Genomic DNA, 54,469 nt, shown 5'->3' with positions numbered 1-54,469 from the left:
AGGCGACGTCGCCGGCATCCAGCGCGCGGGCGAGGTCGTCCGCGAAGGTCGCGAGGTCGATGCGCGGCGGGGTGATGAGGTAGAGTCGGCAATCGGTCATCGAGGGGAGGGGGTCCGGTGGGCTTCGGTGGGGTGATACCATGCCTTCGCTACCGCGACGTGGCGGGCGCGATGGCCTTCCTGCAGGACGCGTTCGGCCTCGCCGAGCACGCGGCCTATGCCGGCGAGGGCGGGTGGATCGAGCACGCGGAGAGGGTGTCCGGCACGGGCATGGCGATGCTCGGCTCCGTCAAGGAGGACGGGCAGGGTTGGCTCGGCGTGGCCGAGGTCGGCGGCTTCACGCAGACGATCCATGTCGTCAGGGACGATGTGGACGCGCATTGCAGGCGGGCGCGGCAGGCCTGGGCCGAGGTGGTGCGGGAGCCATTGGGCGAAGGCTATCGCGGACGCGGCTATGCGGCGCGCGATCCCAAAGGGCATGTCTGGTTCTTCGGCACCTAGCGGCCGTGAGGGGCGGCCCCGGAGGGGCGCCCGGCGTGCGGATCAGGCCTTGTAGACCTCGATGATGTCGGAGAGCAGCTTCAGCGCCTCCGCCTTCGGGCGCTGGAAGGTGTTGCGGCCGATAATGGAGCCGTTGCCGCCGCCGGCATGGATGCCGCGCGCCATCTCCACCATGGCTTCGCTCGTCCCGGACTCGCCGCCGGAGAAGACGACGAGGCGACGGCCGCCGAAGCAGGCCTGCACCACATGCGCGATGCGGCCAGAGAGGGTGCCGATGTCGGGCACGGGGCTCTTCTCGTAGGTCTTCTTCGCCGCATCGAGGAAGATCGCCTCGGCGGGCGGCTTCACCTTGATGATGTGGGCGCCGAGAAGGGCGGCCATGTGCGCGGCATAGGCGCAGATGTCGAGCGCGGTCTCCCCGACCTTGTCCAGCATCGGGCCGCGCGGGTAGCTCCAGACCACGACGGCGAGGCCGGAGGCCTTCGCCTCCTCGGCCAATTCGCGCAGCTCCTCCATCATCTCGAACTGGTACTCGCTGCCCGGGTAGATGGTGAAGCCGATGGCGGAGCAGCCCAGGCGCAGGGCGTCCGCAACCGTGCCCGTGACGGCCTGGTCCTTGGTGGTGGAGAGCGAGTTGCTGCTGTTCACCTTCAGGATGGTCGGGATGGCGCCGGCATAGGTGGCGGCGCCGGCCTCGATCATGCCGAGCGGGGCGGCATAGGCGTTCAGCCCGGCTTCGATCGCCAGCTCGAAGTGATAGCGGGGGTCGTAGGCCGCGGGGTTGGGGGCGAAGGAGCGGGCGGGGCCGTGCTCGAAGCCCTGGTCCACTGGCAGGATTACCATGCGGCCGGTGCCGCCGAGCCGGCCCTCCATCAGGATGCGGGCGAGGTTCGCCTTGGTGCCGGGATTGTCGCTCTCGTACCAGCCGAGGATCTCGCGGACCTTGGGGGTGAGCTGCATGGGGCGGGTTCCTCCTCTGCCGGGGCCTTGAGGGCGGGCGGGGGGAGTAAGCCGCAGGGCGGCAGGGTTGTCACGGGCCCCGGGGGAGAGGGCCCGTGACCGTCGCATCAGCCGTTGTTGCCGTTCCCGTTCGGCTGCTGCTGCTGTTGCTGCTCCCGGCGCTCGGCCGCGTGGCGGCGGTGGACGCCGACGGCACAGCCGACCGCGGCGCCGGCGACCGCGTGGCCGCTGCCAACGAAATGTCCGGCGACCGCGCCCGCCGCGCCGTCCTTGATGCAGCCGCCTTCCCGGGCCTGGGCGGGAAGAGCGGCCGCGAGCGTGGCGGCAAGGAGAGCGGCGGGAAGGAGAAGGCGCATGGCGGAGTTCCTCGGTGGGGATGGGCTTTCTCAACGCCATGGCAGGCCCGGCGCGGCGTGGAGACGGGGTTAAAGCTCCGTCACGGAGACCCCGAGATGGCGGGCGAGGATCGCCAGGCCGCCGGGCTTGCCGAGGTCCAGGCGCGAGAGGTCCAGCGCCTCCGGCGGCTCGGGTAGCAGGGCGGCGCCGACCTCCTCGGCCGCGGCCCGGACGGCGGGGAAGGCGGGGTGGGCAGGGTCCAGCACCAGCAGGCGCCAGCCCTGGCGCAGCGCGTCCAGGGCCAGGCCGGGGGCGCTGGCGCAGTCCAGCGCGGCGCGGTGGGGTGCGCCGGGATGGTGCGCCAGGGCGCGGGCGATCATAGCCGCCACGACAGCAGCCCCGGGCCATGCGGCGGCCCCGGGGGCGGAGAGGAGGAGCAGGCCTGAAGGTGGGGCAAGGGACAGGGCCGCAGCGGCTTCCCCGGCGGAATGGAAGCGGACGGCGGGCAGTGCCGCGGTTGACCCCCTTGCGGGGGGATGCGTAAAGCCATCACGCTCACGTGTCAGGACCGGTCGCAGGGATCCTGGCGGCTCGGTTGCTTCCGGCACGGAGCGCTCGGTGTTGACTGGCCCGTCGTCTGGCGCGGGCCCGGAGGTTGGGGGCGGCATGTCGGACAGCCTGGCAGAGGCGGCCGCGCGTTTGGAAGCGGCGGTGGAGCGGCTGGCGCGGGCTGCGGCCGCGATGCCGCGCGTGGAGCCCTCCCCGGTGGGCGTGCCGGTCGAGGAGGTGGCGGCGCTTTCGGCACGGCTGGAGGCGACCATTGCCCGGTTGCGCGCCGCCCTGCCGGAAGGATCGCCGATCCTTGCCGAGGAAGGGCTGGACGAGGACGCCGCCTTCGACGAGGCAGGGCTGCCGGAGGATGAAGGCGGCGCGAGCGGCCCCACCGGCCCGAACCTCGGATGATCGGCGAGGCTAGACGATTCTTGATGGCGTTGGAGGGCTAGGCTTTGGGACAGGTGACGGTTCGCGTCGGCGGCTACAGCCATCCCGTGTCCTGCGAGGACGGGCAGGAGGCGCATCTCGTCGCTCTGGCGGCGGAGGTGGACCGCCGCGTCTCCTCCGTGCGGACCATGGGCGGATCCTACGGCGAATCGCGGCTGCTGCTGCTCGCCTCCCTCCTGCTGGCCGACGAGGTGCACGACCTGAAGGTGGAGCTGGCCCAGGCGCGGGCGGGGATGCTGCCCCCGGCGGCGCCGACTGATCCGCGGCTGGCCGAGCGGCTGGCGCGGGTGGCGGAGCGGATCGAGGGGATCGCCACCGACCTCGGGAAGGGCTGAGCGGGAAATCCCCGGCGCGGTCTGGCGGAAGAGGGTGCGCGGCACTAGATAGGTCGGGCGGGGCTGCCTTTCGCGCCAGGCAAACGATCCCCTGGGCCAATAAGCACCCTCCGGGAGCTGGCTCTGTCCGGGCCCTGGTCCGGATATCTGGCGCCCACCTGCGTTAGCAGGCCTTGGAGGACGAATCGCCAGCGGTCATGGCGGCTCCGCACTTCTCCCCTACCGGTACCGGCGACGACGCCGCGCTGCGCGCGGCCAAGATCGTGGCGCGCGAGGAGGCCCAGGCCCGGCGCGCGCGCGCCGATGCGGCAGGCACCGGGCCGGCGCTGGCGGCGCATGTGCTGCGGTACGCGCCGCCGCCGGCGGGTGCCGTGGTGGCCGGGTTCTGGCCAATGGGACACGAGATCGACGTCCGGCCGCTGATGCGGGCGCTGGAGGGGCGGGGGCACCGGCTCTGCCTTCCCCGTACCCCGAAGCGCGGCCTGCCGCTGGATTTCCGGGCCTTCGCCTTCGGTGATCCGATGGCCAAGGGTCCCTTCGGGACGCTTCAGCCCGGCGAGGATGCGCCGGTCCTGGCGCCCGACTGGGTGATCGTGCCGCTTCTGGCCTTCGACCGTGCCGGGCAGCGGCTGGGCTATGGCGGCGGCTACTACGACCGGACCCTGGCGGCGCTGCCGGCGGTGGGGACCCTCGGCGTGGCCTTCGCCTGCCAGGAGATGGACAGCGTGCCCTGCGGGCCGCATGACGCCCCGCTGGACGCGGTGGCGACGGAGCTTGGCGTGATGCGGTTCGGAATTTTGCCGGGTGGGGGTTCGGCGGCTTGAGGATCCTGTTCCTGGGCGATGTGGTCGGGCGCGCTGGGCGTGATGCCGTGGTGTCCCGCCTGCCGGGGCTGCGGCGGGAGCTTTCCGCCGATCTCGTCGTGCTGAATGCGGAGAACGCCTCGCACGGCTTCGGGCTGGCGCCGGACATGGCGCGGGCCTTCCTGGAAGCGGGCGCGGATGTGCTGACGCTCGGCAATCACGCCTGGGACCGCAAGGAGATCGTTCCCTATATCGAGGGCGAGCCGCGGCTGATCCGCCCGATGAACTACCCGCCCGGCACGCCCGGCCGCGGGGCGACCGTGGTGGATGTGCCGGGCAAGGGGCGCGCCCTGGTGATGCAGGTGATGGGGCGGCTGTTCATGGAGCCGCTGGACGACCCCTTCCGCGCCGCCCAGGCGGAGCTGGCGCGGCACACGATGGGCGCGGGCGGGTCCGTGCAGGCCGTGGTGGTCGATATCCACGCTGAGGCGACGAGCGAGAAGCTCGGCTTCGGGCACTCCTTCGACGGGCGCGTCAGCCTCATCTGCGGCACGCACACCCATGTGCCGACCGCGGACCACCAGGTGCTGGAGGGTGGCACGGGCTATGTCAGCGATGCCGGCATGTGCGGCGACTACGACAGCGTGATCGGCATGGGGAAGGCCGGGGCCTCCATCCGCTTCTGGCGCAAGGTGCCGGCGGAGCGGCTGGCGCCCGCGGAGGGCGAGGCGACGCTCTGCGGCGTGCTGGCGGAGACCGACGACACGACGGGGCTGGCGATCCGGGTCGGGCCGGTGCGCCTGGGCGGGCGGCTTTCCCAGATCATGCCAGGGTTCTGAGGCCGGGGTGGGGCCGGGCGCCCCTTCCGCCTTCGCAACTGCAACCAAGCGACCCCTTTGCCCGCTTCTCCGGGGAGTGCGCTCCGCGGCCCGATCGGCTGGCGGGGGAATTCTGCCGTGCCCGGCCATGCGCGGCGCCCAGGGGGCGCGGCGGCCGGACGTGACGCCCCGGGGGCCAGGAGCCCTCGTCTGCCATCCAGTCCTGGCCCGACGCGGTCCAAACGGCCTCTGGAGTATCCCAAGGAATGCAGCAGCTTCTCCTTGCCCTGAACCCCTTTGCTGGGCTGGCCTCCCGTGGTGGCCGACCCGGTACATCTCTCCTAAGGAGGGTGGGCTGGGGGGCCGCTGCCCTGATCCTGGTGGCGGGTCTGGCGATTGGCGCCGGCCCTGCCCGGGCACAAACGGGCCTTGCGGCGGCTGCAGGGGCGGAAGCGCTGACGCCGGAGCAGGCGCGCAACGCGCTGAGCATCCTCGGGGACGATACCCGCCGGCAGCAGGTGCTGGACGCGCTTCGCGCCATCGCGGGCGTGGAACCGGGCCATGTGGCAGCGCCGGCCCCTGCGGTCGGGACGGCGGCGCAGGGCACCCCGGCCGCGACGGCGGCTGCCCCGGCGGCGCCTCCCTCAGACAAGGTTTCCCTGACCTCGGACAGTCTTCTGGCGGAGATCATCGCTGCCCTGTCCCACTGGCTCTCCGCCCTGTCGGGCCATCTGGCGGCTGTGGGGGCCACGGTCTCCAGTCTGCCACTGGCCTGGATGTGGCTGGTCCGGACCGCGACCAACCCCTTCGCTCAGTCCGCCCTCCTGGACGTCGCCTGGCGGCTGGCCGCTGTCGTCGCCCTGGCCTGGGGCGCGCGCTGGGTGCTGCGCCGCGCGCTGCGCCGGCCGCTGGCCGCACTTGAGCGGAGGGCGGTGGACAAGGCCGTGGCCCGGCGGACCGTCGCATCCACGAACGACGCCCCGCGGGTGGCGAGCCTGGCGGAGCTGCGGCTGATGCAGCGCCTGCCGCTCGCCCTGGTCCGGCTGGTGCTGGAGCTGATCCCGATCGGCGTCTTCGCGCTGGTCGGCAACCTGCTGCTGGCGACGCCCCTGGGCGATGGCGGGGTGACGGCGCTGATCATCATCGCGGCGGTGAACGCCTTCGTGATCCAGCACGTCATCATGGCGACGGGTTGCGCGGTGGTCTCGCCCCGATCGCGCTTCCTGCGGCTGTTCCGCATGTCCGACGAGACCGCGGCCTATGCGGAGGTGTGGCTGGGGCGGGTGACGGGGATCGCCATCTACGGCATGGCGGCGCTGGAGATCGCGCGCATCCTCGGCCTCTACCCGGCGGCCTATGATTCTGCCGCGAAGCTGGTGGTGCTGCTGAACCACGTGCTGCTGATCGTGGTGGTGCTGCAGTGCCGCCGCGGGGTCGCCGCGATGATCGACGCTCCGGCGGGGGCCACGGGCGGGCTGGCGCTGGCGCGGCGCTGGTTGGCGCGGGTTTGGCACATCGTGGCGGTGTTCCTGCTGCTCGCGCTCTGGTTCGTCTGGGCGCTGCGGATCGAGAACGGCTACGGGCTGCTGCTGCGCTATGTCGGCGCGACGGCCGCGGTGCTGGTGGTGGCGCGGCTGGTGGCGGTGACCGTGCTGGGCCTGATGGACCGCGCGTTCCGCATCAAGGCGGAGACGGCCCAGCGCCTGCCGCTGCTGGAGGGGCGCGCGAACCGCTACGTGCCGCTGCTCCGGCGCGGGATCTCCGTCGCGATCGGCGCCGTCACCGTGCTCGCCCTGCTGCAGGTCTGGGGGCTGGACGTGATGGAATCGTTCCGCGACGGCGGGCTGGGGCAGCGGGTTGTAACTTCCGCGCTCATCCTTCTTGTCGCGGGCGTGCTGGCGGTGATGATCTGGGAGGGTGTGAATGCCTGGATCGATCGCAACATCGCGGAGATGGCGCAGCGCGGGGACCGCGCGCGTTCGGCACGGCTGCGCACGCTGCTGCCGCTGCTGCACACCACGCTGCTGGTGCTGATCGTGGCGATCGTGGGCTTCACCGCGCTCTCGCAGCTCGGCGTGAACATCGCGCCGCTTCTGGCGGGCGCGGGAATCCTCGGCGTGGCCGTGGGCTTCGGGTCCCAGAAGCTGGTGCAGGACGTGATCACCGGGATCTTCCTGCTGCTGGAGAACACGATGCAGGTGGGGGACTGGGTGACCGTCTCCGGCCTCTCCGGCTCGGTCGAGAACCTGTCCATCCGCACCATCCGGCTGCGGGCGGGCGACGGGTCCGTGCACGTGATCCCGTTCAGCTCCGTGAGCACGGTGACGAACACCAACCGGGGCAAGGGCAATGCCGCCGTCTCCGTCACCGTTGCCTTCTCCGAGGATCCGGACCGCGTGGGGCGGGTGCTAAAGGAGATCGGGGCGGGGCTGCGCACCGATCCGGCCTTCAAGGACGGCATCCTCGACGATTTCGCCCTCTGGGGCGTGGACAAGGTGGATGGCGCCACCTTCACGGTCCTCGGGCAGATGGCCTGCACGGATACCGGCCGCTGGGGTGTGCAGCGGGAGTTCAACCGCCGCATCAAGCAGCGCTTCGAGGAGCTGGGCATCGCCATTGCCGTGCCGGCGCAGAGCGTCATCCTCTCCCGCTTCGCGCGGACGCCGGCCGAGGCGGAGGGCATCGGCGGACCGGAGAGGCGGCCTGAGCCGGTCGGGGCGGATGCCGGGGCGAAGACGCAATCGCCTCCGCCGACCGCCCTGGGGAATACGCAATAGGGCAGTTGCCGGGTTGGGTTCACGGCATCGGCCTTGACCGCAGGTGCCGTGGACTGTCGGCTGACGAAGATGAGGGCATCCGGGGCGACGCTGCCCGGCCGTGACCCTTATTCGTCCCGGATCCGGCCGCGGTTCCGCTTGATCCCGGACCGCACGCCCTTCTCGGCCAGGCGGCGTTCCTTGCTGCCCTTGGTCGGGCGGGTGGGGCGGCGAATGGGCGGGGGAGGGGCCGCGGCTTCCCGCACCAGGGCTTCGAGCCGGGCGCGGGCGGCCTCTCGGTTGCGGTCCTGCGTCCTGTGCTCCCGCGAGACGAGGAGGATGACACCTTCCTCGTTCATGCGGCGCCCGGCGAGGGTGCGGAGGTTGCCCAGGACGCGCTCGCTCAGCCCCGGCACGAGCGCGGTGTACAGGCGGAGCTGCACCGCAGTGGCGACCTTGTTCACGTTCTGCCCGCCGGGGCCGGAGGCGGCGATGAAGCTCTCCTCCAGCGCCGCCTCCGGGATCGTCAGGCTCCGGGAGATGCGCAGGTCGGGCACCGTATCAGGTCAGTAGAGGTTCTCGGCGCAGAAAGGGGCGGTCTCGTTGTCATAGACCTTCGCGTCGTAGGCGCCCTTGGTGTGCTCGGCGATCATCTCGCCGCCGGTGGGGGCGCCCGCCGCCTTTTCCCGGCCGGCCCAGAGCTCGGCCCGGAGCAGGGCGCGGGGGCACTGCATGAAGACCTCGGTGACGGAGACCACGAGGACCGTGGGGGGAACGGAGCGGCCCATGGCGAGGCGGCCGCGCAACTCCGGATCGGTGCTGATGCGGGCGGTACCGTGGACGCGGAGCGTCTCGCCCATGCCGGGCACGAGGAAGAGGATGGCGACGCGCGGGTCGTCCAGCACGTCGCGCAGGGCGTCGATCCGGTTGTTGCCGCGGCGGTCCGGCAGGACGAGGGTGCGCTCGTCCAGCAGGGCCACGAAGCCCGGGGCGTCGCCGCGCGGGGTGGCGTGGGGGCCGCGGTTGCCGACCGTGGAGAGGACGCAGAAGGGGGAGGCGGCGATGAAGGCCGCGCTCTTGCCCTCGATCCGGTCCGTGGCCTTGGCGAGCACCAGGGGGCGCGGGGCGTCGTAGAGGGTGGCGAGCGCCTCGTGCGAGGTCACGTCGAAGGGGTTGGCGGCGGGGTTGGCGTCCATGAGGACCTCGGGGAAGCGGGTTCCGGCAAGGTGAAGCGGTTCCCGGCGGCAAGGGCAAGCGCCGTTTCGGCCCGGGTGGCGCCGGGCGGGGGCGGTGATGTAGGATGGGGGTTCCCAGCCCCGCCGCGCGGGCCGCCCCCCTTCCTTGCCGGGGGCCTGGCCCCGGCGGGCCGGCGCGCGGCTTCCGGGGTCCCTCCGGGCCGGCGCGCCGCCGCCCGAGAAGGAACAGGACGCCGATCATGGCCGGCCATTCGCACGCCAAGAACATCGCACACCGCAAGGCCGCGCAGAGCGCCAAGCGGGCCCAGGCCTGGGGCAAGCTGATCCGCGAGGTGACGGTCTCCGCCAAGCAGGGCATGCCGGACCCCGCGCACAACCCGCGCCTGCGCGCCGCCGTGAAGGCCGCGCTGGTGGCCAACATGCCCCGGGACACCGTGGAGCGCGCCATCAAGCGCGTGGCCCAGGGCACGGACACGGAAAACTACGACGAGGTGCGCTACGAGGGTTACGGCCCCGGCGGCGTGGCCGTGATCGTGGAGGCGCTGACGGACAACCGGAACCGCACGGCCTCCGACCTGCGCTCCATCTTCTCCAAGAACGGCGGAGCGCTGGGGGAGATGAACTCCGTGGCCTTCCAGTTCGAGCGAGAGGGGGTGGTGCGCTATCTGCCCTCCGCCGGGGATGCCGACACGGTGCTGGAGGCCGCGATCGAGGCGGGCGCCCAGGACGTGGAGACGGACGAGGACGGGCACGCGATCCGCACGGCCGTGGAGGACCTTTTCGCGGTGCGCGACGCGCTGGAGGCGAAGCTGGGCCCGGCGGAGAGCGCGAAGCTGGAGTGGCGCCCCAACGCGACCGTTCCGCTGGACGAGGACAGCGCGCGCGGCGTGCTGAAGATGGTGGACGCGCTGGACGACCACGACGACGTGCAGAACGTCTATGCCAATTTCGACGTGCCGGACGAGATCCTCGAGAAGCTGACGGCTTGAGCGGGTCCGTCAGGATTCTCGGGCTTGATCCGGGCCTGCAGCACACGGGCTGGGGGCTTGTGGAGAGCACGGGATCGCGCCTGCGGCACCTGGGCGACGGGGTGGTGAGCACCAAGGCGGACCTGCCGCTGGCGGACCGGCTCTGCATCATCCATCGCGCGCTGACCGCGCTGATCGAGGAGATGCGGCCGGACGAGGCGGCGGTGGAGCACACTTACGTCAACAAGAACCCCGGCGCCGCGCTGAAGCTCGGCCAGGCGCGGGGCGTGGTGCTGCTGGCGCCGGCCCTGATGGGGGTGCTGGTGGCCGAGTACCAGGCGATGGAGATCAAGCGCGCCGTGGTCGGCACCGGGCATGCGGACAAGGTGCAGGTGCAGGACATGGTGCGCCGGCTGCTGCCGGGCGCCACGATGAAGCGGGCGGACGCGGCGGACGCGCTGGCGATCGCCATCTGCCACGCCAACCACCGCTCCTCCCGCATCGCGCTGGCGCGGGGGTATCAGCCGGCATGATCGGGAAGCTGCGTGGCCGGCTGGATTCCGTGCATGAGGGCGGGTGCATCCTGGACGTGAACGGGGTGGGCTACCTTGTCGCCGCCTCCTCCCGTGCCGTGGCGGCGCTGCCGCAGGATGCGGCGGGAACGCTGTGGATCGAGACTGTGGTGCGGGAGGACGCGATCACCCTCTACGGCTTCGCCGATGCGGCGGAGCGGGACTGGTTCAGGCTTCTCACGGGAATTCAGGGCGTGGGGCCGAAGGTGGCGCTGGGGCTGCTCTCCGCCCTCTCCCCGCGCGACCTGGCGGCGGCGATCCTGGAGGGGGACCGGGGCAGCCTGACGCGGGCGCCGGGCGTGGGGCCGAAGCTGGCGGTGCGGCTGCTCTCCGAGTTGCGGGAGAAGGTGGGGGGAATGCCCACCGGCGATGCCGCCTTCGTGGTGCCGGCGGCGCCGACGCCGGAGCATGGGGCGGCGGCGGACGCGGTCTCCGCGCTGCTGAACCTCGGCTGGCGGCGGCCCGAGGCGGCCTCCGTGGTGGCACGGGTGCAGGACCGGCTGGGGGAAGGCGCAGACCTGAACACCTTGATCCGCGAGAGCCTGAAGGAAATGGCGCCGCGCTAGGCCGCCATTCGGGGCAGCCGATCCAACTCGGCCCGGCGCTGCTCGATCACCACCGTGTCCTCGATGGAGGAGGGTTCGCAGGGCGGGCGTGCCGGCAGGCCCGCTGGCATCGCGCCGAGGATCGGCGCCAGCCAGAAAAGCGGGAACTGCCCGACATGGAGGCCGCGCCCGGGAATGCATGCCCGGCTCAGGCGGGTTCCGCCGCCCGGACGGGCGCCGTTGCCGCGTCCTTCGGCGTGAGAGACCGCGCGTCGGGGTCTGCGGGGGGCCTTCCGCGGGAGGCGCGCGTGGTCGGTGCGGGCTTTCCCTTGCGCCGGGACGCCCAGGGCTCCGCAACGGCGAGGCCGAGGACGGCGAGCGCGATGGAACCGACCATCGCCACCAGGGGTAGCAGGACGACGTAGAAGGCGATGTTGGAGAGGTTCGGTGACATGCGGGCCTCTGGGGCGGTGAGCGGGAATCCTTCCCGTTGTTTGCCGGGCCGGGCCCGGCATGACGCCGCATCCTGGCCCGGGCGGCGTAAACGGAGCGTTGATGTGCCGGGCCCAGGCGGTTTTGCGGCGGACCGGGCAGGGGGCGGCCGCGACAGCGGGCTGCGGTCACGCTATGTTCCCCTGCATGAGCACGGATCGCATTACAGCCGGGAACCGGCAGGAGGAGGACGCGGCGGAAGCCACGCTCCGGCCACAGACCCTGGCGGACTTCACGGGCCAGCCTGCTCTGCGGGAGAACCTGTCCGTCTTCGTCCAGGCAGCGCGCGCGCGGGGGGATGCGCTGGACCATGTCCTGCTCTTCGGTCCGCCGGGCCTGGGCAAGACCACGCTGGCGCAGATCGTCGCGCGGGAACTGGGCGTGGGGTTCCGCGCCACATCCGGGCCCGTGCTGCAGCGGGCGGGGGACCTGGCTGCCATCCTGACGAACCTTCAGCCGCGGGACGTGCTGTTCGTGGACGAGATCCACCGGCTGCAACCGGCGATCGAGGAGACGCTCTATCCGGCGATGGAGGACTTCCAGCTGGACCTCATCATCGGTGAGGGCCCGGCGGCGCGGACGGTTCGGATCGACCTGCCGCCCTTCACCCTGGTGGGCGCCACCACGCGGGCGGGGCTGCTGGCCACTCCGCTGCGGGACCGCTTCGGCATCCCGCTGCGCCTGCAATTCTACACGCCGGAGGAGCTGGAACGGATCGTTTCGCGCGGGGCGCAGAAGCTGGGCTTCGAGCTGACGCGGGAAGGGGCCTGGGAGATCGCGAAGCGCAGCCGCGGCACCCCGCGCATCGCCGGGCGGCTGCTGCGGCGCGTGCGGGACTTCGCGGCGGTGGCCGGGCGGCCCGCAGACCTGGCGCTGGCGGATTCGGCGCTGCAGCGGCTGGAGGTGGATCGGCTGGGGCTGGATGCGATGGACCGGCGCTACCTGCGGCGGCTGGCCGACCACCATGGCGGCGGGCCGGTGGGGGTGGAGACCCTGGCGGCGGCCCTGGCGGAGAGCCGGGACACGCTGGAGGAAGTGATCGAGCCCTATTTGATCCAGGAGGGGCTGATCCTGCGGACCCAGCGCGGGCGGGTGCTGGGATTGCCGGGCTGGAAGCACCTGGGAATGACGCCGCCGCGCAGCGCGCTGGCCTCCCAGGGGGACCTGCTGGACGACCCGCTGGCCTGACGCCCTTCACCCCGGTCAGCTTGCCGCCTGGCCACGGCAGGGTTAACTGCGAACGGCTCGCAGGAACCCGGCGGATGGATGACGTGGCCCGAACCCTTCCCTCTCACCCACGTCCTGCCTTGCCTCGTCGCGCCGTGTTGGGGGTGGCCGGGGTGCTGGCGGTCGGTTCGGCGCGGGGGCAGGGGGCCTGGCCCCGGACCGTCACCGATGTCCTGGGCCGGCGGGTGACGATCAAGGCGCCGCCCCGCGCGGTGCTGCTGGGGGAGGGGTTCCAGCTGCTGAACCTAGCCCTGGTGCACCCCGACCCCGTCTCCATCCTCGTCGGGACCGGGGGTGAGCTGAAGCGGGTGGATGCGGCGATGGACACGGCGCTGCGGCGACGCTTCCCGGCGCTGGAGAGGGTGCCGGAGCTGACGGCCTCGGTGGGGCAGGGCTTCCCGGCGGAGCGCGCCTTGGCGCTGCGGCCGGATCTGGTGGTGCTCAGCGCCTGGCAGGCGAATTCGCAGGAGATGCGGCGGGCGGTGGAGCTTCTGGAAGGCTCGGGCGTGCCGGTGGTCTATGTGGACTTCTTCCAGCGGCCGGCGCGGAACACGGTGCCGGGCCTGCGGCTGCTCGGCGCCGCGCTGGGGCAGGAGGAGCGGGCTGAGGGCATCACGGCCTTCATCGAGGAACGGAAGGCCCGCATCGCCGGCGGTGTCGCGGCGAGAGGCGGGGAGGGGCCGCGCGTGCTTTTCGCCGCCTATGCCGGCCGCTGGCCCTGCTGCTGGGCGCCGGGGCCGGAGGGTTCGGTTGGGGAATTCCTGGTGGCCTTGCGGGCGCGGAACGTGGCTGCGGGCGTGGTTCCCGGGGGCGGAGGCTCGATCCCGGTTGAGAGCGTGCTGCTCTCGGGCGCGGAGGTCTTCATCGGCACGGGCACGGCGGTGCAGGGCGAGACCGCGGGCCTCCAGCTCGGCGGCGGGGTCTCGCCCGAGGCGGCGCGGGCCAGCCTGGAGGTGGTGATGCGCGCGCCGGAGCTGGCCGCGCTGCCGGCGGCAAGGGCGAGGCGGGCCTTCGGGCTCTGGCACGCCTTCACCCAATCCGCGATCAACATCGTGGCGGAGGAGGCAATGGCGCGCTGGGTGCGCCCGGAGATATTCGGGGCGCTGGATCCCGCGGCGACGCTGGCCGAGATCAACGGGCGCTTTTCCGCCTTCCCCTACGAGGGCAGCTTCTGGACCGGGCTGGGCTAGAGGCCATTCCGGCCGGCGAGGGGGCCTTGCGGGTTCCCGTTCCCTGCCGATGAGGCCCCGCTGGGTGGCAGGGCCTCGCCGTGTCGCAATGGATCAGCCGCGCGCCTTGCGGCGGACGAGCCCGAGCCCGAGCAGGCCCGCGCCGAGCAGGGTGATGGACATGGGCTCCGGAACCGTCACGGCGGCGGAGGCCTGGTAGGTGAGGTTGTCCATGTCCGGGTCGTAGAAGGCGCCGCCAAAGAAGACACGCACCTCGGTCAGATTCGTGAAGGTCGGGAACAGGACGGTGCCGACATCATTCCCGTTCACGACCTGCTGGGTGACCTGCTGCCCGTTCCGGTAGCCCGTGAAGGTATAGGGATCGCCGACATCGCTATGGTTGAAGAGGAGGCTGATGAAGTCGAAGGCGCTGCCCGTCGTGAAGGAGAAGTTCCGGTCTGCCCCGCTGCAGCAGGGCAGATCGAACCGGCCATTGGCGATGGGAACGGCCGTGGAGCCGAGGATCGGGGTGATGGTGAGGCCCTTCTCCGTATAGACGGGGTAGTTGCCCGCCGTGTCGAAGGTGAGGACGATCGGGGCCGCGGAGGCCTGGTTTGCGCCGGCGAGGCCGACAAGCGCCGACAGCACCGCCGCGGCGGAAAGAATGCGTTTCATCGCATGTCTCCAGTATGTGGAAGGATATCCACTGGAGAGAGGGACTACATGCGGCGTGCCAGGAATTTTATCGCGTACAATCAATGTTTTAGGTGAATGGCATCCCGGGTTCGTCAGGAAACCTGACACGAGCCGGGTTGCCGGCTGGCGGGATGCCGGGGCATGGGGCCGGCCCGGGGCGTAACGTCGACCCTGCCGCGATCGGCGTGAGGACGGGCCGATGCGGCCCGGGACCCCTGGGCGGGCGGCACGATTGGCGCTAGGGGCGGGCGCCATGGCCGTGCATCGCTATCCCATCCGGATCTATTTCGAGGACACCGATGCGGGCGGCGTGGCCTATCACGCCAACTATCTCCGCTGGGCGGAGCGGGCACGAACGGAATCCTTGCGCGACATAGGCTTGCCGCATCATCTTCTAATGGAACGTCATGCTTCGTTGCTTGTGGTGCGACGCATCGAAGTGGCGTATCTGCGGCCCGCGCGGCTGGATGACCTCGTGTCCATCGAGACGCGGGTGCTGAAGGCGGGGGCCGCCTCGCTCGAGGTGGGGCAGGACGTGGTGGCGGAGGATGGCGGGGTGCTGGCGCGCTTGAAAGTAGGGCTGGTCTGCGTCTCGCAGGAGAGCCTGCGGCCGGTGCCGCTGCCGGAGCCCTGGCGCTCCGCGCTGCGTCCGGAGGCCTGACGAATTCGGGCGATGTGGTGGCGGGGCTGCCGCATTGCCGCTCCCCGCGCCGGGCAGAGTCCGGCTGGGGATGAGGGTTCGGCCCGAGAGGGCCTGGGGGGCGCCGGGGGGCGCCAGGGGATGGCGCCCGGATCGGGCGCGTGAACGAGGAGACCGCCCGTGAACGGTGGTGTGACTGCGCAGAACCTGGCCGCGGCCGGGCACGACCTCTCGCTGTGGGGGCTGTTCCTCCAGGCGGACCTGGTGGTGAAGGCGGTGATGATCGGCCTGCTGCTCGCCAGCGTCTGGGTCTGGGCGATCGTCTTCGAGAAGTGGACGACGATGCGGCGCGTGAACCGCGCGGCCGATGCCTTCGAGGACAAGTTCTGGTCCGGCGGCAGCCTGGAGGACCTCTACCGCAGCGAGGGGGAGCGGCCGACGCATCCGATGGCCTCGGTGTTCGGATCGGGCATGCGGGAGTGGTCGCGGGCGGCCGATATGGGCCTGACCGGGGCCCTGGCCATGACCGGCATGAAGGAGCGGGCGGACCGGGCCATGAACGTGGCCATCAACCGCGAGATGGACGGGCTGGAGCGGTGGATGACCTTCCTCGCCTCCGTCGGCTCCGTCGGGCCCTTCATCGGGCTGTTCGGCACGGTCTGGGGCATCATGAACTCCTTCTCCGCCATCGCGGGGATGAACAACACGAACCTTGCCGTGGTGGCGCCGGGCATCGCGGAGGCGCTGTTCGCCACGGCCATCGGCTTGGTGGCCGCTATCCCGGCGGTGCTGGCCTACAACAAGATCAACACGGACCTGGCGCGCTTCACCGGGCGGCTGGAGGGCTTCTCGACGGAGTTCGGCGCGATCCTCTCCCGCCAGGCGGACGAGGCGCCGGCGGCGCCGTCCCCGAACTCGCCCCCGCGCCAGCCGGCGCAGGTCTGAGGCGATGGCTGCCTCGATCCAGACGGGCGGCGGGCGCGGCGGGCGGCGGCGCCGGCCGATGGCGGAGATCAACGTCACCCCGCTGGTGGACGTGATGCTCGTCCTGCTCATCATCTTCATGGTGGCCGCGCCGCTGATGACGGTGGGCGTGCCCGTGGACCTGCCCAAGACCCAGGCGGCGGCCCTGAACCAGGAGCAGGAGCCGATCACCATCTCCATCAACCCGGAGGGGCGGATCTTCCTGCAGGAGACGGAAGTCCAGGCCGAAGGGCTGGTACCGCAGCTTCGCGCCATCATGGAGAACCAGCCCCAGGGCCAGCCGGAGCGCCGGATCTTCGTGCGCGGGGACCGGAGCATCGCCTACGGGAAGATCATGGAGGTGATGGGGATCGTCTCCTCCGCCGGCTTCTCCCGCGTGGCGCTGCTGGCGGAGCAGCCGGCGGGCACGCCGGCCCGCACCGGCGGCGCCGCCGGCGCGGCCCCCGCGCGCGGTGCGGCCGCCTCCGCGGCCCCGGCCGCACCGGCGGGCGCGCCGAGGCGGTAGTCCGATGTCGGGGGCGCAGGGCTTCATGGATGGGCGCGCCGACCGGCTCCGCCCCTGGCTGGTGGCGTCGCTGGTGGCGCATGCCGTGGTGTTCCTGCTGCTGCTGATCGAGCTGCCGGGCCGGGAACTGCCGGAGCCGGTGGAGACGGCCATGCCCGTCGAGATCGTGACGCCGGACATGCCGCAGCTGGCCCAGGCGCCGGAGCCGCTTCCCTTGCCCGCCCCGCCCGCGCCGGATCGGACGCCGCCCACCCCGACTCCGACCCCCACGCCGCCCGAACCGCCGCGGAACGAGCCGCCGACGCCGCTGCCGCCACCGCCGCCGCCCAACCCGGCGGCGCCGCAGATGCCGGCGCCGCCGACGCCCGTGCCGCCCACGCCGACGGCCGTGCCGCCGCTGCCCCTGCCGCCTGCGCCCACCCCGACGCCGCCCGCGCCGACACCCCCGCGCCCTTCGCCGCCCGCGCCCGCGCAGCAGCAGGCCCAGGCGACGCCGCCGGCCCCGCCGCTGCCACCGCTGCCCCTGCCGCCGCCGCCCGCGCCGCCCATGCCGGACGGGGTGCAGCAGCAGGTGCAGCAGACGCCGCCGACGCCGACGCCGCCCGCGCCGCCGCGGCCTTCCGCGCCCACGCCGCCGCAGCGGCAGGCAGCCCAGACCCCGCCCGCGCCGCCGGCCCCACCGGCACCCCCGGCGCCCCCGCAGCAGCAGGCAGCCGCCAGCCCGCCCGCGCCACCGGCCCCGGCGCGGCCGAACGCAGTGCCGAACCAGCCGCCCGTGCCGCCGGCGCGGGAGAGCAACAACCGCCCGGGCACGGGGCAGACACCGCCCGTGCGGAACCCGGCGGAGAACAGCAACGCCGCGCAGAACACGCTGGAGCGGCTGCGCGCGATGCAGGCGCAGAACCAGGCGCCGTCCAGCCGCCCCAATCCAGCGGCGGGCAGTCCCGCCCGGGGCGGCGGGGCGCCGACAGGGACGGCCGCGCTGACCTCCGGCGAGATCCGGGGCGTGGCGGACAAGATCAGCGAGTGCTGGTCGGTAGATGCCGGGGCGCCCGACATCTCCAGCATCGTCGTGGAACTGAAGGTGGAGGCGGATGCCAGCGGCACGGTGCGCGTGGTGCGCCCGGCCGGCGCGATCCCTTCCGAGCCGCGGGCGCGGGCGGTGTTCGAGGCGGCGCGGCGCGCGCTGATGGACCCCAAGTGCTCGCCGCTGCCCTTCCCGCGTGACAAGCTGGCAGCGATCAACAACGCCATCTTCCGTTTCAATCCGCGGGGGCTGACGCGTTGATGCCCGGCCCGCGCGCGATCAACTCTCAGGGGAAGCGCGGGCTTTCCCGCCCTGGCGGGTTGCGCCCCGTCGCGGCTTCGGCTCTTTCCCCCTCCCGCAGCTCCGAGGTTTCGCATCCATGATGACGACCGATCGGCGTGGCCTGATCCTGGGTGGCGCCGCGCTTCTCACCGTGCCCGCGACCGTGCGCGCCCAGGGGACCACCGCTGGTGGCCAGGGCGCCGTGATCGACATCACCAAGGCCCGCACGGATCCGATCCCGATCGCCGTGCCGGCGCTGGCCGGCGGCGGCCGGGGCGCGGACATCGCGCGCGTGATCCAGGCCAACCTCCGCAATTCCGGCCTGTTCCGCCCGGTGGACAACGCCGCCTTCATCCAGAGCGCCGAGGCCGCGGCCGCCACGCCGCGCTTCCAGGACTGGCGGGTGATCGGTGCCAACGCGCTGGTGACGGGGCGGGTGGAGGACTCCGGCGGGCGGCTGCGCGTGGAGTTCCGCCTGTGGGACGTGCTGCCGGAGCAGCAGATCCAGGGCACCGCCTTCACGGCGCCGGCCGCCCAGTGGCGGCGAATCGCGCACCTGATCTCCGACGTGATCTACGAGCGGCTGCTGGGCGAGAAGGGTTATTTCGACACGCGGATCGTCTACGTGGCCGAGAGTGGGCCGCGGGACCGGCGCACCCGCCGGCTGGCGATCATGGACCAGGACGGGGAGAACAACCGCTTCCTCACGGACGGGTCCTTCCAGGTTCTCTCGCCGCGCTTCCATCCGAACGCGCAGCAGATCGTGTTCATGTCCTATTTCCAGAACCAGCCGCGCGTGTACCTGTTCGACCTGAACAGCGGCTCCTCGCGGGTTCTCGGCTCCTTCCCGGGCATGACGCTCTCCCCGCGCTTCAGCCCGGACGGGCGGACGGTTGTGCTGTCCTATGCAACGGGTGGCGACGCCAACATCTACGCGGTGGATGCCGGCTCGGGTGCGCAGCGGCAGCTCACCTCCGGCGGCGGGCTCGACGTCTCGCCCTGCTACAGCCCGGACGGTTCGCAGATCGTCTTCAACTCCGACCGGGGCGGGGACCAGCAGATCTACGTCATGTCGGCCGGCGGCGGCGGGGCGCGGCGCATCTCCTTCGGGCGCGGGCGCTACGCGACGCCGGTCTGGTCGCCGCGCGGGGACCTGATCGCCTTCACCCGCATCTCCGGCGGGCAGTTCGGGATCGGGGTAATGCGGCCCGACGGCTCCGGCGAGCGGATCCTGTCTGAGGGCTGGGGCATGGAAGGTCCGACCTTCGCGCCGAATGGCCGTGTTCTTGCCTTCTACCGCGAGAGCCGGGCGAGCGGCGCGCGGGGCGAGGGCTATTCCGCCCGGCTGGCCCAGATCGACATCGCGGGCTTCAACGAGCGGCAGATGGTCACGCCGACCGATGCAACCGATCCGTCCTGGTCACCCTTGTTGGCCTGATCGCAATCCGAAACTGAAACCTTTGCATAGGAGTGCATGATGAACGTGAAGATCCTGGCCGCCCTCGGGGCCATTGCCCTGCTCTCGGCCTGCTCGAACGAGGACCAGAACGCCGCGGCGACCGGCGCGGGCGGTTCGGGCGGGCTGGCGGGTGCCGGCGGAAGCGGCATGGGCAGCGCGCGCCCGGGTAGCCAGGAGGACCTGGTCGCCAATGTCGGCGACCGCGTTCTCTTCGACACCGATAGCAGCCAGGTTCGCGCCGATGGCCGCGACGTGCTGCAGCGCCAGGCCGCCTGGCTGGCCCGCTACCCGCAGGTGACGGTGTACATGGAGGGCCATGCCGACGAGCGCGGCACCCGCGAGTACAACCTGGCCCTCGGCCAGCGCCGCGCCAACAACGCGCGCGACCTGCTGGTGGCGGGCGGCGTCTCCGGCCAGCGGATCCAGACGGTGTCCTACGGCAAGGACCGCCCGGCGGCGCTCGGCTCCGACGAGGCGTCCTGGGCGCAGAACCGCCGCGCGGTGACGACGGTCCGCTGAGGACTGCGGGCCCGGTGCCCCGCGCGCCGGGCCTCACCCGCCCTTTCGTTGGGTGGATGGGATGCTTGCCCGCGTCGGCGGGCTGGTCCGATGATGGGGCGCGGCGGGGCCACGCCGTGAAGGGCTGCGCCGGGTCTCGGGCGCACCACGAGGGGATTTCAGGGATGCTGCGGACCCGATGCGTTCCGGTGAGGGGCGTTCTGATGGCGGGGGCGGTGCTGGCAGGGCTGGTGCCGGCCGGCCGCGCCCTCGCGCAGGCGGAGAGCCGGGAGGGCATCTACCTGCAGAACCAGATCCTGCAGCTGCGGCAGGAGCTTGAGGCCGTGCGGCGGAGCGGCGGCGGTGGCGGCTACCCGCAGCCGCAGCTGCCGCCCCCCGGGCGCGGCGGTGCGCCGGCAGCGGGCGGCGAGATCGTCGGCCAGCTTCTGGGGCGCGTGGGCGACCTGGAGGAGGAGGTGCGGCGCCAGCGCGGCCGCGCCGAGCAGGCCGAGTACCAGAACCGGACCCTGCAGGAGCGGCTGGAGAAGCTGCAGGGCGACATGGAATACCGCTTCAACGCGCTGGAAGGCCGGGGTGGCGGCGCTGCCCCAGCCGGAGGAGCCCCCCCGGCGGGGCGACCGGCCGGCGGGCAGCAGCAGGGCGCGCTGACTCCGCCGGGTGACACACCTGCCCCCCCGCCGGGCCAGCCGGCCACGCCGGCGCCTCGCACGCCGGAGATCGCTCTGCGCGAGGGACAGACGGCCTTGGGGCGCCGGGACTACGCGGCGGCCGAATCGGCCGCACGGGAGGTCCTGGCCTCCCGCTCCACCGCGCGCGGGCAGGATGCGGGGGTCCTGCTGGGCGATGCGCTGATGGGGAAGCGCGACTTCCAGGGCGCGGCCCTGGCCTATGACGACGCCTATCGCCGGGCGCGCTCCTCCGGCCGGGCGCCGGACGCGCTGATCGGGCTGGCGAACGCCTTCGTCGGGTTCAACGCAAAGGTGGAAGCCTGCCAGACGCTGGACAACCTGCGGACGGGGTTCCCCCGGCTGGCCGGGGCGCAGGCGGATCGGGCGACCCAGGCGCGGCAGCGCGCCGGCTGCCGCTAGGCCCGTGCGGGCGGCGGTGAAGCCGCCGCAAGGACTGGATTCGGAATTCGCGGCGGCGATGGCGGGGCTGGGGCCTTTCGGGCCCGCGCCCCGGCTGGCGGCCGGCGTCTCGGGCGGGCCGCACAGCCTGGCACTGGCGGTTCTCGCGCGGGACTGGGCCGCGGCGCGGGGCGGACGGTTGCTGGCGCTTGTCGCCGATCACGGGTTGCGTCCGGAGAGTGGGGGCGAGGCGGCCTGGGTGGCTGCGCGGCTCGCCCAACTTGGCGTCGATGCGCAGGTGTTGGCACTCTATTTGGCGGCCGGGCCCGGTCTCCACGAGCGGGCCCGGGCGGCGCGGCTTTCGGCCCTGGCGGCTGCTGCCGAGGCGGCGGGGACGCCCTGGCTTCTGCTCGGGCAGCACCGGGCGGACCAGGCGGAGACGCTGGCCTTCCGGGCGCTTCGGGGATCCGGCGTGGCGGGGCTGGCGGGCATGGTGCCCGCGCGGCCGGCGGGCGGGGTGTTGATCCTGCGGCCCTTGCTGGGCGTGGCGCCGGCCGCGATCGAGAGGTTTCTGGCGGCGCGCGGGCTGGTTCCCGTGCGCGACCCTTCCAATGACGATCCGCGCTTCGCGCGCGCCCGGCTGCGGCGGGCTCTGGACGATCCGGGCGGCACGGGGCCGGGCGTGGCGGCCTTGGCGGAGGCGGCCTCGGCCTTCGGAATGCGGCGGGCGCGGCTGCGCGCGGCCGTAGCGGCGCGGCTGGTGGGCTGCGCGACGTTCCGGCCGGAAGGCTGGGCGGTGCTGGACGTCGCGGCGCTGGGACGGGACGCGGTGGCGGAGGCAGCGCTCTCGTCCTTGGTGCGGGCCGTGGGAGGCGGGGCGCACCCGCCGGCACGAGCGGCGGTGGCCGCCCTGCTCGGGCGGGGCGGGGGCAGCTTGGGCGGGGTGCTCTGGCGCGGGCGCTTCGTGGGGCGCGAGCCGGGCCGCTGCGCAGCGGCCGTGCCCGCCGCGCCGGGGGTCCTGTGGGATGGGCGCTGGCGGGTGGTGGCGGCGCCGGGAGACGGCTGGATCGGGGCGGCGGGGCCGGGTTTCCCCGGTGGGAACCTGCCGGGCTTCGTGGCGGCGGGCTTGCCCGTGCTGCGGGACGCGGCCGGGCGGGTGCTGGCCGGGCCGGGGCCCGGGCCGGGCTGGAAGGTGGAATTCAGGCCGGATTCAGGGCCCCTCGCGTGAAAGCGGTGTTATCCAGTGGTTCCATGTAGCGTCGGGCATCCCTATCTTGTTCTTCTAGCCGGGGAGCACCGGCCAAGGATCGGGACCGTCACGTGAACAATTTTGGCCGCAACCTAGCGCTCTGGGTGATCGTCGCCCTGCTGCTCGTGGCGCTGTTCAACCTGTTCCAGCCATCGGGCAATTCCTCGCAGCGCGGGATGCAGGTGGCTTACTCCGACTTCCTGAACGAGGTTCAGCAAGGCCATGTGCGCGACGCCACCATCCAGGGGCGGATCGTTTCCGGCCAGCTTCAGGACGGGCGGACCTTCAGCACCTACACGCCCGAGGACCCGCAGCTGATTTCCAAGCTGACGGAGAAGGGCGTGCGCGTGGTGGCGCGGCCCGAGGAGAGCGACGTGAACCCGCTCTTCCAGATCCTCATCTCCTGGTTCCCGATGCTGCTGCTGATCGGCGTCTGGGTCTTCTTCATGCGCCAGATGCAGGGCGGCGGCGGGCGTGCCATGGGCTTCGGCAAGTCCAAGGCGAAGCTGCTGACGGAGAAGCAGGGCCGCGTGACCTTCGAGGACGTGGCGGGCATCGAGGAGGCGAAGAGCGAGCTGGAGGAGGTCGTGGACTTCCTGCGCGACCCGCAGAAGTTCCAGCGCCTCGGCGGCAAGATCCCCAAGGGCGTGCTGCTGGTCGGCCCCCCCGGCACGGGCAAGACGCTGCTGGCGCGCTCCGTCGCCGGCGAGGCGAACGTGCCCTTCTTCACCATCTCCGGCTCCGACTTCGTGGAGATGTTCGTCGGTGTCGGCGCCAGCCGCGTGCGCGACATGTTCGAGCAGGGCAAGAAGAACGCCCCCTGCATCATCTTCATCGACGAGATCGACGCGGTGGGCCGCCACCGTGGCGCCGGGCTCGGCGGCGGCAATGACGAGCGCGAGCAGACGCTGAACCAGATGCTGGTCGAGATGGACGGCTTTGAGTCCAACGAGGGCGTCATCATCATCGCGGCCACCAACCGGCCGGACGTGCTGGACCCCGCGCTGCTGCGCCCCGGCCGCTTCGACCGCCAGGTCGTCGTGCCGAACCCCGACGTGAACGGGCGCGAGCGGATCCTGCGGGTCCATATGCGCAAGGTGCCCCTGGCCTCCGACGTGGAGCCGAAGGTGATCGCGCGGGGCACGCCGGGCTTCTCGGGCGCCGATCTGGCGAACCTGGTGAACGAGGCGGCGCTGCTGGCGGCCCGCACCGGCCGCCGCACGGTCGGCATGCACGAGTTCGAGCAGGCCAAGGACAAGGTGCTGATGGGCAGCGAGCGCCGCTCGCTGGTCATGAGTGAGGCCGAGAAGCGGATGACCGCCTATCATGAGGCCGGCCACGCGCTGATGGCGATCAGCGAGGAGGAGTGCGACCCCGTCCACAAGGCCACCATTATCCCGCGCGGCCGCGCGCTGGGCTTGGTGATGTCCCTGCCGGAGGGCGACCGCTACTCCAAGCACAAGTCCAAGATGAACGCCGAGCTCGCCATGGCCATGGGCGGCCGCGTCGCCGAGGAGATCATCTTCGGGGCGGACAAGGTGTCCAACGGCGCCTCGGGTGACATCAAGATGGCGACCGACCTCTCGCGCCGGATGGTCACGGAATGGGGCATGTCCGACAAGATCGGCATGGTCGCCTACGGCTCGAACGACCAGGAGGTGTTCCTCGGTCATTCGGTGACGCAGTCGAAGAACCTGTCCGAGGCGACCGCGCAGGCGATCGACAGCGAGATCCGCTCGATCATCGACACGGCCTACCAGCGGGCGAAGAAGACGCTGACCGAGCGGATCGAGGACCTGCACGCCCTGGCCAAGGGGCTGCTGGAGTACGAGACCCTCTCGGGCGACGAGATCAAGAGCCTGCTGCGCGGCGACCCGATCGTGCGGGACCGTCCGGACGAGCCGGTGAACCAGGGGCGGGGCAGCGTTCCCACCTCGGGGCGGCCGAATCCGCGCCCGGAGACCGGCGGGATGCAGCCGGCGCCTTCGGGGGCCTGACCGCCGGGCGCCCCCTCTGGCGCGGGGCGTCGCGAAACGCTTGAATGCACCGGGTGAATGTGACGGGGGCCCTCAGTGGCCCCCGTTTCCGTCCGGGGGTGCCGATTCCCGGACGAGGGGAGGGGAAATGGCGCGCTGGGTCGAACCGATGGGTCTGCTGCACGGGCGCGGCGCCGCCGCGGCCGTGGCTGCCGGGGCTGCCGTGCCGCTCGAAGGCGGGCAGGCGGCCTTCACCCTCGTCCGGCTCATCGAGAACGGCGCGACGCTGGGGCTGCTCCCCGCCGTAGATACGCCGGAGGACTGGCAGGCGGCCGTCCTCGCCCTCACCAATCCGCTTCCGCCCTTCGCTGGCCTGCCGGAGGCCGCCATCCTCGGCCGGCCGCTGGTGATGGGCGTGCTGAACGTCACGCCCGACAGCTTCTCCGACGGGGGCCGCCACGCAGACCCGCGTGAGGCCATCATGGCGGCGAACGCGATGCTGGAGGCCGGCGCCGACATGATCGACGTGGGCGGGGAGAGCACCCGCCCCGGCGCGGCGCCCGTGGATGCCGAGGCCGAGATCGCCCGGATCCTGCCGGTGATCCGCGAAATCGCGAAGGATGCGCCGGTGAGCGTGGACACCCGCCATGCCGCCACGATGCGCGCGGCGCTGGAGGCGGGAGCGGAGGTGGTGAACGACATCTCCGCCCTGCGGCACGACCCGGAGGCGATGGCGGTGGTGGCGGAGGCGGGTTGCCCCGTGGTGCTGATGCACATGCCGGGAACCGAGCCCGCCACGATGCAGCAGCACGCGAGCTACGCGGACGTGGCGCTGGAAGTCCTGGAGTTCCTGGCGGAGCGGATCGAGACCTGCGAGGCGGCCGGGATCCCGCGCCACCGGATCGCGGTGGATCCGGGCATCGGCTTCGGCAAGACCATGGAGCACAACCTGGAACTTCTGGACCGGCTGCCGATCCTGCTGAACCTGGGCTGCCCGATTCTTGTTGGGGCGTCGCGCAAGCGGTTCATCGGCACGCTCTCCGGCGTTTCCGCCCCGCGGGACCGGATGGCGGGGAGCCTCGGCGTGGCCACCACGGCGGCCGCCCGGGGCGCCGCGATGCTGCGGGTGCACGACGTGGCGGAGACCGTGGCGGCGCTGCGCCTGTGGCGGGCGGGCGCATCGGGGGCGCCGCCCCCGGGGGAGAATCCGGCTTAACGTCAAGCGGGCCGACGCTGCCCTGCCTATTTTCCCCGCCCTGCGCTAGACAGTGCGGAAACGGTTGGAGAAGGCCGGCATGGGTGACGGGACAAGGCGCCTTTTCGGCACCGACGGGATCCGGGGCGTGGCGAACCGCGCCCCCATGGACGCGGCGACGGCGCTGCGGTTGGGTCAGGCGGCTGGCCGCTACTTCAATCGGGGGCAGCACCGGCACCGGGTGGTGATCGGCAAGGACACGCGGCTCTCCGGCTACATGCTGGAGCCGGCGCTGACGGCGGGCTTCGTGGGCGCGGGCATGGACGTGGTGCTGGTCGGGCCCCTGCCGACGCCGGCGATTGCGCTTCTGGCGCGCAGTCTGCGGGCCGACCTGGGCGTGATGATCAGCGCCTCGCACAATCCTTTCCATGACAACGGGATCAAGCTGTTCGGGCCGGACGGGCTGAAGCTGTCGGACGCGCAGGAGGAGGCGATCGAGGCGCTGATGGCCGGGGACCTGGCCTCCGCGCTGGCGGCGCCGGGCAAGCTCGGCCGGGCCTCGCGGCTTGAGGACGCGCCGGGGCGCTACATCGAGGCGGTGAAGGCCAGTTTTCCCCGCGGGCGCAGCTTGGAGGGACTGCGGATCGTCGTCGATTGCGCGAACGGCGCCGCCTACAAGGTCGCGCCGACCGTGCTGTGGGAACTGGGTGCCGAGGTGGTCTCGGTGGGCGTGGCCCCGGACGGGTTCAACATCAACGACGCCTGCGGCAGCACGGCGCCGGGCGCGCTGGCGACCCTGGTGCGGGAACGGCGTGCGGATCTCGGCATCGCGCTGGACGGCGATGCGGACCGGCTGGTGCTGGTGGACGAGACGGGCGCGGTGGTGGACGGGGACCAGATCCTGGCGCTGATCGCTTCCTCCTGGGCGTCGCAGGGGCGGCTGCGCGGGGGCGAGGTGGTGGCGACCGTGATGTCCAACCTCGGGCTGGAACGATTCCTTCAGGGCCGGGGGCTGAAGCTGCACCGGACCAAGGTGGGGGACCGCTACGTGGGCGAGGCGATGCGGGAGCGGGGCTGCAACCTGGGCGGGGAGCAGTCCGGCCACGTCATCCTCTCGGATTACGGCACCACGGGGGATGGGCTGGTGGCGGCGCTGCAGGTGCTGTCCGTGCTGGTGGAGGAAGGAAAGTCCGCGAGCGAGATGCTGCGCCGCTTCGAGCCGCTGCCGCAGAAGCTGGTGAACGTGCGTCATGCCGGGGGCAACCCGCTGGCGGACCCGCGCGTGGCGGACGCGATCGCCGCGGCGGAGATGGAACTTGGCGCGCGCGGCCGCGTGCTGATCCGGCCGAGCGGGACCGAGCCGCTGATCCGCGTGATGGTGGAGGCGGAAGAAGAGGGGCTGGTGGAGTCCCTCACCGAACGGCTGGCCGGGGTGATCCGGGCCGCGGCCGCCGCGCCGGCGAAGGTGGCCGCGGAGTGAAAGGGCGCGTGCTGATCGTCGCCGGATCCGATTCCGGCGGCGGGGCGGGGATCCAGGCGGACATCAAGGCGGTGACGGCGATGGGGGCCTATGCGGCCACCGCGATCACCGCGCTGACGGCGCAGGACACGGAGGGTGTGCGCGCCGTGCACCCCGTGCCGCTGGATTTCCTGGGTCTGCAGATCCGCATGTCGCTGGAGGACATCGGCGCGGACTGCATCAAGACCGGCATGCTGGCGGATGCCGCGACCATCGATGCGGTGTGCGACGCGCTGGCAGGCTACGGGGCGCCGCTGGTGGCCGACCCCGTGATGGTGGCCAAGGGCGGGGCGCGGCTGCTGGACCCGGCGGCGGTGGAGACCCTGAAGCGGCGGCTGATGCCGCTGGCGACGATCCTGACGCCGAACCTGCCGGAGGCGGAGGTGCTCTCCGGCATGGCGATCCCCGACCTCGGGGCCATGCGCCACGCGGCGGAGCTGCTGATGACGCTCGGCGTGCCGGCGGTGCTGCTGAAGGGCGGGCACCTGGACGGGCCGGTGCTGCACGACGTGCTGGCGACCGAGGACGGCGTGGAGGTGTTCGAGAGCCCGCGGATCGAGACGCGGCACACCCACGGCACGGGCTGCACCCTGGCCTCCGCGATCGCGGCGGGGCTGGCGCAGGGAATGGGGCTGCGGGACTCCGTGATGCGGGCGCGGGCCTATGTGGCCGCCGCGATCCGGGCCGCACCCGGCTATGGGCGCGGGCACGGGCCGCTGGACCACGGGGTGACGGTGGACCCCGCGCGGGTGGCGGCCCTTACGGGCGGATGATGTGCTTCTCCTCCTGGTCGGCGGGGCCCTCCACCCAGCCTTCCACGTAGGAAACCTTGATCGCGGCCATGGCGGCGGCGGTGATCGGCGCGGCGAGCAGGATGCCGAGGAAGCCCAGCCCCGTGCCGAACAGGGCCTGCGCGCCGAGCAGCAGGGCGGGCGGCACGTCGCTGGCCTGCTTCTGCACCATCGGCGTCAGGAAATTGCCCTCGATATTCTGCGAGGCGAAGAACAGCGCAATGACCCAGGGGATCATCGAGGGATCCTGCGAGGCGGCGATGAGGATGGCGGGCAGGCAGCCCAGCACCGGGCCGATATAGGGCATGAAGTTGAACAGGGCCGTCAGGATGGCCAGCAATCCCGCCAGCGGAATACCCATGGCCCAGAGGCCGAGGAAGATCACCACGCCGGTGAAGACCATGCCGAACATCTGGCCGAGCAACCAGCCGCGCAGGGAATGCGCCATGGCGTTCAGCGTGGCCTCCGCCCGCGGGCGCAGCCCGGGCGAGAGGAGGGCGAGGGCGCCGCGCCGGTAGAGGGTGGGGTCGGAGGCGATGTAGAGGCCGAGCAGGACGATCAACAGGAAGTTGCCGAGCGCGCCGAGGGTGCCGCTGACCCCGCGCACGGCCACGCTGGCCGCGGTTTGCGCGGCGGGCTCCATCTTCTCCGGCGAGACCTGCTGCTTCAGCCATTCGGAGCCGGGCAGGCCGTCCACGAGCCCGGTGAGCTGCTGGAGGACGCGGGGCACCGCCTGGGTGAACTCGCGAGCCTGGGCGGCGAGGCTGTTGAAGCCGAGCCAGAGGCCGAGGCCGATCACCACCAGGGAGATCAGCGCGACGATCATCACGCCCCAGTGCGGGGCGATGCCAAGGTGCCGCGCGACCGGTTCCCCCGCCGCGCGGAGCGCGACGGCGAGGAGGCAGCCGGCAAAGACGATGAGCACCACGTCCGGCACGAACCAGAAGAGCACGGCGACGACCGCCAGCAGGATCAGGAGAGTGGCGGAGTCATGGCGCATGCCCGCCGCAACGGGGCCCGCGGCACGGGGTTGCGTGCGCCGCGGCAGAGCGGGCCGGGCTTCGCTTGACCCGGGCGGTGGGCAGGGGCTAGCGCAGCCCGGTGCCCTGCCGCGAGGCGGTGCGGGCGACGGACGGAGGGCGGGCCATGGCGGCGACGGCGGATCTGGAGCGGGCGAGGCCCTCGGCGCGGCCGGGTAACCCTTGCTTTTCCTCCGGCCCCTGCGCGAAGCGGCCGGGATGGGCCTTGGCGGCGCTGGAGGGGGCGCTGCTCGGGCGCAGCCACCGGGCATCGGTGCCGCACGCGCGGATCGCGGAGGTGATCGAGCGGTCGAAGGCTGTGCTGGGAATGCCGGCGGACTGGCGGCTGGGCGTGGTGCCGGGATCGGATACCGGCGCGGTGGAGATGGTTCTGTGGTCCGTGCTCGGCGCGCGGGGCGTGGACGTGCTGGTGTGGGAAAGCTTCTCCAAGGAATGGGCGAGCGACATCGCATCACAGTTGAACCTGGCTGACGCGCGGATCCGGGAGGCGGATTACGGGCGGCTGCCCTCGCTGGAGCCGGTGGACCCGGCACGGGACGCGGTGTTCGTCTGGAACGGGACGACCTCGGGCGTTCGGCTGGCGAATGCGGATTTCATCAGCGACGAGCGCGAGGGGCTGGCGATCTGCGACGCGACCTCCGCGGCCTTCGCCATGCGCCTGCCCTGGGACAAGCTCGATGTCGTCACTTGGTCCTGGCAGAAGGTGCTGGGAGGCGAGGCGGGGCACGGGATGCTCGCGCTCTCCCCGCGCGCCGTGGCGCGGCTGGAATCCTGGGATTCCGGGCGGCCGCTGCCGAAGGTGTTCCGGCTGACCAAGGGCGGGAAGCTCATCGAGGGCATTTTCAAGGGGGACACGATCAACACGCCCTCGATGCTCTGCGTGGAGGATGCGATCGACGGGCTGCGCTGGGCGGAATCGATCGGCGGGCTGGACGCGCTGGTGGCGCGCAGCGAGGCAAACCTGGCGGCGGTGGCGGACTGGGTCTCCGCCAGCGGCTGGGCGGGCTTCCTGGCGGAGGACCCGGCCACGCGCTCCTGCACCTCCATCTGCCTGAAGATCACCGTGCCCTGGTTCGCCAGCATGGACGCGGCGGGGCAGGCGCGGGCGGCGAAGCGGCTGGCGGCGATCCTGGAGGAGGAAGGCGTCGCGCTCGATGTCGCCTCCTACCGGGATGCGCCGCCGGGGCTGCGGATCTGGGGCGGTGCGACGGTGGAGACGGCCGACATCAAGGCGCTGCTGCCCTGGCTGGACTGGGCCTTCGCGGAGCTGGCCGTGGAGCTGGCGCATGAGGAGGCGAGCCCAGCGGGCTGAGGCGCCTGCACGGGGCTTTGTAACCTTCCGCCCGGTCGGCGGTTCCGAGCCCGGGATCCCCGGGGAGGAAACATTGGCCGCCGACCGCTTCACCACGGACCTGCCGCACCGGCTGGACCGGCTTCCCTGGTCCCGGTTCCACTGGCTGGTGGTGGTGGCACTGGGCGTGACCTGGGTGCTGGACGGGCTGGAGGTGACGCTCGTCGGCTCCCTCGCCGGCGCGATCAAGGACAGCCCGCGGCTGCGGCTGACGGAGACACAGGTGGGGCTGACGGCCTCGGCCTATCTTCTCGGCGCTGTGTGCGGGGCGCTGTTCTTCGGGTGGCTGACGGACCGGGTGGGGCGGAAGAAGCTCTTCACGCTGACCGTGCTGGTGTACCTTCTGGCGACGATCGCCACCGGCCTTTCCTGGGATGTCTGGTCCTTCGCGCTGTTCCGCTTCCTGACGGGGGCGGGGATCGGGGGCGAGTACGCGGCGGTGAACTCGGCAATCCAGGAGCTGATCCCTGCGCGGCGGCGCGGCACCACGGACCTGGCGGTCAACGGCACCTTCTGGGGCGGGGCGGCAATGGGAGCCGCAGCGTCGCTTGTGCTTCTCGACCCGCAGGTGATCGACCCGGAGCTCGGCTGGCGCCTGGCCTTCGGAGTGGGCGGCGCGCTCTCGCTCTCCGTGCTGCTGCTGCGGCGCTACATCCCGGAGAGCCCGCGCTGGCTGATGACGCATGGCCGCCGCGAGGAAGCGGACGCGATCGTGCGCGACATCGAGGAGTGGGTTGCGCGGGAGAAGGGCCCGTTGCCGCCGGTGGTGGGAAAGCCGATCACGATCGACCCGCGCAGCCACACCACGCTGGGCGAGGTGGCGCGGACGATGTTCCGCACCTATCCCGAGCGCGCCACGCTGGGCGTAGTCCTGATGGCCTGCCAGGCCTTCTGCTACAACGCGGTGTTCTTCACCTACGCGCTGGTGCTGACGCGGTTCTACGGGATCGAATCCCAGCATATCGGCTGGTACATGCTGCCCTTCGCCCTGGGCAACCTAATGGGGCCGCTGCTGCTGGGGCACTTCTTCGACACGGTGGGGCGGCGGGTGATGATCACCGGCACCTATGCGCTGGCGGGGTTGCTGATGGCGGCCACCGGCTTCGCCTTTGCGCAGGGGTGGCTCTCGGCTTGGGAGCAGACGCTGGCCTGGACGGTGATCTTCTTCTTCGCCTCCGCCGCCGCCTCCGCCGCCTACCTCACGGTGGGGGAGAGCTTTCCGCTGGAGATGCGGGCCATGGGGATCGCGCTGTTCTACGCCTTCGGCACGCTGGTGGGCGGGGTTGTCGGGCCGGCGCTGTTCGGGTGGCTGATCGAGGGCGGGCAGCGGGTGGACATCATGTGGGGCTATCTGCTCGGTGCCGCTCTGATGCTGGTAGCGGCGGGGACGGAGTGGAAGCTCGGCTTCGCCGCCGAGGGCCGTTCGCTGGAGGAGGTGGCCCGGCCCCTGTCCCAGGCCGCGGAGTAGTCCCTAGGCTGCCAAGGCAGCGGTGGGCGCCAGGGTGGCGGCGATCCTGGCGATCACCGCCTCCCACGGATCGTTCCGGCCGCGGCGGTGCAGGCGCATGCCGGGGTACCAGGGCGTGTCCGAGCGATCGAGCATCCAGCGCCAGTCGGCCAGGTCCGGCAGGAGGAGGTGGACGGGGCGGTCCAGCGCGCCGGCGAGATGCGCCACGCTGGTGTCCACGCAGACCACCGCGTCCATCGCTTCCAGCGCGGCGGCGGTCTCGGTGAAACTCGTCAGGTGCGGGCGCAGGTCGGTAAGGCCGGGCGTAGCGGCGAGGAAGGGTTCGTCCGCGGCGCGCAACTCTGTCTGGACCAGAAAGCCCTGCACGCGCGGGCCGAGCAAGGGCGCGAACAGGGCGAGCGGGATGGAACGGTGACGGTCCCCGAGGTGCTGGGGGTTGCCGGAGCAGGCGATGCCCAGGCGGAGAACCCCGCGCGGAAGGGCCATGTCCCAGGCGGCGGCCCGGGCGGGATCGACGGGGAGGGGCACCGGCGGGGGGATCACCGCGCCGAAGGCCATGGGAAGGCTGAGCAGCGGGCACTGGGCGGCGTGGGGCGGGGCGGGATCGTCGGGCCCGATCAGCTCCGCCACGCCGGGAAGGCCGTCGAGCAGCGGGAAGAGGGGGCGCTGCACCTGCAGAACAACCCGCGCCCCGCGCGCGGCTGCCAGGGGCACGTAGCGAGACATCTGGATCGTGTCGCCCAGACCCTGCTCCGCGTGGAGGAAAAGGTTACGGCCCTCCATCCGCTCGCCGCGCCATAGGGGGGAGACAGCGTAGCGGTGCGGCCGGTTGCCCTTGCGGCGCCATCGCCACTCGTAGCCGGCGAAGCCCGCTTCCAGCTCGCCGAGGGCCAGCCGGCTCAGCGCCTCGTTCCAGCGAGCATCGGCGAAGTCCGGATCGATTGCCAGCGCGGCCTGGAAGCAGGCGATGGCGTCGCGGTGGCGGTTCAGGCCGCGCATCGCGTTGCCGCGGTTGTAGGGGATGCTGCGGCTGCCCGGGTACAGCGCCTCCGCGCGGTCGAGGCATTCAAGCGCCTCCTCGAAGCGGCCCATCTCCGTCAGGGCGTTGCCGCGGCCGTTCCAGGCCTCGGCGCAGCCGGGATCGGCGCGGAGCGCGGCGCCATCCGCCTCCTCGGCCTCTGCGTGCCGGCCGAGCAGGGCCAGGGTGGCCGCCCGGTTGCGGTGCGCGGCGACTCCGGCGGAGACGGCGAGGGCGGAATCGGCGCTCGCCAGCGCCTCCTCATGGCGGCCGAGGTCGCAAAGGGCAGCGGCGCGGCCCGCATGGGCATTGGGGTGGCGGGGATCGGCGGCCAGCGCGGCGTCGAAGCTCGCCAGCGCCTCCTCAGGCCGCTTCAGGGCGCGGAAGGCAACGCCCTGGGTGTTCAGGGAGCCCGGGTCACCCGGGCCGAGGGCGAGGGCGATGGCCACGCTCGCCAGCGCCTCGGCATCGCGATCCAGGTCCACCAGGGCGGTGGCGCGGTTGGCATGGGCGGCGGGGTAGGCGGGATTGCGGAGAAGGGCGGCGTCGTAGGCGGCCAGGGCCTCCGCAGGGCGCTTCAGGCCGCGCAGGGCATTGCCGCGGTTGTTGTGCAGTTCCGCCATGTCGCAGCCCCGAGCGGCGGCCCTGTCGAGCTCCGCCAGGGCCTCGGCATGGCGGTTCAGGGCCTGCAGCGCGTTGCCCCGGCCGACCCGGGCCTCTGGCATGTCCGGGGCGAGGGCAAGGGCGCGGTCGAAGGACTCCAGCGCCTCCTCCCCGCGGTCCAGCTCCACCAGCGCGTTGCCGAGATTGTTGTGCACGAAGCCGTGGCGCGGATCCGCCGCCACCGCCGCCTCAAGGAGAGGTACGGCGCCCGCGGGGTCGCCCGCCATGGCGCGCAGCAGGCCCAGGAGGTGGAGGGCGCCGAAATGCCGGGGATGGGAGGCGAGGACGGCGCGGTACAGCGGCTCGGCCCCCGCGAGGTCGCCGTCCCGATGCATGGCGAGGGCGCGGGCCACCAGGGTGCCCGGCGACGATGCGGCGAGGGTTTCCGTCATGGCATCCTCCGGCCTTCGTGGCCTGCCGGAGGATGCGCCGGGAATGGTGAACTAACGGTTGCGGCCGCGCCCGTTCACCTCGTTCGCGACGGCATGGGCGGCCTCCTCCACCCGCGGAAGGCGGGGGAGGCTGGAGAGGCGGGCGAGGGTTGCGGCGCCGCCGACCGGGGCCAGGGCGGCGACCGCGCCGGGCTCGTCCCCCCGGTTCAGCGCGGCCGTTGCGCCGGCGAAGGCGCGGGCGGCAATCGCGGAGGGCACGCGGGGGGAGACGCCGAGCGCCTCCCGGAACTCGCGGCGGGCGATCTGGAGCCGGGGCAGGAGGACGGGGTCGCGGGGATGGGTCCAGAGCGGGTCGTTCTCCGCCGCGTCCGCGAAGGCCTCGATCTCGCTCGCGGCCCCGGCGGCGCGGGCGGGGCTGCCCTGGATCCAGCCGGGCCTGCCGTACTCGAAGGGTGCGGCGCGGGCGGGCTCGCGCAGCCGGTCGGCGACGGGGATGACGTCGTTCAGGGCGCGGTCGTCGCTGCAGGCCGCGAGAACGAGGAAGGGCAGGGCGAGGTGAAAGGCGCGCATCATGCCTCGGCAACGTGGAGCTGAGATCGGCGGTTGCCGCGCGCGCCGGCCTGGGGCCTGTGACAGGGGCACCGGGCCGGGTTCCGGCCCCGCCCTGGGCCCGGGGCGGAGCAGGCCAGCGGGCGGCGGGGTTGCGGCGCGGGGCCTGCGCTGCCATTCACCGCGCGAAAAAGCCGCGAGCGTCCCGCCCTCCGTCATGCCCCAACCTTTTAATGACTGACGACGAGCCCTTTTCCGCGAACCCGGCCCTGCTGCCAGCCGGCCTCTCCGACCTGCTTCCGCCCGAGGCGGCGCGGGAGGCGGCGCTGGTGGAGGCGATGATGGCCGTCTTCGCTTCCCACGGGTACGAGCGGGTGAAGCCGCCGTTGCTGGAGTTCGAGGAAGGGCTTCTGACCGGTTCGGGCGCCGCGCTGGCCGACCAGACCTTCCGGCTGATGGACCCGGTTTCCCAGCGCATGATGGGCCTTCGGGCGGATACCACGCCGCAGGTGGCGCGGATCGCGGCCACGCGGCTGGGCGGGGCGCCGCGGCCGCTTCGGCTCTCCTATGCCGGGCAGGTGCTGCGGGTGCGCGGCACGCAGATCGCGCCCGCGCGGCAGCTGCCGCAGCTCGGCGTGGAGCTGATCGGCGTGGACAGTGCGGAGGCGGATGCGGAGGCCGCTGCCCTGGGCGTGGAGGCGCTGGCGGCGGCCGGGATCTCCGACGTGGCGCTGGACATCACGCTGCCGGCCATGTCGCCCGCGCTGCTGGACGCGGCGGGGCTGGAAGGCGCGGCCCGGCAGCGGCTGGCGAGGGCGCTGGACCGCAAGGATGCGGCGGAGGTGGCCGTGCTGGCCGAGGCCGCGGGGCCGCCGGCGATCTTCCTGACGGGGCTTCTGGCCGCGGCCGGGCCGGCGGACGGGGCCCTGGCCGCGCTGCGCGCTGCGCCGTTGCCGGAGGTGCCGCGGCGGATCGCGGACAATGCCGCCGACGTGGTGGCGGCGCTGCGGCGGCGTCTGCCGGGGCTGCGGATCACGCTGGACCCGGTGGAGTTCCGGGGCTTCCGCTATCATACGGGGGTGGCGTTCACCCTCTATGGGCCGGGCCGCACGGGAGAGTTGGGGCGCGGCGGGCGCTACATGAGCGGCGAGGAACCGGCGACGGGCCTGAGCCTCTATCCCGACGCGGCGCTGCGCGCGGCGCCGGCGGGGCCGGCGGCGGACCGGGTGTTCCTGCCGGATGGGCATGATCCTTCCGTGGCCGCGAGGCTGCGGGGCGAGGGGTGGATAACGGTGGCGGCGCTGTCCTCCGCCGATGATGCGCGTGCGCTGGGCTGCACGCATGAGCTGCGCGGCGATAGGCCCGTGGCGCTGGAAAAGGAGTAGGGCCGTGGCCAATGTCGCCATCATCGGCGCCCAGTGGGGTGACGAGGGCAAGGGCAAGGTGGTGGACTGGCTCGCCAGCCGCGCCGACATCGTGGTGCGCTTCCAGGGCGGGCATAACGCCGGCCATACGCTGGTGGTGGGGAACCAGACCTACAAGCTGAGCCTTCTGCCCTCCGGCGTGGTGCGCGGGAAGCTGGGCATTATCGGCAACGGTGTGGTGCTGGACCCTGACGCGCTGCTGGGCGAGATCGCGAAGGTGACGGCGCAGGGACTGAGCGTCACGCCGGAGAACCTGCGGATCGCGGAGAACACGCCGCTGATCCTGCCGCTGCACCCGGCGCTGGACAAGGCGCGCGAGACGGCGCGCGGTGGCGACAAGATCGGCACGACCGGCCGCGGCATCGGCCCGGCCTATGAGGACAAGGTGGGCCGGCGCTCCATCCGGCTCTGCGACCTGGCGGAGCCGGAGACGGTCTCCCGCAAGCTGGACGAGCTGCTGCTGCACCACAATTCGCTGCTGCGCGGGCTGGGTGCGCCGGAGTTCGAGAAGGCCGAGCTGATGGAGAAGATCCTCGGCTGGGCGCCGAAGCTTCTTCCCTTCATGGAGGCGGTGTGGGAGCGGCTCGACACCGCGCGGACCGAGGGCAAGCGGGTGCTGTTCGAGGGCGCGCAGGCAGTGATGCTGGACGTGGACCACGGGACCTTCCCCTATGTCACCTCCTCCAACACGGTGGCCGGCAATGCGGCGGCGGGCGCGGGGATCGGCCCGCACGCCATCGGGAACGTGCTGGGGATCGCGAAGGCCTACACGACGCGCGTGGGATCCGGCCCTTTCCCGACGGAGCTGTTCGACGATACGGGCAAGCTGCTGGGCGAGCGCGGGCATGAGTTCGGCACGGTCACGGGCCGCCCCCGTCGCTGCGGCTGGTTCGATGCCTGCTTGGTGCGGCAGGCGGTGAAGGTGGGCGGCGTGCAGGGCCTCGTACTGACAAAGCTCGACGTGCTCGACGGGCTGCCGGAGCTGAAGATCTGCACGGGCTACGAGATCAACGGCGAGCGCTTCAGGCGACTCCCCTCCGCCATGGCGGCGCAGGCGGCGGCGAAGCCGGTCTATGAGACGATCGAGGGCTGGTCCGGTTCCACGCGCGGGGCGCGGAGCTGGGCGGAGCTGCCGGCGCAGGCGATCAAGTACGTGCGCCGCATCGAGGAACTGGTGGAGGCGCCGGTGACGTTGCTCTCCACCAGCCCTGAGCGCGACGACACCATCACCGTTTCCGACCCCTTCGCGGGGTGAGGAGGGGCGGGGGGCGCCGACCAGGCGCCACCCGTCAGGCACGGGGCCGTGTTTGCATGGCCGGCGATTGAAGTGACTCGCGGGGCTGCGTCCGGGTGGTCAGGCTCGCGACGATCTCGAAGGCGCCGAAGATGACGTGCGGTAGCCAGACCCGGTCTGAGAAGCCAAGGAGCCAGGGCGAGGCCACCAGCAGGACGCCGACGACGAGATCCAGGCCGAGATGCAGCGGCATCGGGATCATACCGACGAGGCCGACCTCGAAATCCGTCATCAGGGCGCTGATGATGAGGAGCAGGCCGGCGCCGGAAAGTGTCCAGTGCGCGGCGGCATTGTCGGTGAAGCCGAGAACCCAGGGCGCGCCAAACAGGACGATGCCGGCGAGGTAGTCCGTGATGCCGTGCACACGGGTTGGTATGAAGCGCATTGCGATCCTCCGCGGGGACGAGAGCGATGTCGGACGCGGCGGGCAGAACCTGCGCCGCTGGACCGGACGGCGGAGGATCACCGGAAATGGCGGGTGGAGCCGCTAACCTGGATTGCCGGGAGTAGCGGAGAATGCGTTTGTCCGCGGGCTTGTGCCCTGCTCCGGGCAGGGCGGCGGTTCAGCGCTCTTCCTGTCGCCAGGGGGCCTGGCGACCGGCATGACGCAGGTTGAGGCCGCCGCCCACGGGAAGGGAGCGGCCGCCATCGCCGGGGTAGCGGCCGCCAGTCCGGCCCGGCGTGGCCAGCAGCACGGACTGCCGGCGGGCTTCGACGGGGCCGAGGCGCTCCGGATCCGGCTGCGCGGGACGGGCGTCCTGGAGGGGGATCGTGGGCATGGTCTTGCGTTGATCCTGGTGTTCGGGGCCCGGTTCTTGGGGGTTGGGCCGGTTCTGTTCTAGTGTGGGTAGAACGGGGTGTGCGGGGCGCCAGTTGCGCCCGTAATATTTTGTCGGGCGGGGAAACGGATGAAGACCGAGTTCACGGCGGCGCAACTCGCGGATCCCGATATCCGGGAGTCGAACGGCATCCTGCGGACCTGCGTGCATTGCGGCTTCTGCACGGCGACCTGCCCGACCTTCGTGCTGCTGGGCGACGAGCTGGATAGCCCGCGCGGGCGCATCTACCTCATCAAGGACATGCTGGAATCCGGCCGCGCGGCGCGTGAGGAGGAGGTGCGGCACGTGGACCGCTGCCTTTCCTGCCTGTCCTGCATGACGACCTGCCCGAGCGGCGTGAACTACATGCACCTGGTGGACCACGCGCGGAGCCATATCGAGAAGACCTACAGCCGGCCGCTGATGGAGCGGGCGATCCGCGCCGTGCTGGCGCTGGTCCTGCCGCGTCCCCGGCTGTTTCGCGCGGCGCTGGCCGGGGCCCGGCTGGCGCGGCCGCTGCGCGGGCTGTTCGGCGGGACCTCCATGACGGCCAGGCGGTTGCGGGCAATGCTGGACCTGGCGCCGGAGGCCGTGCCGGAGCCCGGGGAATCCGCGAAGCCCACCGTGCACCGCGCGCAGGGACCGCGGCGCGGGCGCGTGGCGCTGCTGACGGGCTGCGCGCAGACGGTGCTGGCGCCCTCCATCAACGAGGCGACGATCCGCCTGCTGACGCGGATGGGGATCGAGGTGGTTGTGACGGCCGGGCAGGGCTGCTGCGGCGCGCTGACGCATCACATGGGACGGCAGGGTTCCTCCCACGCCCAGGCCCGGCGCAACATCGAGGCCTGGGCGGCCGAGGCGCGCGGGGAAGGGCTGGACGCGATCGTCGTGAACGCCTCGGGCTGCGGCACCACGGTGAAGGATTACGGCCACATGTTCCGCGAGGCCGAGCCGGCATTGCGCGACAAGGCGGCGCTGGTGGCGGAGCTGGCGAAGGACGTGTCCGAGGTGCTGGAGGCCTTTCGCTACGCCCCCACGCGGGAGAGGCCGGGGATCGCGGTGGCCTACCACGCCGCCTGCTCATTGCAGCACGGACAGCGGATCACGGGCGTGCCGAAGGCGCTGCTGGAGCGGGCGGGGTTCGACGTGCGAGTGCCGGCGGAGGCGCATCTCTGCTGCGGCAGCGCGGGCACCTACAACATCCTGCAGCCGGAGATCGCGGGGCGGCTGCGCGAGCGCAAGCTGGACCATCTGGCCGCCACCGGGGCGGAGCTCATCGCCTCCGGCAATATCGGCTGCCTGACGCAGCTCGGCGGCGGGATGCCGGTGGCGCATACGGTGGAGCTGCTGGATTGGATGGCGGGCGGGCCGGCGCCGGCGGCCGTGGCGGGGCTGCGCGGGGCGGTGAATGCACCCGCGGAAGCGTCGTCCGTGGCCTGAGGGTTGGCGGGACCGGGCGGGCGGCCCCATCTTCGGCGCGTGATCGCTGCGGGAGAGGGCGGATGAGGCGCTGGGCGGTGATGGCAGGGCTGCTGCTCTCGGCAGGGGCTTCGGCGCAGGTTCTTCCCGTGCCGGGTGGCGGGGCGGGGGTGGGGCCGGCGGTGCCGCCGCTGGCCGTGCCCGTGCCGAAGCCCGGTGCGGCGGAGGCGCGGCGGGCAGAGCTGGACCGGTTGCTGGACGCCCTACCGCAGGCGCCGAGCGAGGAGGTCGCGGCGCCCCTGCAGGCGCGGATTCAGTCCCTCTGGGCCGAGGGCGGCACGCCGGCGGTGGGGCTGCTGCTGCGTAAGGGGCTGCGGGCGATGGAGGCGAACCAGCCCGGGGAGGCCGTGGAGGACCTGGACGCGGCCATCACGCTGCAGCCGGACTTTCCGGAATCCTGGATCCTGCGGGCCCAGGCCCAGGCGGCTGCCGGGGAGCGGCAGGCGGCCGTGTCCGACCTGCGGGAAGCGCTGCGGCTGGAGCCCCGGCATTTCGGGGCGCTGCTCGCCCTCTCGGACATCCAGGAGGATGCGGCGGACCTGTCCGGGGCGTTGCGGAGCCTCGACGCGGCGCTGAAGATCAACCCGCGCCTGCCGGGCGGCGCGGCGCGGCGGCGGGAACTGGTGCGGCGGGCCCGGGGCGACGCGACCTAGAAGCGACGCGGCCCGAAGCGCCATTCCGGCGCAACGGCCGGATGGCCGGCTCGGACCTGGGCGGGGGAGAAGGTGGCCATGCGCGACACAGCCGAGCTGATCCCCGACACCACCCGCCCCAACACCTGGGATGACGAGGCACTGTGGCAGGCGCTGCTGCGACGGGAGCCCTTGCCCGGGCAGTTCTACGGCGTGACCACCCAGGGGGTGGTCTGCCGCTTCGGCTGCCCGGCCCGGCCGCCGCTGCGGCGGCATGCGCGGTTCTTCTCCAGCGTCGCCGAAGCGGGGAAGTCGGGCTTTCGGCCCTGCCTGCGGTGTGACCCGGCCGGGGAGCGGGCGGCGATTCACGCGGCGGCCGTGCGCGGGGCCTGCGCGGCGATCGAAGCGGCGGTGGAGGGGGGGGATCCCGTCCCCTCCCTTGCCGCTCTGGCGGAACGGGCAGGCTATGCGCGTCACCATTTCCTGCGCCTGTTCCGGGAGGTCGCTGGGGTCACGCCCCACGCCTTTGCGGCGGCGCTGCGGGCGCGGCGGCTGGGCGAGGCGCTGGCCTCAGGCGGCCGCGTGGCGGATGCGGTGGCGGAAGCGGGGATCGGCAGCGAGAGCCGGGTCTATGAGGACGGGGCGCGGATGCTCGGCATGACCCCCGGCGCGGCGCGGCGCGGCGGTGCCGGGGAGGTGATCCGGGTGGCCTTCGGCACCGGGCCGCTGGGGCTGGTGATGGTGGGCATGGCCGGGCGCGGCGTCTGCGCCATCGAGTTGGGCGACGACGAAGCGGTGCTGCGCGCCTCCCTTGTCGCGCGCTTCCCGCGGGCGCGGATCGAGGCGGCGGACGAGCCGGCGCGGGCCGCGGTGGCGCGGGTGTTGGGCTGGGTGGAGGAGCCGCGCGGCGCGCTGGATCTGCCGCTGGACCTGCGCGGCACCGCCTTCCAGCGGCGGGTCTGGGAGGCGCTGCAGGCCATCCCACCCGGGACCACCACGGATTATGCGGCGCTGGCGGGGGACCTTGGCCTGCCGCGCGGTGCGCGGGCGGTGGCGCGGGCCTGCGCCGGGAACGGCGTTGCGCTGGCCGTGCCCTGCCATCGCGTGGTGGGGCGGGACGGGTCGCTGCGCGGCTATCGCTGGGGCCTGGCGCGCAAGGCGGCGCTGCTGGCGCGGGAGAGTGACGCGGCGGGATAGGACCGCGTGCTGCGCTGCGGTCTCACGCAGCGGTGGATTGTGCGCCCGGCGCGAATGTTGATGATGCGTGAGACAGGAAGTGCGGCAGGGAGTTCAGGGCGCGTGCAGCGGCATTCGATCCGTGACAATGCGTTCCGCAGGAAGGCCGCCCGCCAGCCGCGCGAGGCTGCGGTGAACCGGTTCTCGGGGATCGAGAAGGCGCCCTGGGACACCCAGGCCCCGAAGGAGTTCTGGACCGAGGAGGAGCGGCGCGGTGCAACCCGGCTGATGGCGGTGCGCGTGCTGCTCTGGGTGACGGTGCTGGGGACGGTGGCGGCGCTGCTGGTCGCGCTCTGGCGGGTCTTCCTGGAAGGGTGACGACCGGGCGCCGGCCGGCTTTCCCGAAATGGAGTGAAGCCTGCCGGTCGCGCCGGGCCGCGGCTCAGGTCATCCGTCCGTCCCCGGTCACGGGAATGGAGGGCGTCGTCGCGGGGGGGCAGGTGAGGAGCAGGGCCGGCAGGGCAACGACGAGGGCGGCGACGAGAAGCAGGCGGAGCGGCCCCGGCGTGCCGGCCCGGCGGGTGAGCAGGGCGTGCGGGGCGAAGCCCACGAGGAGGACCGCGAAGGGTAGGGGTGCCTCGGCTGCTCCGCTCAGGCGGATGGTCACCGCGTAGGCGACGGCGAAGGCGGCCACGGCACCGCAGAGGGCAGTGCCGCGTCGGGCGAGGACCGGCGACCGTTCCGCCCAGTTCCGGATGGCGAGGGCGATATGGGCGAGAACGGCGCCCGCGAGGAAGGCGGACGGGCCGATCCAGACCCAGGGCAGGGCGGGACCCCCGAGACGGGAGATGGCGGGAGCAATGTCGTCGAGCAGGACGAGCGCGCCGGCCGCCACCCAGATGAGCACCGTTCCCAGGATCAGCCCGACCTGGAACGCCGCCGGGATCACCACGAGGAGGAGGGCCGAGACGAGAACCGTCGCGACCGCCACCCTCCACCCCGGCGCGAGGCCGAGGCCGACCCAGGACAGGAAGTAGAGCAGCGGCGCGAGCGGGTAGGCTGCCAGCCCGGCGCGCGGCCCGGCCGCGAGCAGCACCGCCCAGCCGAGGGCCGCGACGGCGAGCGGGAGGAGGGCAGCCGGCACGGCGCGTGGCGGCCGCCGGGAGCGTTAGCGGGGCGTGTCGGGGTTGGCTGACGCGGCCGGTGCCTGGGCAGGAGCAGGTGCCGGTACCGGTGCGGCAGGGCGGTCGCGCGCCGTGGCGGGGCCGGGCTGGCCGGCGGGGCGGTCGCGGGGGATCAGCGTTTCCGTGCCAATGCCGGCGCTGCCGACGATGGTCCACTGGCCGGTCAGGCTGCCGTCATCCGCGCGCTGGAAGATCGCCATGCCCGGGCGTTCCCCCACCGTGAAGCCGATGGCGAAGCTCGGGCCGGCGGACATGCCGTATCCCTCGAACCGCGCCTCGCCGACTTGCCAGATGACGCGCCAGGAGGCGAGGCCGACCTGCTGCATCATCATGGTTCCGCCGTAGGTGATGCCATCCGCGCTGACGCCGTTCACCTCGTAGAGGCCATTGCGCTGGGCCTGGGCGGGCGCCGCGGCGAGGAACAGGCCGGCGGCCGCCAGGGCGGCCATCATGGTGCGCTTCATCGTCGTCCTCGTCTCCGGCCAATGGTGCTGGCGCCGGTCATGCTGGTGCCGGTGGCCTATTCTCGACCGGGCTGACCGGTCTGTGAATGGGGCGCCGGCTACTCCACGATTGCGACGCGCAGCGCGTTGGTCGTGCCGGGGGTGCCGAAGGGGACGCCGGCCACCACCACCACCTCGTCGCCGGAGGTCGCGAATCCTTCGGATGCCGCGGCGCGAAGGCCCTTGGCGACCATGTCCGTCATGCTCGCCGGCTCCTTGCTCAGCACGGGGTGCACGCCCCAGACGAGGGCGAGGCGGCGGACCGTCCGCTCATTCGCCGTCATGCCGATGATCGGGGCGGCGGGGCGTTCGCGGGCCACGCGCAGCACGGTGGAGCCGGTGGAGGTGAAGGCGCCGATCGCCTCCGCCTCGATCGTGCTCGCCACCTGGCGGGCGGCGGCGGCGATGGCGTCGGAGGAGGTGTGACGCGGCTCCGGCCGGTTGTTGTCGGTGATGGCGCGCCAGCCCGGATCCTGCTCCGTCCGGGCAACGATGCGGTCCATGATGTTCACCGCCTCGTAGGGGTACTGGCCGGCGGCGGTCTCGGCGGAGAGCATCACGGCGTCCGCGCCGTCGAAGACGGCGGTGGCCACGTCGGAGGCTTCCGCGCGGGTCGGGGTGGGGGCGGAGATCATGCTCTCCAGCATCTGGGTGGCGACCACCACGGGCAGGCCGCGGGTGCGGGCGGCGCGGACGATGCGCTTCTGGATCAGCGGCACCTCCTCCGGCGGGCATTCCACGCCGAGGTCGCCGCGGGCGACCATCACGGCATCCGCAAGATCGAGGATGTCGTCCATCCGCTCCACCGCCTGGGGCTTCTCCATCTTCACCATGATCCAGGCGCGGCCGTTCGCGATGGCCTTGGCCTCCGCAACATCCTCCGGGCGCTGGACGAAGGAGAGGCCGATGAACTCCACGCCCTGCTCCAGCACGAAGTCGAGGTCGGCGCGGTCCTTCTCCGTCAGGGCGGGGATGGGCAGCACGACGTCGGGCACGTTCACGCCCTTGCGGTCGGACAGGGGGCCGCCGACGAGGACCTCGGTCTCCAGGTGGTCGTCGCGCTGACGGACGACGCCGAGGCGGAGCTTGCCATCGTCCAGCAGCAGGCTGGTGCCGATCCGGGCGGCGGCAATGATTTCGGGATGGGGGAGCTGGACGCGGCGCACGTCGCCCGGGACGGGGGAGAGGTCCAGGCGGAAGGGCTGGCCCTGCTGGAGCTGGACCCGGCCGCCGCCGAACTTGCCGACGCGGAGCTTCGGGCCCTGCACATCTGCCAGGATTCCGATCGGGCGGCCGGTGCGGCGCTCGATCTCGCGGATGGTGGCGATGCGGGCGGCGTGGTCCTCGTGAGTGCCGTGGGAAAAATTGAGGCGGAAGACATCGGCGCCGGCGCGGAACAGGCGCTCGATCACCTGCGGGTCGGCGCTGGCCGGGCCGAGGGTGGCGATCAGCTTCGTGCGGCGGCGGCGACGGATGGGGATGCGGCTGGCCAAGCGGGGACCTCCTGTCTGTTCGAAGACGGGACGGCGGAGGGTATCGGGCGGGACCTCCATGATCCGGGCCACCTCCTCCACGCGCTCCGGGGGGACGCGGCGCCACTGGGAGACAGCAGCGGTGGAGATGCCGAGCCCGCTGGCGATCCGGGTCACGGCGCCACGGCGGGCGAGAAGGTCTTCAAGGAGCTTGTCGCGCATGGCGCCAAGTTAGGCGCCCTAAGTTACTTATGCGAGGGGCAAAGGCCTTATATTTATTAAGCTATGATGATGGCCCGGAAGTCGTTGACGTTGGTCAGCGTCGGGCCGGTGGTGACAAGGTCGCCGAGGGCCAGGAACACATCGTGGCTGCGATGGGCGTGCAGGGCGGCGATCGGGTCCTGGCCCGATGCGCGGCTGCGGGCAAGGGTATCGGGGGCTGCAACTGCGCCGGCATTGTCCATGGAGCCGTCGATCCCGTCCGTATCGCCCATCAAGGCCCAGACCCCGGGGTGACCGGCGAGCGCGGCGGCGAGGCCGAGGAGGCACTCGCCGTTGCGGCCACCAGCCCCCTTGGCACCGCCAAGTGTGACGGTGGTTTCCCCGCCGGAGAGCAGGACGGCGGGACGGGCGACCGGCTGGCCGTGGGCAGCGACGGACCGGGCGATGCCGGCAAGCAGGGTTCCGGCCTCCCGCGCCTCTCCCTCCAGCGCGTCACCGAGGATCAGGGGGGCGAGGCCCATGGCTTCGGCCTCCTTCGCCGCGGCGCGCAGCGCCATGAGAGGGGTGGCGATGAGGTGGTACTCGGCGCGAGCCAGGCGTGGATCGCCGGGCTTCGGCGTTTCCTCCGCCGCCGCATCCAGATGGGCGCGGACGGGGGCGGGGAGGTCGATGCCGTAGCGGGCGACGATGCGGCGCGCGTCCTCGAAGGAGCTGGGGTCCGGCACGGTGGGGCCGGAGGCGATGGCGGCGGGGTCGTCACCGGGCACGTCGGAGATGGCGAGGGTGACAATGCGCGCGGGGTAGGCGGCCGCCGCCAACCGGCCGCCCTTGATCGCGGAGAGGTGGCGGCGGACCACGTTCATCTCGTTAATGGTCGCGCCGCAGGCCAGCAGGGCACGGTTGACCGCCTGCTTGTCCGCCAGGGTCAGGCCCGGGGCGGCGAGCGGCATGAGGGCGGAGCCACCCCCCGAGATGAGGGCGAGAACGAGGTCGTCCCCCGTCAGGCCATCGACGGCCTCGAGGATGCGTCGGGCCGCGGCCTCGCCGGCGGCGTCGGGGACGGGGTGGGACGCCTCGACCACCTCGACATGGCGGGTCGGGACGGCGTGGTCGTAGCGGGTGACGACGAGGCCGGTCATGGGAACCTCGGGCCAGGCATTCTCCAGGGCGGCGGCCATCACGGCGGCGGACTTGCCTGCGCCGACCACCACCACGCGGCCCTTCGGGCGCTCCGGCAGGTGATCCTTCAGGATGGCGCGGGGATCGGCGCTGCGGACGGCAACGTCGAAGAGGCGGCGCAGGGCGTCGCGGGCTCGGCTGTCGTTCCACTCGGTCAAAATCGTTCCTCCCCGGCGCGGCGCATCATGGCGGTGGGCGCGGGCGCGGCAAGAGGCTTGTGGTATGGATGGTGGTATGGAAGAACGGGCCAGGGAGGACGGGCCATGCCGTCAGGAGCCGCCAAGGCGCATGAGGGGCAGGGCGAGCGTGCGGAGGATCTCCGCGCTCGCGCGCTGGCGGTGCGCGGCGAGGGCGGCGCGGGCGGCCTCCGGGTCGCCGCTTTCCAGTGCCTTCAGGATGCGGGCGTGCTCGTCGGCGGAACCCGTGGGTTCGGGGCGCAGGGCTGCGGTGGCGAGCCGGGCGCGCTGGGCGAGGTCCGCCGCCTCCTGCGCCAGCCGGGCCAGGCGGGCGTTGCCGCAGCCCCGGAGCAGGGCGCGGTGGAAGGCATCGTCGGCGGCGGCCCAGGCGCGGCGGTCCCCGGCCGCGAGGGCGTCGCGCATGGAGGCGGTGGCGCCGGCCATGGCGGCGGCGGCATCCGGGTTCGGGTTGGCGGCCAGGCGCGCGGCGGCGGCGCCCTCCAGCGCGATCAGCACCTCGTAGGTCTCTGCCATCCCGGCGGGGTCGATGGGCAGCACGCGCAGGCCGCGCCGCGGGCGCACGGACAGGAAGCCCTCGGACTGCAGGCGCAGGACGGCCTCGTGCACGGGGGTGCGGCTCATGCCGAGGCCCGTGGCGAGGTCCCCCTCCGTGGCCTCGTCGCCGGGGGCGAGGCTCAGGTCCAGCAGCCGTGCGCGCAGGGCGCGGTAGGCGGACTCGGCGAGGCTGGGGCGCGCGCCCTGATCCTGATTCATCCGGCGCTGGATGCCAGCCGGCGCCGCCTTTTCCAACAGCGAAGGATTTTGTCGTGAGCAAGCGCGTGCATCGGATCGCCGCCATTCCCGCGGACGGGATCGGCAAGGAGGTCATTCCCGCCGGCCTGCGGGTCCTGGAGGCTCTGGCGGAGCGCGACGGCGGCTTCTCCCTCGAGGTCGAGACGCTGCCATGGGGCAGCGACTACTACCGCGCCAAGGGCGAGATGATGCCGGAGGACGGGCTGGAGACGCTGCGCGGCTTCGACGCGATCTATTTCGGCGCGGTGGGCGACCCGGACCTGCCGGACAGCATCACCCTCTGGGGACTGCGGCTGAAGATCTGCCAGGGCTTCGACCAGTACGCGAATATCCGCCCGACACGGGTGCTGCCGGGGCTGACGAGCCCGCTTCGCGCGGTGGAGCCGGGCGACATCGACTGGGTGATCGTGCGGGAGAATTCCGAGGGCGAATACGCCGGGCATGGCGGCCGCGCCCATCGTGGACATCCCGAGGAGGTGGCCACGGAGACCGCGATCTTCACCCGTGCGGGGGTGGAGCGGATCATGCGCGTGGCCTTCGACATCGCGCGTGGCCGCCCGCGCAAGCTGCTGACGGTGGTGACGAAGTCCAACGCCCAGCGCCACGGCATGGTCATGTGGGACGACATCGCGGCGCTGGTGGCGAAGGACTACCCGGACGTGACCTGGGAGAAGGAGCTGGTGGACGCCATGGCCGCGCGCATGGTCCGCAAGCCCGCCAGCATCGACACGGTGGTGGCGACGAACCTGCACGCCGACATCCTCTCAGACCTGGCCGGTGCCGTCGCGGGATCGCTCGGCGTGGCACCGACGGCGAATCTCGATCCGTCGCGCCGCGCGCCCTCCATGTTCGAGCCGATCCATGGCTCCGCCTTCGACATCATGGGCAAGGGGATCGCCAATCCTGTCGCCACCTTCTGGACCGGCGCGATGATGCTGGAGCAGCTCGGCGAGCCGGCCGCGGCAAAGGCGCTGATCGCGGCGGTGGAGCGCGTCTGCGCCGACGGGGTGTTCACGGCCGATCTGGGCGGCACGGCGGATACGGAGACGGTGACGCGGGCGGTGATCGCCGCGATCGAGGGCGCGAACATGCCGGCAGCGTGAGGGCCCGCCGGGCGCCCCGGGGCTGACGGGGCGCCCGGCCGGGTGCAGGATGCTTGCAGAAAAGAAACGGAGGAAAGCATGTCCAAGAGTTCCCGGCGTCCCGTGCTAGCCACGGCCCTGGCCCTGGCCCTGGTGGGAGCGGGGGTGCTCGCGGCGCCATTTCCGGCGCTCGCCCAGGCCTTTCCGAACCGCGCGATCACCGTGATCGTGCCCTTCGCGGCGGGCGGGCCGACCGATGTAATCAACCGGCTTGTCGCGGAGGGCATGTCGAAGGATCTCGGCCAGCCCGTGGTCGTGGAGAACGTGACGGGGGCCGGCGGCACCATCGCCGCGGCACGCGTGGCGAATGCCCGGCCGGACGGCTACACGATCCTGGCGCACCATATCGGGCACGCCACCTCCGCCACGCTGTACCGGAACCTGCCCTACGACGTGGAGAAGTCCTTCGCGCCGCTCGGCCTCGTCTCGGACGCGGCGATGACGATCGTGGCGCGGCCGGATTTCCCGGCGAACGACCTCCAGGGCCTGATGGCGGAGATCAAGCGGCAGGGGGACCGGCTAAACCTGGCCCATGCCGGCGTGGGCGGCGCGAACCATCTTTGCGGCGTGCTGATGCAGTATGCGGCGAAGACGAACCTCACCACCGTGGCCTTCCGCGGCTCCGCGCCCGTGCTGACGGAGATGATGGCAGGACGCATCGACGTGTTCTGCGACCAGGCGACGAACACCACCCCGTTCATCCGCGACAACCGCATCAGGAGCTACGCGGTGACGCTGGATCGCCGGGTGGAAGGGCTGAACCTGCCGACCACGGCGGAGGCGGGGGAGCCGACGATCGCGATGAGCACCTGGCACGGGCTCTACGCGCCCGCCGGCACGCCGGAGCCGGTGGTGGAGCGGCTCTCCCAGGCAATCCGGGCCGCGCTGCGCGAGGAGCGGCTGCGGGCGCGCTTCGCGGAGCTGGTGACGGAAGTCGCGTCGCAGGAGCAGGCGACCCCCGCGGCGCACCGGCGGCATCTGGCGGCGGAGGTGGCGCGCTGGCGGCCGATTATCCAGGCCGCCGGGGTCTATGCGGACTGATGCGGGCGCCTCTCGGCCTCTCAGGCCGCGAGGCGCTTCTGCGGGCCGTAGATCTCCGGCATCGCGCCGATGTCGTGGCGGACAAGGCCGGGCAGGGGGATCATGCGGCTCTCGAAGCTCCCGTCGGGGTGGAGAAGGTGTTCCACGAAGCCCACGCTCTTCTCTCCCACCGTTTCCTGCCAGGCGTCGCCCACGATGAAGGCGGCGGAGGGGCCCCAGATCTGGCGCAGGCCCTCGGTGAGGCCGCGGTCGCGCCACTGATGGACGTGGCCGTTGGCGATGAAGGCGGGACGCTGCGGCAGGATGAGGTCCACGATGCGGTGGCGCGGGCCGGGCTGGATGCACCAGTAGGTGTTGTCCGTCTCGTCCATCCTCTCCTGGCAGAAGGGCTTGTGCATGAACACGGCGACGGCGCGGCCCCCGGTGCCGTGCAGCGCCTCCACCAGCATCTCCATTTGCTCCTCGGCCTCCGGTAGGCTGGTGGCGGTGATCTGGGTGTCCAGCCCGATCAGGCGCCAGCCAGGCACGTCGCGCACGAAGGTGTCGGGGCCGAGATGGGCGCGCCAGCGGGCCAGGCGCTCCGCGTTCGCAGGCTGGCGGCAGCCGGGCAGCGGGTCGTCGCCGATGTCGTGATTTCCCGGCACGGCCAGCCAGTCCAGCCCCAGCTCCTCATGAGCATCCCGCGCCATGGTGAGATCCTCGGCGCGGTCGGCCCCGTCCAGCGAGATGTCGCCGGTGTTGATGACGAGGTCCGGCCGCGCCGCGCGCAGGTGCTCGGCCAGCAGGTCGAAATTCGCGCGGAATCCGGGCACGCGGTCGGATAGATGGGTATCGCTGATCTGGGTGAGGCGAAAGGTCATGGGGGGCCGTCCTTGTGAGGGGGAAGGGGGCGTCGGCCGGGGGAGCCGACGCCCGTTCGCTTCAGGAGCGGCGCGGCAGGAGGCGGCGCACCTCGGCGGCCATGTCGCGCTGAACCTCCTCCGGCGTGGCGCGCCCTTCGACGATGCGGGCGATATTGTCCACCATCGTCTGCGTCACGCGCACGGAATTGGTACCGGGGAAGGCGTACCAGGGGATGGAGATCGGGATCTGCTTCACGGCCGCGAGGAAAAGCGGATTTTCGCGGTAGAAGCTGCCGAGGTATTGCGGGTCGTCGATCGCGATCTGGTTGCAGGGCAGGTAGCCCGTGTTGCGGACCATCAGCGCCTGGCCTTCCGGGCTCGTGGAGAAGCGCAGGAATTTCCAGGCGGCGTCGCGCTTGGCAGGATCCTTGGCGGTCAGCATGCCGGCGGCGCCGCCGGTGGGCAGGCGGCCCCTGGCCGGGTCGATCACGGGCATTCCGGTGGTGCGGAGGACGAAGTTGTTCCCCGCGCCCTCCTTCATGCCGCGGACCAGCGCCGTGGTCTGGAAGATGATGCCGAGCTTGCCGGCGGTGAAGGCCTGGCGGGCCGCGGTGGCGGAGAGGTTGGGCATCCCGCCCTCCTTCACCATGCGGTCGATCAGGCGCAGCGCGCCCAGGCCCTCGGGGCCGGCGAAGCCGACGTCGCGCTCATCGTCCGTCAGCATCCGGCCGCCCTGGCCGAAGAGGAGGGCGGAGAACATCCAGTCGTCGCCGTTCCAGGTGAACCACATGCCCTCGGTGCCGTCGCCGAGGCGATCGATTTTCCCGGCGAGCTGCAGCACGTCGTCCCAGTTCGTCGGGAAGTTGTCGGGGTCTCCGCCGGCACGGCGGACGAGGTCGGCGTTGTAGTAGGTGACGGGGTTGGACGCGGCGAAGGCGAGACCGGACTGGAAGCCGCCGAAATGGCCGAGCGCCAGGAGGTTCGGCGTGTAGCCAATGGTGGCGGGGTCGGCGGCCTCGGCCTTCAGCAGCGGCGCGAGGTCCTGGGCAAGGCCGCGCTCCGCGAAGACGCGCAGGCGGTTGAAGCCCTGGTAGGACAGGTCCGGAAGCTGATTCGTCGCGGCTTGGCGGAGGATGAGCTGCGCGCCCTCCTCGTAGTTCGGAGTGGTGACGTAGTTCACCTTGATCCCTGGCTCGCGCTTCGCGAAGGCCGCCAGGATGGCGTCGTAGGCCTCCTTGTAGATGAAGGGCTGGGCGTAGTGGACGGTGATCTCGGTCTGCCCTTGCGCGTGCAGCACGCGCGGCATGAACAGCATGGCAGCGGGCGTGGCGAGCGCCGCGCGGCGGGTGGTGATCGTCATGAGTCTCTCCATGGCCGGCCTCAACCCTTGAGGCCGGTGGTTGCGATGCCTTCAATGAAGCGGCGCTGGGCCAGCAGGAAGGCAAGGACGAGGGGCGCGGTCATCAGCACCGCGGCCGCCATGAGGGAGCCGAAATCGTCGCCCGCCTCGTCGGAGCGGAAGTAGAGGACGCCGAGGGCAGGGGTGGCGTAGCTCGTGCCGTTCACGATGATCAGCGGCCAGAACAGGTCGTTCCAGTGGGCGACGACCGAGAAGATCGCGAAGGCCGTGGCGGCGGGCCAGGCATTCGGCAGCACGATGCGCCAGACGATCTCCCCTTCGCCCAGCCCGTCCATGCGCGCGGCGTGAATCAGGTCGTCCGGCAGTGACTTGAAGAACTGGCGGAAGAGGAAGATGGCGAAGACGGAGATGGTCGCGGGCGCGATCAGCGCGGTGTAGCTGTTCAGCAGGCCGAGCTGGCTGAAGCCGACATAGAGCGGCAGCGCCGGCACGTGATAGGGCACGAGAAGGCCGAGCATCACCGCCCCGAAGGCGAAGCCGCTGCCGGGGAAGCGCAGCTTGGCCAGCGCGTAGCCGGCGGGCACGGCGAAGAGCAGCTGGAAGAAGAGGATGCCGCCGCAGACGACGACGCCGTTCCAGAGATAGCGCCAGACCGGGACCTTCGCGAAGACCTTGCCGTAGTTCTCCACGGCGTAGAAGCGCTCCGGCAACAGCGAGAGGGAGGCGCGGAAGATCTCGTCCAGCGGCTTCAGGCTGGCGGCGACCATCCAGATATAGGGCATCAGGACCAGCAGCCCGAGCAGCGTCAGCAGCGCGAGGCGGGGCAGGTCGCGGAGGATGGAGCGGTCAGACATAGTGGATCCGCCGTTCCATCACGCGGGTCTGCAGCCAGACCAGGGCGAGCACGATGGCGAGGAAGACGAGGGTGATGGCTGCGGAGTAGCCGAGGCGGAAATAGGTGAAGCCTTCCTCGTACATGGCGTAGAGCAGCACCTCCGACGCCTTGTTCGGGCCGCCCTGGGTCAGCACCGCCACGCTGTCGAAGACGCGCACGGCGCGGGTCATGGTGATGGTGACGACGAAAAGGGTGGTGGGGCCGAGAAGCGGCCAGGTGACGAGGCGGAAGCGGTCCCAGGCGCGGGAGGCGCCGTCCACCTCGGCCGCCGCGTAGAGCTCCCGCGGGATGGCGGTGAGGCCGGCGAGGAAGAGGACGAGGTTAAAGCCGATATTCTCCCACACGCCGATGGCGGCGAGGGAGATCAGCACCGTGTCGGAGGAGGAGAGCCAGTTCGGGCCGGCGATGCCGATTGCGCGCAGGGCGGCGTTCAGCGGGCCGATGGTGGGGTGCAGCAGGTATTGCCAGGCGGCGGCCATGGCGACGGGCAGGGAGACGACGGGCAGGAAGAAGACGGCGCGGAACGCCGCGCGACCGCGCGTGCCGGCCTCGATCAGCAGGGCGAGGGCGAGCCCGCCCAACACCGAGGCGGGCGCGACGATGGCGACGTAGAGGATCGTGTTCCGCAGCGCGATGGCGACGCCGCGGTCCTGCAGGAGTTCCGCGAAGTTCTCCAGGCCGATCCAGTTCAGGGCGGGGGCGCCCAGCTCGTAGTCCGTGAAGGCCAGGGCGATCGTGGCGAGCGTCGGCGCAAGCAGCATCAGCAGGAAGGCGATGGCTGCGGGTGCCGTCAGCATCCAGCCCGCCAGGGCTTCCCCGGCGGAGAGGCGCGGCGTGGTGCGCGTGAGGACGGCCTCAGACAAGGGTGGCTTCCGGCGAGAGCGCGTGCACGGCGACGCGCTTGCCCGCGCCGTCGAAAACGAGGGCGCGGCCGAGCGGGAAGCGCAGGGCGACCTCGCCCTCCGACGGAAGGGTGTCGCGGTCCTCAGGGGCGAGGCGCAGGACCAGGGCAGTGCCGAGAGCGGCGTGGCGGAGGTGGATGAGCAGGCTCTCGCCGAGGAACTCCACGCCCTCCATGATCGCGGGCAGGCCGGCGCCCGCGGGCTGAAGATCCTCCGGCCGCAAGGCGAGGGTCATGGGGCCGGTGCCGGCCACGCGCATCCCCACGGCCTGGCCGGCGACCCGCAGCACGCCGCCGGAGTCCGCTTCCGCCTCCAGGGTGTTGATGCGCGGCGATCCGATGAAGGTGGCCACGCGCAGGTCCTGCGGGTTCGCGTAAATCTCGGCGGGCGGGGCGATCTGCAGGATCTCGCCGGCCTGCATCACGGCGACCCGGTCGGCCATGGTCAGGGCCTCGGACTGGTCGTGGGTGACGTAGACGGTGGCGACGCCGGCGGCCTTGTGGATGGCCACGATTTCCCGTCGTGTCTGCACGCGCAGACTGGCGTCGAGGTTGGAGAGGGGTTCGTCCATCAGGAAGGCCGTGGGGCGGCGGACGATGGCGCGGGCCAGGGCCACGCGCTGGCGCTGGCCGCCGGAGAGCTGGCCGGGGCGCCGGGAGAGCAGCGCGCCGAGGCCGAGTGCGCCCGCGGCCTGCCGCACGTCCTTCGTGATCGACTCCCGCGCCGCCCGCGTACCGGGGAGCAGGGCGCCGAGGAAGGGCAGGCGCTGCGCCGCGTTCAGGCGCCGCATGGCCAGCGGCACCGCGATGTTCTCCTCCACCGTCAGGTGCGGGTAGAGGGCGTAAGACTGGAACACCATGGCGACGTCGCGCCCGGAGGGGCGCAGCCCCGTCACCTCGCGCCCGCCGATCCGGATGCTTCCGGCATCGGGCTGCTCAATCCCGGCGATGCAGCGGAGCAGGGTGGACTTGCCGCAGCCGGATGGGCCGAGCAGTGCCACGAACTCGCCCGCGGCGACGGCGAGCGAGACCCCGCGCAGCACGCGCGTGCCGCCGAAGCCCTTGCCCAGGCCCTCGATCGAAATACCGTCCACCCGCGATCCCCGCCAACCCCGTGGCGGGGACTAGGGCGGAGTGCTGACAGGGGTTTTGCAGTTGCGTGAAGGAACTGTGACGCGTGCGGCCGGGATCAGCGCGCCGGTCGGCGGCTCAGGCGGATGAAGCCCAGCACGGTGAGGATGAGGACGGCCAGCAGGGCGGCGCCGATCATGGCGCCGAAGGCCCACCAGGAGCCGCCAGGCTCCGAGGTGCCGGGAAGGTCCGTGGTGTTCATTCCGAACACGCCGGTGACGAGGGTAGGCGGCAGCAGGATGGCGGTGAGGACGGAGAGAACCATCAGGCGCTGGTTCGTCTCCTCTGCCGTGCGAGCGGCGAGGTCGTCCTGCGCGATCCGCCCCCGCTCCCGCAGGGAGGCGATGTTGCGCAGGGCGGAGCCGAAGCGGGCGGCGGCGCGCTCAGCATCGTGCCCCGCGGGAGCGAGCCAGGCAGGGGCGGCCTCGGCGATCTCCTCGTAGACCTTCGCGGCAGGTTCGAGGCGGCGGTGGAGGAGGAGCGTATCGCGCCGCGACCGCGCGAGTTCGGTGCGGGCGACCGGACGCTCCTGCAGGAGACGGTCCTCGATCGCGTCCAGGCGCACGGAAAGGGTTGTGGCGGCACGGCCGACGCCGTCCAGGATGGCGCGCAGGAGAAGGTCCCACTGCTGCGCGGCCGTCCCGGCGAGCGCCGGTGCTTCCCCGGCAAGCTGTGGGGCGCGGAGCGGATGGCGGCGGGCGGTGACGAGAAGGCC

At 72.3% G+C, this 54,469-nt stretch carries 57 protein-coding genes and 1 other RNA gene (2 of these 58 only partly in view); 34 read left to right on the top strand and 24 right to left on the bottom strand.

The features are described from left to right. Positions 1-100 carry the 5' portion of a thiamine phosphate synthase gene (thiE, locus tag J5Y10_RS11255; RefSeq protein ID WP_209373561.1) on the bottom strand. The gene continues 524 nt to the left of window position 1, outside the view, so 100 of the gene's 624 nt are visible here — the first part of the coding sequence; the start codon lies at positions 98-100; its stop codon lies off the left edge, out of view. 32 nt (positions 101-132) lie between these two features. Between thiE and J5Y10_RS11250 the strand changes: the two genes are divergently transcribed. Continuing rightward, positions 133-501: a VOC family protein gene (locus J5Y10_RS11250; protein ID WP_209373559.1), complete on the top strand. Its 369-nt coding sequence runs from the start codon at positions 133-135 to the stop codon at positions 499-501. A 42-nt stretch (positions 502-543) separates the two neighbouring features. On the opposite strand, the gene J5Y10_RS11245 is transcribed toward J5Y10_RS11250, so the two are convergent. The 3 genes from J5Y10_RS11245 to J5Y10_RS11235 form a co-directional block, all read right to left on the bottom strand. After that, positions 544-1,461: a class I fructose-bisphosphate aldolase gene (locus J5Y10_RS11245; protein WP_209373557.1), complete on the bottom strand. Its 918-nt coding sequence runs from the start codon at positions 1,459-1,461 to the stop codon at positions 544-546. A 107-nt stretch (positions 1,462-1,568) separates the two neighbouring features. Continuing rightward, the gene (locus J5Y10_RS11240) at positions 1,569-1,817 is read right to left on the bottom strand and encodes a hypothetical protein (protein ID WP_209373555.1); all 249 of its coding nucleotides are present in this window, start codon (positions 1,815-1,817) and stop codon (positions 1,569-1,571) included. A 69-nt stretch (positions 1,818-1,886) separates the two neighbouring features. Continuing rightward, positions 1,887-2,186, bottom strand: coding sequence for a hypothetical protein (locus tag J5Y10_RS11235; RefSeq protein WP_209373554.1), 300 nt, complete (start codon positions 2,184-2,186; stop codon positions 1,887-1,889). A 277-nt stretch (positions 2,187-2,463) separates the two neighbouring features. On the opposite strand from J5Y10_RS11235, the gene J5Y10_RS11230 reads away from it, so the two are divergent. The 6 genes from J5Y10_RS11230 to J5Y10_RS11205 all read left to right on the top strand — a co-directional run bounded on the left by J5Y10_RS11230 (position 2,464) and on the right by J5Y10_RS11205 (position 7,532). Continuing rightward, positions 2,464-2,760: a hypothetical protein gene (locus J5Y10_RS11230; RefSeq protein WP_209373553.1), complete on the top strand. Its 297-nt coding sequence runs from the start codon at positions 2,464-2,466 to the stop codon at positions 2,758-2,760. 44 nt (positions 2,761-2,804) lie between these two features. Continuing rightward, positions 2,805-3,134, top strand: a complete 330-nt coding sequence (zapA, locus tag J5Y10_RS11225; protein WP_209373552.1) for a cell division protein ZapA — start codon at positions 2,805-2,807, stop codon at positions 3,132-3,134. 57 nt (positions 3,135-3,191) lie between these two features. After that, a non-coding RNA gene (ssrS, locus tag J5Y10_RS11220) (6S RNA) lies at positions 3,192-3,345 on the top strand. After that, the gene (locus tag J5Y10_RS11215) at positions 3,332-3,958 is read left to right on the top strand and encodes a 5-formyltetrahydrofolate cyclo-ligase (RefSeq protein WP_209373551.1); all 627 of its coding nucleotides are present in this window, start codon (positions 3,332-3,334) and stop codon (positions 3,956-3,958) included. The genes ssrS and J5Y10_RS11215 overlap by 14 nt, the downstream gene beginning before the upstream one ends. Then, entirely contained in the window at positions 3,955-4,776 is an 822-nt protein-coding gene (locus J5Y10_RS11210) for a TIGR00282 family metallophosphoesterase (RefSeq protein ID WP_209373550.1), read from the top strand. The genes J5Y10_RS11215 and J5Y10_RS11210 overlap by 4 nt, the downstream gene beginning before the upstream one ends. A gap of 245 nt (positions 4,777-5,021) precedes the next feature. Further along, positions 5,022-7,532, top strand: coding sequence for a mechanosensitive ion channel domain-containing protein (locus J5Y10_RS11205; RefSeq protein WP_209373548.1), 2,511 nt, complete (start codon positions 5,022-5,024; stop codon positions 7,530-7,532). A 107-nt stretch (positions 7,533-7,639) separates the two neighbouring features. Here J5Y10_RS11205 and arfB read toward each other — a convergent pair whose 3' ends face one another. Beyond that, positions 7,640-8,068 carry an alternative ribosome rescue aminoacyl-tRNA hydrolase ArfB gene (gene arfB / locus J5Y10_RS11200; protein ID WP_209373546.1) on the bottom strand — a complete coding sequence of 143 codons (429 nt, stop codon included), beginning with the start codon at positions 8,066-8,068 and terminating at the stop codon, positions 7,640-7,642. 9 nt (positions 8,069-8,077) lie between these two features. Continuing rightward, positions 8,078-8,707, bottom strand: coding sequence for an MSMEG_1061 family FMN-dependent PPOX-type flavoprotein (locus tag J5Y10_RS11195; protein WP_209373543.1), 630 nt, complete (start codon positions 8,705-8,707; stop codon positions 8,078-8,080). 239 nt (positions 8,708-8,946) lie between these two features. Here J5Y10_RS11195 and J5Y10_RS11190 point away from each other — a divergent pair, with 239 nt between their 5' ends. From J5Y10_RS11190 to ruvA, 3 genes are read left to right on the top strand one after another with little or no spacing between them, the layout of a single operon-like run. Next, positions 8,947-9,696 (top strand): YebC/PmpR family DNA-binding transcriptional regulator, encoded by a 750-nt coding sequence (locus J5Y10_RS11190; RefSeq protein ID WP_209373542.1) that lies wholly within the window; start codon positions 8,947-8,949, stop codon positions 9,694-9,696. Continuing rightward, positions 9,693-10,208 (top strand): crossover junction endodeoxyribonuclease RuvC, encoded by a 516-nt coding sequence (gene ruvC, locus J5Y10_RS11185; RefSeq protein ID WP_209373541.1) that lies wholly within the window; start codon positions 9,693-9,695, stop codon positions 10,206-10,208. Before J5Y10_RS11190 ends, ruvC begins: the two co-directional genes overlap by 4 nt. Further along, positions 10,205-10,813 carry a Holliday junction branch migration protein RuvA gene (gene ruvA, locus J5Y10_RS11180; protein ID WP_209373540.1) on the top strand — a complete coding sequence of 203 codons (609 nt, stop codon included), beginning with the start codon at positions 10,205-10,207 and terminating at the stop codon, positions 10,811-10,813. The genes ruvC and ruvA overlap by 4 nt, the downstream gene beginning before the upstream one ends. 187 nt (positions 10,814-11,000) lie before the next feature. On the opposite strand, the gene J5Y10_RS11175 is transcribed toward ruvA, so the two are convergent. Next, on the bottom strand, positions 11,001-11,246 hold the full coding sequence (locus J5Y10_RS11175; RefSeq protein ID WP_209373539.1) for a hypothetical protein: 246 nt from the start codon (positions 11,244-11,246) through the stop codon (positions 11,001-11,003). Between the two features lie 185 nt (positions 11,247-11,431). Between J5Y10_RS11175 and ruvB the strand changes: the two genes are divergently transcribed. Both ruvB and J5Y10_RS11165 read left to right on the top strand, forming a co-directional pair. Beyond that, the gene (ruvB, locus tag J5Y10_RS11170; RefSeq protein WP_209373538.1) at positions 11,432-12,472 is read left to right on the top strand and encodes a Holliday junction branch migration DNA helicase RuvB; all 1,041 of its coding nucleotides are present in this window, start codon (positions 11,432-11,434) and stop codon (positions 12,470-12,472) included. Positions 12,473-12,546: 74 nt separating this feature from the next. After that, complete coding sequence (locus tag J5Y10_RS11165) at positions 12,547-13,701, top strand: ABC transporter substrate-binding protein (RefSeq protein ID WP_209373537.1); 1,155 nt, start codon at positions 12,547-12,549, stop codon at positions 13,699-13,701. A gap of 93 nt (positions 13,702-13,794) precedes the next feature. Here the strand turns inward: J5Y10_RS11165 and J5Y10_RS11160 are convergent, their stop codons facing one another. Continuing rightward, on the bottom strand, positions 13,795-14,355 hold the full coding sequence (locus J5Y10_RS11160; protein WP_209373535.1) for a PEP-CTERM sorting domain-containing protein: 561 nt from the start codon (positions 14,353-14,355) through the stop codon (positions 13,795-13,797). A gap of 274 nt (positions 14,356-14,629) precedes the next feature. Here J5Y10_RS11160 and J5Y10_RS11155 point away from each other — a divergent pair, with 274 nt between their 5' ends. The 12 genes from J5Y10_RS11155 (at position 14,630) to thiD (ending at position 27,571) form a co-directional block, all read left to right on the top strand. After that, a complete protein-coding gene (locus J5Y10_RS11155) occupies positions 14,630-15,037 on the top strand; it encodes a YbgC/FadM family acyl-CoA thioesterase (RefSeq protein ID WP_209373533.1) in 408 nt (135 codons plus the stop codon). Positions 15,038-15,196: 159 nt separating this feature from the next. Beyond that, positions 15,197-15,961, top strand: a complete 765-nt coding sequence (tolQ, locus tag J5Y10_RS11150) for a protein TolQ (RefSeq protein ID WP_209373531.1) — start codon at positions 15,197-15,199, stop codon at positions 15,959-15,961. A gap of 4 nt (positions 15,962-15,965) precedes the next feature. Next, positions 15,966-16,505: a protein TolR gene (gene tolR, locus J5Y10_RS11145; RefSeq protein ID WP_209373529.1), complete on the top strand. Its 540-nt coding sequence runs from the start codon at positions 15,966-15,968 to the stop codon at positions 16,503-16,505. 4 nt (positions 16,506-16,509) lie between these two features. Further along, positions 16,510-17,793 (top strand): hypothetical protein, encoded by a 1,284-nt coding sequence (locus J5Y10_RS11140; protein WP_209373527.1) that lies wholly within the window; start codon positions 16,510-16,512, stop codon positions 17,791-17,793. Between the two features lie 118 nt (positions 17,794-17,911). Then, entirely contained in the window at positions 17,912-19,252 is a 1,341-nt protein-coding gene (tolB, locus tag J5Y10_RS11135) for a Tol-Pal system beta propeller repeat protein TolB (RefSeq protein ID WP_209373525.1), read from the top strand. 39 nt (positions 19,253-19,291) lie between these two features. Further along, on the top strand, positions 19,292-19,792 hold the full coding sequence (gene pal / locus J5Y10_RS11130) for a peptidoglycan-associated lipoprotein Pal (protein WP_209373523.1): 501 nt from the start codon (positions 19,292-19,294) through the stop codon (positions 19,790-19,792). A gap of 164 nt (positions 19,793-19,956) precedes the next feature. Further along, the gene (locus tag J5Y10_RS11125; RefSeq protein ID WP_245214548.1) at positions 19,957-20,880 is read left to right on the top strand and encodes a tol-pal system YbgF family protein; all 924 of its coding nucleotides are present in this window, start codon (positions 19,957-19,959) and stop codon (positions 20,878-20,880) included. A 16-nt stretch (positions 20,881-20,896) separates the two neighbouring features. Then, a complete protein-coding gene (gene tilS, locus J5Y10_RS11120; RefSeq protein WP_209373521.1) occupies positions 20,897-22,087 on the top strand; it encodes a tRNA lysidine(34) synthetase TilS in 1,191 nt (396 codons plus the stop codon). A gap of 92 nt (positions 22,088-22,179) precedes the next feature. Continuing rightward, on the top strand, positions 22,180-24,105 hold the full coding sequence (gene ftsH / locus J5Y10_RS11115) for an ATP-dependent zinc metalloprotease FtsH (protein WP_209373519.1): 1,926 nt from the start codon (positions 22,180-22,182) through the stop codon (positions 24,103-24,105). A 127-nt stretch (positions 24,106-24,232) separates the two neighbouring features. Continuing rightward, a complete protein-coding gene (folP, locus tag J5Y10_RS11110) occupies positions 24,233-25,300 on the top strand; it encodes a dihydropteroate synthase (RefSeq protein WP_209373517.1) in 1,068 nt (355 codons plus the stop codon). A 79-nt stretch (positions 25,301-25,379) separates the two neighbouring features. After that, complete coding sequence (gene glmM / locus J5Y10_RS11105) at positions 25,380-26,759, top strand: phosphoglucosamine mutase (protein ID WP_209373515.1); 1,380 nt, start codon at positions 25,380-25,382, stop codon at positions 26,757-26,759. Further along, entirely contained in the window at positions 26,756-27,571 is an 816-nt protein-coding gene (gene thiD, locus J5Y10_RS11100) for a bifunctional hydroxymethylpyrimidine kinase/phosphomethylpyrimidine kinase (protein ID WP_209373513.1), read from the top strand. Before glmM ends, thiD begins: the two co-directional genes overlap by 4 nt. On the opposite strand, the gene J5Y10_RS11095 is transcribed toward thiD, so the two are convergent. After that, complete coding sequence (locus J5Y10_RS11095; RefSeq protein ID WP_209373511.1) at positions 27,558-28,589, bottom strand: AI-2E family transporter; 1,032 nt, start codon at positions 28,587-28,589, stop codon at positions 27,558-27,560. The two genes, thiD and J5Y10_RS11095, sit on opposite strands and share 14 nt — an antisense overlap. Before the next feature lie 146 nt (positions 28,590-28,735). On the opposite strand from J5Y10_RS11095, the gene J5Y10_RS11090 reads away from it, so the two are divergent. Together J5Y10_RS11090 and J5Y10_RS11085 are read left to right on the top strand one after the other, a co-directional pair. Beyond that, on the top strand, positions 28,736-29,941 hold the full coding sequence (locus tag J5Y10_RS11090; RefSeq protein ID WP_209373509.1) for a phosphoserine transaminase: 1,206 nt from the start codon (positions 28,736-28,738) through the stop codon (positions 29,939-29,941). After that, on the top strand, positions 29,916-31,448 hold the full coding sequence (locus tag J5Y10_RS11085) for an MFS transporter (protein ID WP_209373507.1): 1,533 nt from the start codon (positions 29,916-29,918) through the stop codon (positions 31,446-31,448). Before J5Y10_RS11090 ends, J5Y10_RS11085 begins: the two co-directional genes overlap by 26 nt. A gap of 3 nt (positions 31,449-31,451) precedes the next feature. Here the strand turns inward: J5Y10_RS11085 and J5Y10_RS11080 are convergent, their stop codons facing one another. Further along, on the bottom strand, positions 31,452-33,521 hold the full coding sequence (locus J5Y10_RS11080; RefSeq protein WP_209373506.1) for a tetratricopeptide repeat protein: 2,070 nt from the start codon (positions 33,519-33,521) through the stop codon (positions 31,452-31,454). A 51-nt stretch (positions 33,522-33,572) separates the two neighbouring features. Further along, complete coding sequence (locus J5Y10_RS11075) at positions 33,573-34,091, bottom strand: hypothetical protein (protein ID WP_209373505.1); 519 nt, start codon at positions 34,089-34,091, stop codon at positions 33,573-33,575. Positions 34,092-34,303: 212 nt separating this feature from the next. Here J5Y10_RS11075 and J5Y10_RS11070 point away from each other — a divergent pair, with 212 nt between their 5' ends. Together J5Y10_RS11070 and J5Y10_RS11065 are read left to right on the top strand one after the other, a co-directional pair. Further along, positions 34,304-35,455 (top strand): ATP phosphoribosyltransferase regulatory subunit, encoded by a 1,152-nt coding sequence (locus J5Y10_RS11070; RefSeq protein WP_209373504.1) that lies wholly within the window; start codon positions 34,304-34,306, stop codon positions 35,453-35,455. A 4-nt stretch (positions 35,456-35,459) separates the two neighbouring features. After that, positions 35,460-36,749 carry an adenylosuccinate synthase gene (locus J5Y10_RS11065; protein WP_209373503.1) on the top strand — a complete coding sequence of 430 codons (1,290 nt, stop codon included), beginning with the start codon at positions 35,460-35,462 and terminating at the stop codon, positions 36,747-36,749. A gap of 34 nt (positions 36,750-36,783) precedes the next feature. On the opposite strand, the gene J5Y10_RS11060 is transcribed toward J5Y10_RS11065, so the two are convergent. Further along, positions 36,784-37,173: an SPW repeat domain-containing protein gene (locus tag J5Y10_RS11060; RefSeq protein ID WP_209373502.1), complete on the bottom strand. Its 390-nt coding sequence runs from the start codon at positions 37,171-37,173 to the stop codon at positions 36,784-36,786. Between the two features lie 178 nt (positions 37,174-37,351). After that, positions 37,352-37,567: a hypothetical protein gene (locus J5Y10_RS11055; protein ID WP_209373501.1), complete on the bottom strand. Its 216-nt coding sequence runs from the start codon at positions 37,565-37,567 to the stop codon at positions 37,352-37,354. A 129-nt stretch (positions 37,568-37,696) separates the two neighbouring features. Here J5Y10_RS11055 and glcF point away from each other — a divergent pair, with 129 nt between their 5' ends. From glcF to J5Y10_RS11035, 4 genes are all read left to right on the top strand, one after another. After that, entirely contained in the window at positions 37,697-39,046 is a 1,350-nt protein-coding gene (glcF, locus tag J5Y10_RS11050; protein WP_209373500.1) for a glycolate oxidase subunit GlcF, read from the top strand. 62 nt (positions 39,047-39,108) lie between these two features. Next, on the top strand, positions 39,109-39,738 hold the full coding sequence (locus J5Y10_RS11045; protein WP_209373498.1) for a tetratricopeptide repeat protein: 630 nt from the start codon (positions 39,109-39,111) through the stop codon (positions 39,736-39,738). Positions 39,739-39,816: 78 nt separating this feature from the next. Further along, entirely contained in the window at positions 39,817-40,914 is a 1,098-nt protein-coding gene (locus J5Y10_RS11040; protein ID WP_209373496.1) for a methylated-DNA--[protein]-cysteine S-methyltransferase, read from the top strand. A gap of 102 nt (positions 40,915-41,016) precedes the next feature. Then, complete coding sequence (locus tag J5Y10_RS11035; RefSeq protein ID WP_209373493.1) at positions 41,017-41,271, top strand: hypothetical protein; 255 nt, start codon at positions 41,017-41,019, stop codon at positions 41,269-41,271. Positions 41,272-41,335: 64 nt separating this feature from the next. On the opposite strand, the gene J5Y10_RS11030 is transcribed toward J5Y10_RS11035, so the two are convergent. From J5Y10_RS11030 to J5Y10_RS11010, 5 genes are all read right to left on the bottom strand, one after another. Then, complete coding sequence (locus J5Y10_RS11030; protein ID WP_209373491.1) at positions 41,336-42,037, bottom strand: hypothetical protein; 702 nt, start codon at positions 42,035-42,037, stop codon at positions 41,336-41,338. 24 nt (positions 42,038-42,061) lie between these two features. Next, positions 42,062-42,541, bottom strand: coding sequence for a hypothetical protein (locus tag J5Y10_RS11025; protein ID WP_209373490.1), 480 nt, complete (start codon positions 42,539-42,541; stop codon positions 42,062-42,064). 98 nt (positions 42,542-42,639) lie between these two features. Beyond that, the gene (gene pyk, locus J5Y10_RS11020) at positions 42,640-44,073 is read right to left on the bottom strand and encodes a pyruvate kinase (RefSeq protein ID WP_245214594.1); all 1,434 of its coding nucleotides are present in this window, start codon (positions 44,071-44,073) and stop codon (positions 42,640-42,642) included. A gap of 257 nt (positions 44,074-44,330) precedes the next feature. Beyond that, entirely contained in the window at positions 44,331-45,611 is a 1,281-nt protein-coding gene (locus J5Y10_RS11015) for a glycerate kinase type-2 family protein (RefSeq protein WP_209373489.1), read from the bottom strand. A 111-nt stretch (positions 45,612-45,722) separates the two neighbouring features. Then, positions 45,723-46,403, bottom strand: coding sequence for a GntR family transcriptional regulator (locus tag J5Y10_RS11010; protein ID WP_209373488.1), 681 nt, complete (start codon positions 46,401-46,403; stop codon positions 45,723-45,725). 53 nt (positions 46,404-46,456) lie between these two features. On the opposite strand from J5Y10_RS11010, the gene J5Y10_RS11005 reads away from it, so the two are divergent. Both J5Y10_RS11005 and J5Y10_RS11000 read left to right on the top strand, forming a co-directional pair. Beyond that, positions 46,457-47,545 carry a tartrate dehydrogenase gene (locus J5Y10_RS11005; RefSeq protein ID WP_209373487.1) on the top strand — a complete coding sequence of 363 codons (1,089 nt, stop codon included), beginning with the start codon at positions 46,457-46,459 and terminating at the stop codon, positions 47,543-47,545. 78 nt (positions 47,546-47,623) lie between these two features. Further along, entirely contained in the window at positions 47,624-48,625 is a 1,002-nt protein-coding gene (locus J5Y10_RS11000) for a tripartite tricarboxylate transporter substrate-binding protein (RefSeq protein WP_209373484.1), read from the top strand. A 20-nt stretch (positions 48,626-48,645) separates the two neighbouring features. Here the strand turns inward: J5Y10_RS11000 and J5Y10_RS10995 are convergent, their stop codons facing one another. The 6 genes from J5Y10_RS10995 to J5Y10_RS10970 form a co-directional block, all read right to left on the bottom strand. Further along, a complete protein-coding gene (locus J5Y10_RS10995) occupies positions 48,646-49,485 on the bottom strand; it encodes a metallophosphoesterase family protein (protein ID WP_209373482.1) in 840 nt (279 codons plus the stop codon). A 61-nt stretch (positions 49,486-49,546) separates the two neighbouring features. Beyond that, the gene (locus J5Y10_RS10990) at positions 49,547-50,827 is read right to left on the bottom strand and encodes an ABC transporter substrate-binding protein (protein ID WP_209373480.1); all 1,281 of its coding nucleotides are present in this window, start codon (positions 50,825-50,827) and stop codon (positions 49,547-49,549) included. Between the two features lie 20 nt (positions 50,828-50,847). After that, positions 50,848-51,681: a carbohydrate ABC transporter permease gene (locus J5Y10_RS10985; RefSeq protein ID WP_209373478.1), complete on the bottom strand. Its 834-nt coding sequence runs from the start codon at positions 51,679-51,681 to the stop codon at positions 50,848-50,850. Beyond that, the gene (locus J5Y10_RS10980) at positions 51,674-52,585 is read right to left on the bottom strand and encodes a carbohydrate ABC transporter permease (protein ID WP_245214544.1); all 912 of its coding nucleotides are present in this window, start codon (positions 52,583-52,585) and stop codon (positions 51,674-51,676) included. Before J5Y10_RS10980 ends, J5Y10_RS10985 begins: the two co-directional genes overlap by 8 nt. After that, complete coding sequence (locus J5Y10_RS10975; RefSeq protein WP_209373476.1) at positions 52,578-53,717, bottom strand: ABC transporter ATP-binding protein; 1,140 nt, start codon at positions 53,715-53,717, stop codon at positions 52,578-52,580. Before J5Y10_RS10975 ends, J5Y10_RS10980 begins: the two co-directional genes overlap by 8 nt. 95 nt (positions 53,718-53,812) lie before the next feature. Next, positions 53,813-54,469, bottom strand: partial view of a CorA family divalent cation transporter gene (locus J5Y10_RS10970; RefSeq protein ID WP_209373474.1) — the 3' portion only. The gene runs 348 nt beyond the window's last position; 657 of the gene's 1,005 nt are visible here — the last part of the coding sequence; its start codon lies beyond the right edge, outside the window; the stop codon is at positions 53,813-53,815.

It is taken from the genome of Roseomonas indoligenes (assembly GCF_017813365.1).
In the GTDB taxonomy this organism is placed as follows: Bacteria; Pseudomonadota; Alphaproteobacteria; order Acetobacterales; family Acetobacteraceae; genus Roseomonas; species Roseomonas indoligenes.
Note: the sequence above shows the minus strand (reverse complement) of the source record. Positions and strands in the feature narration are given on the sequence as shown.

Coding starts and splice junctions, on each gene's coding strand:
- J5Y10_RS11095 (WP_209373511.1), bottom strand. CDS start 28,589: ATGCGCCATGACTCCGCCACTCTCCTGATCCTGCTGGCGGTCGTCGCC.
- pal (WP_209373523.1), top strand. CDS start 19,292: ATGAACGTGAAGATCCTGGCCGCCCTCGGGGCCATTGCCCTGCTCTCG.
- glmM (WP_209373515.1), top strand. CDS start 25,380: ATGGGTGACGGGACAAGGCGCCTTTTCGGCACCGACGGGATCCGGGGC.
- J5Y10_RS11000 (WP_209373484.1), top strand. CDS start 47,624: ATGTCCAAGAGTTCCCGGCGTCCCGTGCTAGCCACGGCCCTGGCCCTG.
- tolR (WP_209373529.1), top strand. CDS start 15,966: ATGGCTGCCTCGATCCAGACGGGCGGCGGGCGCGGCGGGCGGCGGCGC.
- J5Y10_RS11175 (WP_209373539.1), bottom strand. CDS start 11,246: ATGTCACCGAACCTCTCCAACATCGCCTTCTACGTCGTCCTGCTACCC.
- ruvB (WP_209373538.1), top strand. CDS start 11,432: ATGAGCACGGATCGCATTACAGCCGGGAACCGGCAGGAGGAGGACGCG.
- J5Y10_RS11165 (WP_209373537.1), top strand. CDS start 12,547: ATGGATGACGTGGCCCGAACCCTTCCCTCTCACCCACGTCCTGCCTTG.
- J5Y10_RS11195 (WP_209373543.1), bottom strand. CDS start 8,707: ATGGACGCCAACCCCGCCGCCAACCCCTTCGACGTGACCTCGCACGAG.
- J5Y10_RS11155 (WP_209373533.1), top strand. CDS start 14,630: ATGGCCGTGCATCGCTATCCCATCCGGATCTATTTCGAGGACACCGAT.
- J5Y10_RS11125 (WP_245214548.1), top strand. CDS start 19,957: ATGCTGCGGACCCGATGCGTTCCGGTGAGGGGCGTTCTGATGGCGGGG.
- J5Y10_RS11060 (WP_209373502.1), bottom strand. CDS start 37,173: ATGCGCTTCATACCAACCCGTGTGCACGGCATCACGGACTACCTCGCC.
- tolB (WP_209373525.1), top strand. CDS start 17,912: ATGATGACGACCGATCGGCGTGGCCTGATCCTGGGTGGCGCCGCGCTT.
- J5Y10_RS10985 (WP_209373478.1), bottom strand. CDS start 51,681: ATGTCTGACCGCTCCATCCTCCGCGACCTGCCCCGCCTCGCGCTGCTG.
- J5Y10_RS11075 (WP_209373505.1), bottom strand. CDS start 34,091: ATGCGCGCCTTTCACCTCGCCCTGCCCTTCCTCGTTCTCGCGGCCTGC.
- J5Y10_RS11240 (WP_209373555.1), bottom strand. CDS start 1,817: ATGCGCCTTCTCCTTCCCGCCGCTCTCCTTGCCGCCACGCTCGCGGCC.
- J5Y10_RS11040 (WP_209373496.1), top strand. CDS start 39,817: ATGCGCGACACAGCCGAGCTGATCCCCGACACCACCCGCCCCAACACC.
- J5Y10_RS11070 (WP_209373504.1), top strand. CDS start 34,304: ATGACTGACGACGAGCCCTTTTCCGCGAACCCGGCCCTGCTGCCAGCC.
- J5Y10_RS11190 (WP_209373542.1), top strand. CDS start 8,947: ATGGCCGGCCATTCGCACGCCAAGAACATCGCACACCGCAAGGCCGCG.
- J5Y10_RS11055 (WP_209373501.1), bottom strand. CDS start 37,567: ATGCCCACGATCCCCCTCCAGGACGCCCGTCCCGCGCAGCCGGATCCG.
- J5Y10_RS10990 (WP_209373480.1), bottom strand. CDS start 50,827: ATGACGATCACCACCCGCCGCGCGGCGCTCGCCACGCCCGCTGCCATG.
- J5Y10_RS11085 (WP_209373507.1), top strand. CDS start 29,916: ATGAGGAGGCGAGCCCAGCGGGCTGAGGCGCCTGCACGGGGCTTTGTA.
- folP (WP_209373517.1), top strand. CDS start 24,233: ATGGCGCGCTGGGTCGAACCGATGGGTCTGCTGCACGGGCGCGGCGCC.
- J5Y10_RS11160 (WP_209373535.1), bottom strand. CDS start 14,355: ATGAAACGCATTCTTTCCGCCGCGGCGGTGCTGTCGGCGCTTGTCGGC.
- ruvA (WP_209373540.1), top strand. CDS start 10,205: ATGATCGGGAAGCTGCGTGGCCGGCTGGATTCCGTGCATGAGGGCGGG.
- J5Y10_RS11010 (WP_209373488.1), bottom strand. CDS start 46,403: ATGAATCAGGATCAGGGCGCGCGCCCCAGCCTCGCCGAGTCCGCCTAC.
- J5Y10_RS10995 (WP_209373482.1), bottom strand. CDS start 49,485: ATGACCTTTCGCCTCACCCAGATCAGCGATACCCATCTATCCGACCGC.
- J5Y10_RS11025 (WP_209373490.1), bottom strand. CDS start 42,541: ATGAAGCGCACCATGATGGCCGCCCTGGCGGCCGCCGGCCTGTTCCTC.
- glcF (WP_209373500.1), top strand. CDS start 37,697: ATGAAGACCGAGTTCACGGCGGCGCAACTCGCGGATCCCGATATCCGG.
- J5Y10_RS11205 (WP_209373548.1), top strand. CDS start 5,022: ATGCAGCAGCTTCTCCTTGCCCTGAACCCCTTTGCTGGGCTGGCCTCC.
- J5Y10_RS11230 (WP_209373553.1), top strand. CDS start 2,464: ATGTCGGACAGCCTGGCAGAGGCGGCCGCGCGTTTGGAAGCGGCGGTG.
- J5Y10_RS11215 (WP_209373551.1), top strand. CDS start 3,332: ATGGCGGCTCCGCACTTCTCCCCTACCGGTACCGGCGACGACGCCGCG.
- J5Y10_RS11080 (WP_209373506.1), bottom strand. CDS start 33,521: ATGACGGAAACCCTCGCCGCATCGTCGCCGGGCACCCTGGTGGCCCGC.
- J5Y10_RS11140 (WP_209373527.1), top strand. CDS start 16,510: ATGTCGGGGGCGCAGGGCTTCATGGATGGGCGCGCCGACCGGCTCCGC.
- J5Y10_RS11090 (WP_209373509.1), top strand. CDS start 28,736: ATGGCGGCGACGGCGGATCTGGAGCGGGCGAGGCCCTCGGCGCGGCCG.
- J5Y10_RS11245 (WP_209373557.1), bottom strand. CDS start 1,461: ATGCAGCTCACCCCCAAGGTCCGCGAGATCCTCGGCTGGTACGAGAGC.
- J5Y10_RS11045 (WP_209373498.1), top strand. CDS start 39,109: ATGAGGCGCTGGGCGGTGATGGCAGGGCTGCTGCTCTCGGCAGGGGCT.